At 53.5% G+C, this 57671-nt stretch carries 41 protein-coding genes and 2 riboswitches (2 of these 43 cut by a window edge); of the genes, 20 read left to right on the top strand and 21 right to left on the bottom strand.

Going from position 1 to position 57671, the window contains the following annotated elements; all coding sequences use genetic code 11:
* The 3 genes in view from NYE33_RS02180 to NYE33_RS02170 are tightly spaced (at most 25 nt apart) and all read left to right on the top strand, a layout consistent with a single transcriptional unit that may run on beyond the window.
* Nucleotides 1-3398, top strand: the 3' portion of a protein-coding gene (locus NYE33_RS02180) for a PA14 domain-containing protein (RefSeq protein ID WP_341064606.1). 247 nt of this gene lie to the left of the window's left edge; only the last 3398 of its 3645 coding nucleotides appear in the window; the start codon falls outside the window, past its left edge; the stop codon is at nucleotides 3396-3398.
* Between the two features lie 23 nt (nucleotides 3399-3421).
* Nucleotides 3422-5278, top strand: a complete 1857-nt coding sequence (locus tag NYE33_RS02175) for an S-layer homology domain-containing protein (RefSeq protein ID WP_341064604.1) — start codon at nucleotides 3422-3424, stop codon at nucleotides 5276-5278.
* 25 nt (nucleotides 5279-5303) lie between these two features.
* Nucleotides 5304-10643, top strand: coding sequence for a glycoside hydrolase domain-containing protein (locus NYE33_RS02170; protein WP_341064602.1), 5340 nt, complete (start codon nucleotides 5304-5306; stop codon nucleotides 10641-10643).
* Between the two features lie 59 nt (nucleotides 10644-10702).
* Here the strand turns inward: NYE33_RS02170 and NYE33_RS02165 are convergent, their stop codons facing one another.
* Nucleotides 10703-11155, bottom strand: a complete 453-nt coding sequence (locus NYE33_RS02165; protein ID WP_341064600.1) for a rhodanese-like domain-containing protein — start codon at nucleotides 11153-11155, stop codon at nucleotides 10703-10705.
* 118 nt (nucleotides 11156-11273) lie between these two features.
* Between NYE33_RS02165 and NYE33_RS02160 the strand changes: the two genes are divergently transcribed.
* A complete protein-coding gene (locus NYE33_RS02160) occupies nucleotides 11274-12155 on the top strand; it encodes a LysR family transcriptional regulator (protein ID WP_341064599.1) in 882 nt (293 codons plus the stop codon).
* Nucleotides 12156-12284: 129 nt separating this feature from the next.
* On the opposite strand, the gene NYE33_RS02155 is transcribed toward NYE33_RS02160, so the two are convergent.
* Both NYE33_RS02155 and NYE33_RS02150 read right to left on the bottom strand, forming a co-directional pair.
* Entirely contained in the window at nucleotides 12285-14606 is a 2322-nt protein-coding gene (locus tag NYE33_RS02155) for a TPM domain-containing protein (protein ID WP_341064597.1), read from the bottom strand.
* Nucleotides 14607-14835: 229 nt separating this feature from the next.
* Complete coding sequence (locus NYE33_RS02150) at nucleotides 14836-14979, bottom strand: hypothetical protein (RefSeq protein ID WP_171720322.1); 144 nt, start codon at nucleotides 14977-14979, stop codon at nucleotides 14836-14838.
* 345 nt (nucleotides 14980-15324) lie between these two features.
* Here NYE33_RS02150 and NYE33_RS02145 point away from each other — a divergent pair, with 345 nt between their 5' ends.
* Nucleotides 15325-18465, top strand: a complete 3141-nt coding sequence (locus NYE33_RS02145; RefSeq protein ID WP_341064594.1) for an EAL domain-containing protein — start codon at nucleotides 15325-15327, stop codon at nucleotides 18463-18465.
* Nucleotides 18466-18561: 96 nt separating this feature from the next.
* Here NYE33_RS02145 and NYE33_RS02140 read toward each other — a convergent pair whose 3' ends face one another.
* Complete coding sequence (locus NYE33_RS02140) at nucleotides 18562-19626, bottom strand: GGDEF domain-containing protein (protein ID WP_340948220.1); 1065 nt, start codon at nucleotides 19624-19626, stop codon at nucleotides 18562-18564.
* Nucleotides 19627-19871: 245 nt separating this feature from the next.
* A riboswitch (purine riboswitch) is annotated at nucleotides 19872-19971 on the top strand.
* 123 nt (nucleotides 19972-20094) lie between these two features.
* On the opposite strand from NYE33_RS02140, the gene NYE33_RS02135 reads away from it, so the two are divergent.
* Nucleotides 20095-21558, top strand: a complete 1464-nt coding sequence (locus NYE33_RS02135) for an NAD(P)/FAD-dependent oxidoreductase (protein WP_336102877.1) — start codon at nucleotides 20095-20097, stop codon at nucleotides 21556-21558.
* Between the two features lie 758 nt (nucleotides 21559-22316).
* Nucleotides 22317-23834 (top strand): methyl-accepting chemotaxis protein, encoded by a 1518-nt coding sequence (locus tag NYE33_RS02130; protein WP_076243533.1) that lies wholly within the window; start codon nucleotides 22317-22319, stop codon nucleotides 23832-23834.
* Between the two features lie 140 nt (nucleotides 23835-23974).
* On the opposite strand, the gene NYE33_RS02125 is transcribed toward NYE33_RS02130, so the two are convergent.
* Complete coding sequence (locus NYE33_RS02125; protein ID WP_341064591.1) at nucleotides 23975-24553, bottom strand: nucleotidyltransferase family protein; 579 nt, start codon at nucleotides 24551-24553, stop codon at nucleotides 23975-23977.
* A gap of 206 nt (nucleotides 24554-24759) precedes the next feature.
* On the opposite strand from NYE33_RS02125, the gene NYE33_RS02120 reads away from it, so the two are divergent.
* The 5 genes from NYE33_RS02120 to NYE33_RS02100 all read left to right on the top strand — a co-directional run bounded on the left by NYE33_RS02120 (nucleotide 24760) and on the right by NYE33_RS02100 (nucleotide 30482).
* On the top strand, nucleotides 24760-26364 hold the full coding sequence (locus NYE33_RS02120) for a sensor histidine kinase (protein ID WP_197074377.1): 1605 nt from the start codon (nucleotides 24760-24762) through the stop codon (nucleotides 26362-26364).
* Nucleotides 26361-27092, top strand: a complete 732-nt coding sequence (locus NYE33_RS02115; protein ID WP_042133014.1) for a LytR/AlgR family response regulator transcription factor — start codon at nucleotides 26361-26363, stop codon at nucleotides 27090-27092. Before NYE33_RS02120 ends, NYE33_RS02115 begins: the two co-directional genes overlap by 4 nt.
* Before the next feature lie 135 nt (nucleotides 27093-27227).
* A complete protein-coding gene (locus NYE33_RS02110) occupies nucleotides 27228-28496 on the top strand; it encodes an L-lactate MFS transporter (RefSeq protein ID WP_042133015.1) in 1269 nt (422 codons plus the stop codon).
* 427 nt (nucleotides 28497-28923) lie between these two features.
* Nucleotides 28924-29538, top strand: a complete 615-nt coding sequence (locus NYE33_RS02105) for a sigma-70 family RNA polymerase sigma factor (protein ID WP_052421640.1) — start codon at nucleotides 28924-28926, stop codon at nucleotides 29536-29538.
* Nucleotides 29499-30482, top strand: coding sequence for a hypothetical protein (locus NYE33_RS02100; protein ID WP_156118515.1), 984 nt, complete (start codon nucleotides 29499-29501; stop codon nucleotides 30480-30482). The genes NYE33_RS02105 and NYE33_RS02100 overlap by 40 nt, the downstream gene beginning before the upstream one ends.
* Before the next feature lie 463 nt (nucleotides 30483-30945).
* Here NYE33_RS02100 and odhB read toward each other — a convergent pair whose 3' ends face one another.
* Nucleotides 30946-32292, bottom strand: a complete 1347-nt coding sequence (gene odhB, locus NYE33_RS02095; RefSeq protein ID WP_341064587.1) for a 2-oxoglutarate dehydrogenase complex dihydrolipoyllysine-residue succinyltransferase — start codon at nucleotides 32290-32292, stop codon at nucleotides 30946-30948.
* A 58-nt stretch (nucleotides 32293-32350) separates the two neighbouring features.
* The gene (locus NYE33_RS02090) at nucleotides 32351-35218 is read right to left on the bottom strand and encodes a 2-oxoglutarate dehydrogenase E1 component (protein ID WP_042133021.1); all 2868 of its coding nucleotides are present in this window, start codon (nucleotides 35216-35218) and stop codon (nucleotides 32351-32353) included.
* A gap of 518 nt (nucleotides 35219-35736) precedes the next feature.
* Nucleotides 35737-35821: riboswitch (cyclic di-GMP riboswitch) on the top strand.
* A 28-nt stretch (nucleotides 35822-35849) separates the two neighbouring features.
* Between NYE33_RS02090 and NYE33_RS02085 the strand changes: the two genes are divergently transcribed.
* Entirely contained in the window at nucleotides 35850-35999 is a 150-nt protein-coding gene (locus tag NYE33_RS02085) for an anti-repressor SinI family protein (protein ID WP_081969799.1), read from the top strand.
* A gap of 149 nt (nucleotides 36000-36148) precedes the next feature.
* Here the strand turns inward: NYE33_RS02085 and NYE33_RS02080 are convergent, their stop codons facing one another.
* The 10 genes from NYE33_RS02080 to NYE33_RS02035 all read right to left on the bottom strand — a co-directional run bounded on the left by NYE33_RS02080 (nucleotide 36149) and on the right by NYE33_RS02035 (nucleotide 45784).
* Entirely contained in the window at nucleotides 36149-36481 is a 333-nt protein-coding gene (locus NYE33_RS02080) for a helix-turn-helix domain-containing protein (RefSeq protein ID WP_042140681.1), read from the bottom strand.
* A 172-nt stretch (nucleotides 36482-36653) separates the two neighbouring features.
* The gene (locus tag NYE33_RS02075; protein WP_042133023.1) at nucleotides 36654-37244 is read right to left on the bottom strand and encodes a TasA family protein; all 591 of its coding nucleotides are present in this window, start codon (nucleotides 37242-37244) and stop codon (nucleotides 36654-36656) included.
* 69 nt (nucleotides 37245-37313) lie between these two features.
* On the bottom strand, nucleotides 37314-37910 hold the full coding sequence (locus tag NYE33_RS02070; RefSeq protein WP_042133025.1) for a TasA family protein: 597 nt from the start codon (nucleotides 37908-37910) through the stop codon (nucleotides 37314-37316).
* Nucleotides 37911-38009: 99 nt separating this feature from the next.
* Nucleotides 38010-38606, bottom strand: coding sequence for a signal peptidase I SipW (gene sipW, locus NYE33_RS02065; RefSeq protein ID WP_042133026.1), 597 nt, complete (start codon nucleotides 38604-38606; stop codon nucleotides 38010-38012).
* Nucleotide 38607: 1 nt separating this feature from the next.
* Nucleotides 38608-39897 carry a hypothetical protein gene (locus tag NYE33_RS02060; RefSeq protein WP_042133027.1) on the bottom strand — a complete coding sequence of 430 codons (1290 nt, stop codon included), beginning with the start codon at nucleotides 39895-39897 and terminating at the stop codon, nucleotides 38608-38610.
* Between the two features lie 282 nt (nucleotides 39898-40179).
* The gene (locus tag NYE33_RS02055) at nucleotides 40180-41157 is read right to left on the bottom strand and encodes an aldo/keto reductase (RefSeq protein ID WP_042133028.1); all 978 of its coding nucleotides are present in this window, start codon (nucleotides 41155-41157) and stop codon (nucleotides 40180-40182) included.
* Nucleotides 41158-41212: 55 nt separating this feature from the next.
* Nucleotides 41213-41431, bottom strand: coding sequence for a hypothetical protein (locus NYE33_RS02050; protein ID WP_039299476.1), 219 nt, complete (start codon nucleotides 41429-41431; stop codon nucleotides 41213-41215).
* A 230-nt stretch (nucleotides 41432-41661) separates the two neighbouring features.
* Nucleotides 41662-42225, bottom strand: a complete 564-nt coding sequence (locus NYE33_RS02045) for a PadR family transcriptional regulator (protein ID WP_042133031.1) — start codon at nucleotides 42223-42225, stop codon at nucleotides 41662-41664.
* A gap of 5 nt (nucleotides 42226-42230) precedes the next feature.
* Nucleotides 42231-43757 carry an MDR family MFS transporter gene (locus NYE33_RS02040; protein ID WP_042133033.1) on the bottom strand — a complete coding sequence of 509 codons (1527 nt, stop codon included), beginning with the start codon at nucleotides 43755-43757 and terminating at the stop codon, nucleotides 42231-42233.
* Between the two features lie 209 nt (nucleotides 43758-43966).
* Entirely contained in the window at nucleotides 43967-45784 is a 1818-nt protein-coding gene (locus NYE33_RS02035) for a diguanylate cyclase (protein ID WP_042140682.1), read from the bottom strand.
* Between the two features lie 166 nt (nucleotides 45785-45950).
* On the opposite strand from NYE33_RS02035, the gene NYE33_RS02030 reads away from it, so the two are divergent.
* From NYE33_RS02030 to NYE33_RS02020, 3 genes are all read left to right on the top strand, one after another.
* The gene (locus NYE33_RS02030) at nucleotides 45951-46340 is read left to right on the top strand and encodes a metal-sensitive transcriptional regulator (protein WP_042133035.1); all 390 of its coding nucleotides are present in this window, start codon (nucleotides 45951-45953) and stop codon (nucleotides 46338-46340) included.
* A gap of 355 nt (nucleotides 46341-46695) precedes the next feature.
* The gene (locus tag NYE33_RS02025) at nucleotides 46696-46896 is read left to right on the top strand and encodes a copper ion binding protein (protein WP_039299488.1); all 201 of its coding nucleotides are present in this window, start codon (nucleotides 46696-46698) and stop codon (nucleotides 46894-46896) included.
* A gap of 120 nt (nucleotides 46897-47016) precedes the next feature.
* Nucleotides 47017-49470 (top strand): heavy metal translocating P-type ATPase, encoded by a 2454-nt coding sequence (locus tag NYE33_RS02020; protein ID WP_336101575.1) that lies wholly within the window; start codon nucleotides 47017-47019, stop codon nucleotides 49468-49470.
* Nucleotides 49471-50051: 581 nt separating this feature from the next.
* On the opposite strand, the gene NYE33_RS02015 is transcribed toward NYE33_RS02020, so the two are convergent.
* The 3 genes from NYE33_RS02015 to NYE33_RS02005 form a co-directional block, all read right to left on the bottom strand.
* Nucleotides 50052-50984 (bottom strand): IS3 family transposase, encoded by a 933-nt coding sequence (locus tag NYE33_RS02015; RefSeq protein ID WP_341064582.1) that lies wholly within the window; start codon nucleotides 50982-50984, stop codon nucleotides 50052-50054.
* A 5-nt stretch (nucleotides 50985-50989) separates the two neighbouring features.
* Entirely contained in the window at nucleotides 50990-51304 is a 315-nt protein-coding gene (locus NYE33_RS02010) for a helix-turn-helix domain-containing protein (protein ID WP_052421685.1), read from the bottom strand.
* Between the two features lie 289 nt (nucleotides 51305-51593).
* Nucleotides 51594-52538 (bottom strand): DMT family transporter, encoded by a 945-nt coding sequence (locus tag NYE33_RS02005; RefSeq protein ID WP_341064580.1) that lies wholly within the window; start codon nucleotides 52536-52538, stop codon nucleotides 51594-51596.
* Nucleotides 52539-52745: 207 nt separating this feature from the next.
* Between NYE33_RS02005 and NYE33_RS02000 the strand changes: the two genes are divergently transcribed.
* Nucleotides 52746-54089, top strand: a complete 1344-nt coding sequence (locus NYE33_RS02000; protein ID WP_042133041.1) for an aminotransferase-like domain-containing protein — start codon at nucleotides 52746-52748, stop codon at nucleotides 54087-54089.
* Nucleotides 54090-54171: 82 nt separating this feature from the next.
* On the top strand, nucleotides 54172-54924 hold the full coding sequence (gene nfsA, locus NYE33_RS01995; protein ID WP_042133043.1) for an oxygen-insensitive NADPH nitroreductase: 753 nt from the start codon (nucleotides 54172-54174) through the stop codon (nucleotides 54922-54924).
* Nucleotides 54925-55026: 102 nt separating this feature from the next.
* Here nfsA and NYE33_RS01990 read toward each other — a convergent pair whose 3' ends face one another.
* Complete coding sequence (locus NYE33_RS01990) at nucleotides 55027-56526, bottom strand: glycoside hydrolase family 30 protein (protein WP_340948205.1); 1500 nt, start codon at nucleotides 56524-56526, stop codon at nucleotides 55027-55029.
* Nucleotides 56527-56748: 222 nt separating this feature from the next.
* On the opposite strand from NYE33_RS01990, the gene NYE33_RS01985 reads away from it, so the two are divergent.
* Both NYE33_RS01985 and NYE33_RS01980 read left to right on the top strand, forming a co-directional pair.
* Complete coding sequence (locus NYE33_RS01985) at nucleotides 56749-57657, top strand: ABC transporter ATP-binding protein (protein ID WP_340948204.1); 909 nt, start codon at nucleotides 56749-56751, stop codon at nucleotides 57655-57657.
* Nucleotides 57658-57659: 2 nt separating this feature from the next.
* Nucleotides 57660-57671 carry the 5' portion of an ABC transporter permease gene (locus tag NYE33_RS01980; protein WP_340949019.1) on the top strand. 726 nt of this gene lie beyond the right edge of the window, so only the first 12 of its 738 coding nucleotides appear in the window; it begins with the start codon at nucleotides 57660-57662; the stop codon falls past the right edge of the window.

Genomic DNA, 57671 nt, shown 5'->3' with positions numbered 1-57671 from the left:
AGGGAACATTGATCGCCAAGGACAGTGGATGGGTGTATCTGGATGACGGTTCTGATCAGGCTACGGTCTGGCAGGATGTCTATTTCGATGACAGCAGCTGGAAGCAGGGACAAGCCCCGCTCGGCTATGCCGGCAGCGGCAAAGGGCTGGATCTGAACACCTGGATCGGTTACGGCACGGATTCAAGCCAAAAATATACAACATCGTATTACCGCAAGGAATTTCAGATTGACGACCCGGCAGCTATCCTTAAGCTCGCGGCTACGCTGGTCCGGGATGACGGCGCAGTTGTGTATCTGAACGGTCAGGAAGTCTACCGCACGAACCTGCCGACGGGTACGATTCTCTATAATACTTATGCTTCTTCGGCCATCGGCGACGAGCGGCTCGATAATAACTTCAATATCAATCCGGCTCTGTTACTGAAGGGCACAAATGTAATTGCCGCCGAGGTACATCAGGACAGGGGCGGCAGCTCCGATACGTTTTTCTCCCTCGAACTCAACGCTTCTGCAGGGGTATCCGCCTCGAAAGACCACGGATTACTTGGTCAATATTACACCGGTACCGAGACCTTTGAGTTCGGTGATTATAAGTCCACACGAATTGATTCCCAGATTAACTTCAGCAATCTGGACCCCGTTCTCCAGACATGGACCGGACGCTCGGATGATGCAAATATCCGCTGGACAGGCCAGATCATGGCGCCGGAGTCCGGCGACTATACCTTCTATATGATCGGCGACAATGGTTTCCGGATGTGGCTTGACGACCAGCTTGTGATCGACCACTGGACTAACGACTGGGATGTGGAACAGACCAGCACTCCGATTACACTGCAAGGCGGAGTGAAGCACAACTTTAAAGTAGAATATTTCGAGGATTTCGGCGGATCGAACCTGTATCTGCGCTGGTCGGGTCCGGGGATAACGAAGCAGATTATACCTGCCTCTGCCCTTTACCTTCCGGTTGATTACAATGGCCCTGTCTACGGCAGCGTAGATTCTGGTGGTACCAGTGTAGCGCTGCAGCTCACGGGTGATCTGCAGCAGGTTTCGTCCGAGTTGGCCAGCCATCTGACAGTCAAGACGGACACAGCTGTGATTCCGCTCCTGAATGCGGTTCAAGGCAGTGCTCCTGATCAGCTTACACTGACACTTGGCTCCATCGTGAAGCCTGGGCAAATTGTGAACATCTCCTATGACGGGCAGGCAGGACTGAAGTTTACAGACGGTACATCTGCGGGCAGTTTCGTTTATAGTCCTGATAATATGTCAGAGGCCGTGGATTACTCACCGATTGCGATTGCAATGTCCTTCCAGAATGAAGCGAAGACCAACCGGTCCTTCGCCTGGTATACAAGCTATGAAAGACCCGACAGCGCACCAGCGGGGATTATGGACAGCATTGTAGAGATCGTGCCGGCAGACCAGGACTTTGACTCCCCAGTGAAGCAGCGCTTTGTTGGAGATCCTGCTGACACCAGGGCGCTTAATCTGAATATCACTAGCTCGACAAAAGGTGCTTTTATCAGCCATAAAGCGATTGCTACCGGACTTGTTCCCGGAACTGCTTATAAATACCGTGTGGGCAGTGACGGAAACTGGAGCGCCGCAGGCAGCTTCATGACTGAGGGGGAGAACGAAAAGGCATACAACTTCCTCTATATGACTGACTCCCAAGGTGCAAATACCAACGACTATGAGGTATGGGCCAAAACACTGAAGAACGGGCTGGATGATTATCCGGATGCCAAGTTCCTGGTAATGACCGGGGATCAGGTCGATGCCGGATCGCTGGAGTCACAGTGGCTGGACTATTTCGGCAAGCCGCAGAACATGCTGATGAAGCTTCCGCTAATGGCGGCTGTCGGCAATCATGAAGGGCCGTATAACGATAACTATTATTATCATTTCAACTATCCGAATGATTCAATCGATGATCCGCTTCCTCCAGGCAGTGTCTATTCCTACGACTACGGCGATGCCCATATCATGGTGCTGAACACGATGGACATGGGCTGGGACGAGCGTCAGCGTAATTCCTTCGAACAGCAGGTTGATTGGCTGAAGCGTGAGGTAGCTGTAACGGACAAGAAATGGAAAGTGGTTGCTTTCCACAAGGCGGTCTATTCGCTCGGGAACCATGCACTGGACAGTGATATTCTGGCGCTGAGAGAGAAGATGGTTCCGGTGTTCGATGAGCTGGGTATCGATGTGGTACTGCAGGGTCATGACCATACCTTCATGCGCTCGTACCAGATGTATGAGGACAAAGCGGTAACGGATATTCAAAAAAACGGCGACGGCAATCCGCTGAACCCTGACGGTACGCTGTACATGATCAATAATTCCGCCGGTACGAAATATTACGATATCCAAAAGGGTGTAAATCCGTATTATGCCAATGTATATCAGCAGCCTAAAGTACCGATCTACTCCGGCATCACGATGACGGAAGACAGCTTCACTATCAATTCGTACAAATCGGGCGATGCAGCTCCATTCGATACGTACACCATTGTCCGCGATGACAGCAAGCCCGAACCGGTGAAGGAGCTGGCAGCTGGCAGGACAGAGGACAAGGCGGCCGTACTTACCTGGGTAAGACCAGCCGACAAGAGTGACGCTGATGCCGTCAGAGGCTTCCGGATTTATGAGAAGAACGGTAAACTCGGGACGAACTGGAGTGTTTATGTACCCGTGGAAGAAGCGCGGAGCCAGTATGAATATAAGGTAACGGGAACTAATCCGGCTGTGGATTATGAGTTTGTAGTCAAAGCCGTAGACAAGCGGGACAATTCCTCGGAAGCTACCGTGTTCTCCGGCGGTGAGCATCCGGCGGCACCGACCGCTCCGGTCATTGACGATGCCCGCAACACCTTCGGCTGGACACTCGTACCTGGCTACCCTGAAGCAGCTGACTATGAATATAGCTTGGACGGAGGCGAAACCTGGCAGCCGGTCACGGTGAACCCGCAGCCGATCCATGACGGCAGCTACGCAGCAGGCATGGTGCAGGTGCGCATCAAAGGTGATATGGCAGCCGGTACTCTAGCAGGAACAGCACTGCTCTCGGACAAGCCGTTCACGCCAAATGATTATACCGATACGTACGAGATAAAAGGTGTGCTTAAGCGCGATAATCAGCTTCAGGTGGAGGTCTCACTGGATCGTCTCGCGGAGTATACCGGCAGCGCTTATGTTGTCTTCGAACTGATGGACGGCGATACTCCGCTGCTGATTAACGCTATCCCGCTTACGAGCAGCCATCTGACGATGTCCCAGTACTACAATGTGAAAGGTGAAAACTACCGGGTCAAGGTTTTTGTATTTGACCAGTTCAACAACAACCTTGAAGTGCCTGGACAGCTTGCGAAACCGGTAGAACTTCAGTGATCAGGAAAGAGAGGAATCCGAAGGTGAAAAAAGTTGTAGCGGCCATTATGGTCTTATTGTTCCTGTGTTCACCTGCTGCAGTCTTCGCTGCTAACTCCTTCACGCTCCATTTGAGCGGAAAGGAGGCTGAGCGCGGCGGCAGCATCACACTGTCTGGAACGACACCGGGCCCGGGTGACCAGGTTGTTGTCAAAATCGTCAGCCCGGCCGGAACAGTGTTCTATATTGATGTCTTGAAAGCTGTAGACGGAGCCTATACCCAGCGGGTGTCAATTCCGGCAAGCCAGCTATTGGCTCCATCCGGAAGCTATAACGTGGTTGCCGGTTCCGGCGGAACAACCCTGAGCCAACCATTCATGATTCCGGGAGAAGAGGAGCCGGGCGGGGGAACACCGGGTAATCCGGGTACTGGAACGCCAACGCCAACGCCGATAGCGACAGTGGCACCGACAGCGACAGTGGCACCGACAGCGACAGTGGCACCGACAGCGACAGTGGCACCGACAGCGACAGTCTCACCGACAGCGACAGTGTCGCCGACAGCAACAGTGTCGCCGACAGCAACGGTATCACCGACACCAATGGCGACACCGAGTCCGACTCCAGGAACTCCTGATTCTGGAACGCCAAGTAATCCGGGTACGCCACAGCCTGCTGGAACGGGCAGCGGCCAGACTTCTCCGGACGGCTTGATTCCTGCCGGAGCTGGGGAAGCCAGCTCAGCACGTATCAAGCCGGAGCTGTCCGGGGACGGGCGTTATCTGATTGGTACAGATACGCTGGCGCAGGCTATGCAGCAAGCTGCTGGCCAGATCACAATTGAGCTGCCGGCCACGGCTGGAGAAGCTGGAGTGGCACTTGAGCTCCCGCAACAATCGCTGAATCTGCTTAATGCAGGGAATACAGGCCTTGTACTGACGGATGGAGTAAGGACGATTTCTTTTCCCGCAGGTGCAATGAAGACCTCGGGTGATAATCAGACCCGGTTGCGGATTGTTCTGAATGCCAGCTGGAATAAGGAAGCCCAGTCACTGGTTAGCGGGTCTGTCCGCAGTGATGCCGCTTATGCTTCGACTGGCGTATTACTGTCGCTGGTCATTCAGACGCTAAACGGCAGCAATGTTACTGAGATCCATCAGCTGACTCAGCCGGCAGAGGTTAGCCTCAAGCTGGCGCCAGCGCAGATTGCCTCGATGAAGACGGAACTCGCCGGCATTTATTACGTGGACGGCAACAGTGCTGAATATGTAGCTGGCACGTTGACGGCTGGAACGGTAGCCTTCAAGGCGACCCATTTCTCTGCATATGCACTGCTTGTCTATGACAAGAATTTCGCGGATATGACCGGACACTGGGCTGAAGCAGCCGTGAAATCTCTTGCCGCCAAGCACCTGGTGAACGGTGTGGACGCTGCACATTATGAACCGGCCCGCGGCATTACCCGCGCTGAGTTCGCCGCCCTGCTGATGCGGGCTGCAGAGCGTACGGGAAACGTGCCGGCTGAAGTTGCTGCAGCACCGTTCGCTGATGTGCCTTCAAATGCTTATTACGCTAAGCAGGCGGCGGAGGCCGCAGCGACGGGTATAATGAACGGCTACGACGGGTCCTTCCGGCCAAATGACCGGATCACCCGCGAGGAAGCGGCGGTAGCACTGGTTAACGCTTCGAAGTACTTCAAGCTTGGGGCAGGCGTCCAGGCAGGTAAGGCTTATACTGATGCGCGGGAAATTGCCTCTTGGGCGGCGGCCAGTGTGGCCGAGGCGGGAGCGAGCGGGCTAATGCAGGGAGACGGCACCGCATTCCAGCCGAAGAAGCAGGTCACCCGCGCTGAGGTGGCTGTAATGGTAGGCCGTCTGGTTCAGACCGTCTCTTCACTATAAGATGAAAGCGAGGGATTGGAATCTCATGCGTAAACAACTGTTCTCCATTCTGATGTCGGTTCTGATGCTGCTTGGCTTGCTGGATTCAGTGACTGCCTTTACGGTTACGGTATCCGCCGCGGAAGCCGGTATAGAAGTAGTCCCGGCGAAGAATGTTGCACTGAATGCACAAGTTACAGCCTCAGGTCAATGCAATGTGAATGAACGGCCGCAATTTGCTGTAGACGGCAAGAACGACACGAAGTGGTGCGATAATACAACCGCCAAGATCAAATGGATGAAGCTCGACCTTGGTAAGGATTACACGATTAACCAATGGACGGTTTACAACGCCGGTATCAATGAGAGCTCGAACAGCCCGTTCTGGAATACACAGAATTTCCGGCTGCAGAAGAGCGAGGACGGCCAGAGCTGGAGCGATGTGGATGTTGTGCAGGGTAACGTGCAGACGGTCGTTGACCGGTATCTGCCCCAGCCGGTGACAGCCCGCTATCTCCGGTTCTATGTAAGCAAAGCTGCAGCGAGCGGCGATACTGTCCGGCTGTATGAGCTGCAGGTATATGGGGTAGATGCCGGGAAATATCCGGCCTATCCTGCAGTAAATCTGGACCCGGTGGATTATGTTGATCCGCTTATCAACACCCTGGGAGATAACGGTCAGACGAATCCGGGACCGTCGACGCCGTTCGGACTCGTCTCCCTGGGACCTGACAGCGACGGCGGGGCGTTCAGCGGCTATTATTATCAGGATAAATACCTGAAAGGCTTCTCGCAGGTACGTTTCAGCGGTGTAGGCTGCAGTGGGGCAGGCGGCAACATCCTGATGATGCCTGAGACGCGTTCGTTCACGAAGAATGTGAATGAATATAAGCAGCTGTACGATAAAAGCAGTGAGCAGGCTTCTGCCGGGTACTATGGTGTTACGCTGGCATCAGGAATCGGCGTAGAATTGACGGCATCGGACAATGTCGGCTTCCAGCGCTATACATTCCCGGCATCCGCGAAGACGGGTTCTGTACTCGTGGATCTCTCCAATTCCTATGCCGGAATGCTTGATGCCAACCTGAAGGTGGAAGGCAGCAATGAAATTACGGGCATGATCCAATCCAAGAACGTATGCGGCAACGGGTATTATAAGCTCTATTATTCCATCCAGTTTGACCATGATTTCGATTCCTACACCTCCTGGCAGGGCGATACAACCGGAACGGAAGCAGTCCGTACCGGGGCGAACAGCGGAGTCTGGGTTAATTTCGATACGAATGGCGGCAAAGTGATCCAGGCTAAGGTCGGTCTGTCGGCGGTAAGTGTGGAACAGGCCAGAGCCGAAGCGAAGCAGGATATTGCAGACTGGGATTTCGACGCCCAGCATGCCAAGATCCGCAGCACCTGGAGCGATGTTCTGGGCAAAGTGGAAATCAAGGATGAAGATGAAGAGAATAAGAAAGTATTTTATACGCAAATGTACCATACGTACCTGCATCCGAAGAACGTGACCAGCTCAGCCGGAACCTTCAAGGCGGGCAGGGATGAGAATACGGTGCGCCAAGCGTCCGGGCTTGGTGAGGATTTTGAATACTATAACGGCTGGACGACCTGGGATGATTTCCGCAAATACTCCCTGTTCTCCGTGCTGGAGCCGCAGAAGTATAACAACATGGTGAAATCGCTGGTTGATCTTTACAAGACCAGAGGAACCTACACGCAATGGGGGGACGGGTATTGGCCAAGCCCGACGGTGCGCAATGAATTCAACGGTGCCGTCATTCTCGATGCCTATGCGAAAGGCTTCACGGACTATGACGTGTACACGGCGCTAAAAGGAATGGCAGTTGATGCGGACAACTTCTCGATTTCGGACGGCGAAATTTCCGGCAAGCTGGAGAAGGCGAAGAGTGCCTATTTCCCCATGAAGCTTGCTGCGCTGCTGGGCGACAAGAGTACGTACGAGAAGTATAAGAAACTCGCACTCTCCTATCAGAAGCTGTGGAATGCGAACCAGGTCGATGAGAACGGCGTCAAGACCGGGTTCTTTACCCCGAACGGTACAACAGTGGCCAAAGGGGATGTAACCGCAGTGGACAAGTATGCCTATCAGGGCAATCTTTGGACATACCGCTGGTCCGCTACACAGGACATCAATGGCCTGGCCAAGCTGATGGGCGGCAAGACAGAAATGGCGAAGCAGCTGCAGGATTTCTTTGCCCGGAATGAGTACATGGCTATCAATGAGCCGGATATCGATGTACCCTATCTGTTCAACTATCTGGGTTATCCTTATCTGACCCAATATTATGCCAGAGAATATACAACCGAGGTAGTTACTCAGAAGTACCACAACCACGGGCCGTATGCTTTCCCGATCCAATCGCGGGTCTACCGTGCTGATCCTGAAGGTTATCTGCCTTCTATGGACGACGATGCCGGGGGAATGTCCTCCTGGTATGTATACAGCGCAATGGGCCTTTTTCCCGGCAATCCGGGAGACGCCAATTTCCTGATCGGCTCACCTGTTTTCTCGGAGCTGACCCTACATCTGGATAATGGCAAGACCTTTACTATTAAAGCGGATAATGTCTCCTCCGCCAACCGGTTCATCCAATCCGCCACCCTGAACGGTCAATCGTTTGATCAGGCCTGGATCGGCTATGATGATCTGATGAACGGGGGCACGCTGGAATTTGATATGGGAGATACGCCTAATTATGCTTGGGGAGCTTCGGCCAAATCGGCACCTCCTACAGCAGATTATGATGCTGACATTGAGAACACACTCTCCCGGAATTCATTGATCAGCGAAGGTTCAGAGTGGAAATATTATGATAAGGGCAAAGCCCCGGCGAGTGGCTGGACATTAGCGGGCTTCAATGACAGCAGCTGGTCCTCCGGGCAGGCACCGCTCGGCTACGACAACAAGGGGTATGCCAAAACTGTGATCGGCTACGGTCCGGATGCCAGCAAGAAATATACGACGTCCTACTTCCGCACAACGTTCAATGCATCTGAGCTGCAGGACATACTGGAGCTGGACGCCGGTCTGATCCGTGATGACGGCGCCATCGTCTATCTGAACGGACATGAGATTATCCGGACGAACATGCCGGACGGGGCTGTGGCTTATGGTACAAATGCCAATGCTACAGTCGGAGACGAACGTGACTGGAACCGTTATGAGATCAATCCGGATTATCTGCAGGAAGGCATCAATGTGCTCGCCGCAGAAGTGCATCAGGTAAACTTCAGCAGCTCGGATATCGCATTTGATCTCAGTCTGGAGACAGTCAAGGAAATGGTGAAGCCTGACGCGCCAACAGCTCCGCTGGTGGACGATACGGCCAATACCTTCGGCTGGACGACAGTACCGGGCTTCACAAGCCCGGCCGATTATGAATACAGCACCGACGGCGGTGTGAGCTGGAAGACAGCTGCAGCGAATCCGCAGACGGTCGGACCGCAGGCCTTTGCGGCGGGCGCTGTACAAGTACGCATCCAAGCAAATGAGGAACGGAATGTCATGACAGGTGATGCCTTGGTTTCTAATGCCCCGTACACCTCGGACATCCTATGGGATGTGTACGATCTGAAGGCAGACGTGAAGCGCACAGGCAATATGACCGTAGAGGTATCAGGAACGCTCAAAGGGGATTATGTAGACTCGGCGGTTGCTGTAATTCAGCTGATGGACGGAGGAGAGCAGGCACTGCTGTCCAGTGCCGTACCGGTCCAGTCCGGCGGCTTCGAGCTGACGCAGAACTTCAGTGTGAACGCCAGCAAGTATCAGGTGAATATCTATCTGGTGGACAGCTTTAACGGCAACATCTACGACTCGTTGTGGCTGGCTGATCCTATTGAATCGCAGCCGGAGCCGGCACCGCAGAACCCTGGTGAACCAAGTGAACCAGGCGAACCTGGAGGAGAGCAGCCGGGCGGGGAAGATCCGTTGCCTGAACCGCTGCCGGTACCGGTGAAGACTCCGGTTGTACCTGACCCGGCGGAGGAACCGCAGCCACCGGTAGTGGATATGGGGACGGTAGAATTTGAGAACCGCACGGCCTGGTCGGATGCGGTCAATACGTTCAACAACAATAAGCTGAAAACTGAAGACGGCAATAACGGTACGGTGGTCGCCAATACCTTTACCGGCGCTTGGCTATCCTTTGCGGATATCGATTTCGGAACCAAAGGGACAAACCGGATTACGGTCGAGTATAATGCAAACTCTGACCGGACACCGGCGGATGCAGTGCTTGAGCTTCGGCTCGGGGCTGTAGACGGCGAGCTTCTCGGCAATGTGGAGCTTAAGAATACCGGTGCAGGGTGGACGCAATACAAGGCGGCGGCAGGAATCCTCAATCGTACACTGACCGGTAAGCAGAGCCTGTTCTTCGTGCTGAAGGGCAGTACCGACAGCAATCGTCCGTATATCGCCAATCTGGACAAGTTCATCTGGGACTACCAGGCGATCCGGACCGACTATACCAAGCTGGAGCTAGAGAGCTATGATGCCTGGTCCACAGATAATAATCCGGCCAACGGTGGTCCGCTGAAGACCGAGAACGGCATCAGCGGCAAGCAGGTTGCCAATACCTTTAGCGGGGCCTGGCTGGCGTACAAGGGAATGAACTTCGGCAGCACGGGCGTGAATCAGTGGTCGGTGGAGTATACAGGCAATTCAACGAATACAGCTGCAGATTCATCTGTTGAAGTCCGTCTGGGCGGAGTGGACGGTGAGCTTGTAGGCACTCTGTCAGCGCCGCCGACTGCAAATGCCTGGGGGACATACAAGACGGTGTCCGGGGCGCTGAGCAAGAATCTTACCGGCATGCAGGACATCTACCTGGTGTTTAGGGGCACAACGGATTCAACCTTCAAGTATATCGGTAATTTTGACAATGCGTCCTTCTCTCTGGCCGCAGCTGAGCCGGATGTTCTTGTGGAATTTGAGAACAAGACCGTTTGGTCCGATGCCAAAAATACCTTCAACAGCAATCCGCTCAAAACTGAAGGCAACAACGGCGGAACTGTAGTGGCTAATACATTTACCGGAGCCTGGTTCTCCTTTGAGAATGTTGATTTCGGCGTACAGGGCAAGAACTACGTGTCCATCCAGTACGATGCGCCGACCAATCGTGCCCCGGCTGACATCACAGCTGAGATCCGGCTGGGCGGCAAAGACGGCACAGTGATCAGTACGGTCAGTCTGCCCAATACAGGCGGAGCCTGGGGGAACTACAAGACTGCAGGCGCTCTGCTCAGTCAGACACTGACCGGCAAGCAGCATCTGTATGTCTCACTGAAGGGATCGACTACCTCGAGTCTGAATTATGTGGGCAACCTCGATAAACTAATCTTCACGAAGAAATGAAGGAGTGATTGCTGCAGAAGGCCCCTAGGAGACTAGTCTCCTAGGGGTCTTCTTTGTTGCTATTGTGATCCGGCAGGCATGCTATAGTACAGCGGCGCTTTCTCCTGCAGGGTGCCCTCCAGTCTGCCCCCTTCCTTGCGCCAATACTCGATACCGCCCAGCATCTCCTTAACGAGGTAGCCCTGGGCAGCCAGTCTGGCTGCAGCTTTACTGGCTCCATTGCAGGCGGGTCCCCAGCAATACAGAATGAGTACATCATCTGTGGGCAGCTCCGGAGAAGTGTGGTTTATCCGCCCGGAGGGCAGGGAGAGGGCTCCCGGCAGGTGAGCCTCCTCATATGAACGGGCATCGCGGACATCGACCAGCTGGAAGCCGGTGATCCCTTCACGCAGATCGTAAGCCACATCGGCCACATCGGTCTCGAATGCTGCTTTGGCCGTGAAATAGCGTACCGCATCTGCGGAGGCCGCTGCCGGAGCAGCCAGTACTTGAGATTTCGCCTGTAGTTTCATTGCGGAGTCCTCCTTGGTTAAACGGGTTGGTTTTATTATATAGGGGAACTATAATTGGAGTTATCTATAGTCTGTGATACTAAATATCGAATATATTGATAATTCAGGAGAGCTGTGTATGGAATTAACCTATTTGCGGACCTTTTGTACAGTGGCAGACCACGGAAGTTATACCCGGGCGGCAGAAGTGCTGGGATACGCACAATCGAGTGTGACGGCGCAGATCGCCAAGCTGGAGGAGCTGTACGGAGCTATTCTGCTGGAGCGTTCGGGCAGGGGGATGATTCCAACCTTCGCCGGCAGCAATCTGCTCCCGTATGCCCGGCAGATGCTGGCGCTGAGTGGGGAAGCCAAAGGGATAATCTCCGGCGGTGATCAGGGAGTGCTGAGTATTGGAGCCATTGAGACGCTGGCCGCATATTATCTGCCTCACCGGCTGCACCGGTACCGGGAGCAGCATCCCGGAATGCAGTTGCGGGTACAGCCCGGCTCTGAAGAAGATATCATCGCCGCAGTCAAAGATAAAACCGCCCATTTCGGTCTGATTTTCGATGTTCCGTATGCGTCGGGGGAGCTGGTCACTCTGCCGCTGCGGGAGGAGCAGCTGTACGTGGTTACCCATCCGGAGCATCCCTTGGCAGCCGAAAAGGCAATTACCCCGGAGCGTCTGGAGGGGGAACCGCTGGTGCTGACAGAGAGTACCTGCACTTACCGGAAGCAGCTGCTGCATGTGCTCAGGGAATCCGGTATTACTGCGCGTGTAGATATGGAGTTTGGGAATCTCGAAGGGATCAAGCAGGCGGTGAAGCACAGCTGGGGGACGGCCTTTCTGCCGCGGTATGCGGTGGAAGAGGAGCTGCGCACCGGCGTCTTAACCGGAACTCCCCTGGCCGGGCAGCTGGAGCCGTTCTATATTCAGCTTATCTACCGCAAGGAGCAGCGGCTATCCCCTGTATTCATGGAGTTCATTGCCCATATGCAGCTGCAGGAGCCTGTATAACACATCTTACATTCTCAGCATCTGCCACCCCCGAGACTTATACAGGTTCTTCAGAAAAAGACGGCTTCAGCCATAACCCTGGCTGAAGCCGTCTTAAATATGTCTATGCCGCTTCCGGCAATCTGCCGTCTACCACTTGGAGCCGCCGGAAGAATTCCTGCCTGACTTGCCGCCGCCCCAGGAAGAGCCGCCCGACGACCGGCCTCCGCCGCCCCAGGAGGAGCCGCCGGAGGAACGTCCGCCGCCGAATCCGCCCGAGGAGGGCGGCCCGGAGGACATCCGCTTGCGGGCCTGCTCTCTGCGCTGCTGTTCCCGCATCATTGCCAGGCGGGCCGCCCGCTCTGCCTCTTCCTTCTGGCGGACAAGCCGGTTCGCTTCTTCCACGAAGCTGGAAATCTGCGAGGCGTAGGAACGACCTGTACTCTCCAGTTCATCCAGATTGTATGGACGGGCAGACAGGCGCTGCTCCAGCTCGGCATACTCCGGCAGCAGGGACAGCTGGAAGCGGCTCTGTGCAGCAATACCCCTGCTATGCAGCAGACTCTGTGCCGCATCGACCCGGCTCTGTCCTTCCGTGAACAGCCTTCTCAGGCTGTCCAGACGTTCGTACAGAGAGCTCAGACTGCTGTCGATACTGCTGAATTTGCCCTCAGTCTCGTCCTGCAGCGTTAGCAGCCGGTCAAGTCCGCTGCGCGCATCCTCATATTCACCGCGTGCATCGCTGGTCCAGGTCTCAATCTGCGGCACTTCGCCTGCGCCTTGCCGCAGTGCGGCTCCAGTCTCCTCAAGCGTCTGCTCCAGACTGTCCAGATGCTGGCGGGCGAACTGGTTCCCCGCCTCGGTGAGCTTGCCCTGCAGCTCATTGCGCCGCTGGGTCAAGCTGCCCCACTTGCTGCGCACCGTCTCCAGATCTGCGCGGTTGCTCTGCCGGATCATAGCCTGGCGCTCTGTCATGGCGACAGCTTCAGCCAGCAGCGCGTCCAGCGCGGCGCCGATCCGCCGCACCTCATCCATGTCGCCGCTGCGCAGCGGCGCCTCCAGGGACCCGGCGGCAGCCGAAGCCTGCTCCAGACTGTCATAGGGCTTAACCTTCATATTGTGCAGGGAGTTCTGCTCAATCAGCCCGGCAATGCGGCTGCGGGCAGCGGCCAGAACCCCGGGGAATGCCTTCAGCTTATCGTCAAAAGCATCTACATCCTCCAGGTCCCGCTCAATTTGCTCCTGGCGCTCCTGCGCCTCTTCGGTAATATCCTGTGCGGCAATCGGATCAAACAGCTCCAGCTGGTCAGCCTTGGCGGTTTCTGCGGCCAGCTCCTGCAGGTCCTCGGCGATTTCCTGCAGCGGATAGCCGGTCGCTTGGGCCGCCTGCTGCAATTGTCCGTCAAGCTCTGGCGCATCCTGCTTCAATTCCGTGATCCGCTGCTTGACGTTCCGGTCGGCATCGCTGATGACAGCGATATTCTTCTCTTCCTCTTCAAGCGAGGTGCGGAAATTACCTTCCGTCTGCTGAAGCTGTTCTGTTGCAGCTTTGAGGGCGGACAGGCGGTAGAAGGGCGGCAGAGCACCTTGCCCGGTGGTCTGCAGCGCTGAGATCTCGACCAGCTGCGAGGTCAGGCGCTTCGATATGCCCTCGACCAGTTCCCCGGTCTTGCCCTGCACGATTCCCTGGAAGGGCTGAAGGGATTCGAGAGCGCGATTCGCCCGTACCAGCAGGTCAGACAATAGTTCCTGCTGATTGGCAAGCCCGCTGCGGCGGCGCATTCCTGTAATCAGCACGTACAGCAGGAGCAGCAGTAAGGCGGCACCCACAACAATAGCGGCGAGCGATAAGAAGGATAGTCCGCCCCTGCCGGTTTCGGCCGCCTCCGATCCGCTGCTTCCGGCTGTCCCGCCGTTGCCGCCTGATCCGCCACCCGCAGTACCACCTGTACCCCCTCCAGCAGTTCCTCCGGCAGCACTGCCCGGTCCGCTGCCCACGGCTTGCAGCTCCTTAATGACAGAGCTGATTCCTAAGGCGAAATCACCGTCTCTGGCATAAGGATTGAAGTAAGTCTCCAGCAGCTTAGTGATTGCCGCGCTGCCTGAAGCTCCGCCGAGGTTCTGCGACCAGGCATTGAGCGAGTTCTGCAGCTCCGGATTATCGAAGTTAATCTCCGTCTGCTGGTCTCCGTAAGCGATCAGAAGCAGGATATCCCGGGTCTTCAGCTTCCATGTATGATATACCTTCTCTGCATAATCGGCTGGATCCGCGCCGCCCAGAGAGTCCACTGTCAGGACATGGAGAGTATAGCGGTCCGTTGCGGCAATCCGGGTGATAGCTTCTGCTTCCTGGGCAGTAAGTAAGCCGGCTTCATCAGTAACAACTCCCTGCTGTACAGGAATATCCGCAGCATAGACGCCGGGGATCCGGAGCAAGGATAATAGTAAGACCAAGGCGAGGATTTTTCTCAAGTCTGCACACTCCGATCTATGGGCTGTTGTTCGTTATATTATGCTAATCATTATATCATTAAACATTCCGGAGACCTCAGATGCAGCCGCCCTGGAATTAGCCCCCGTATACTACAAAAAAAGCCGCATTCCCGTAACGGAAATGCGGCTATATACATTCTTCTATAACTAACAGCAACTGTGTCCTTGCCAATGGCAGGAGGCTTAGCTGTTGTGTGCGCGGAATAATCTATCGGGTTTGCAGACAGAGGATATACTGCAATCTGGACTTGATCTCTTTTTGCCATTTCATATCTCCGACTTTTACAGCAAGATTGAGCAGATCCAGATAATCGTCAACCTGTAATGCGGTCCGGGTGGTGGCTGCGTTCATGGGTGTTCAGTCTCCTTTTAACTCAAATATAGTCAAGTAATGAATAATAGATATTCAATAATGATAATCATTATCAACCTTTATGTTATTATCCACATTTTGCTCCCAAAAAGCAATACAAATATAAATTTTCTTATTTTAAAATTCTCGCTGAAACCGTACCGTCCTTAAAAGGACGGCAAAGCCGCTTCCATGTGCTTCTTCGACAATAAATAAACGATTCTGCAGAATTTGCACATTTTATCAGAACTGAAGCATAACTAGCAGGAACCTTACCATTTTTTGTCGAATACAGCTTCATATAAATGCGTTTAGCCGATTTTTATGGGACAAAGGAGAATTGCGATGAAGCGGTGTAAACTCTTGCTTCTAATTGGCATCGTGCTCATGATTACACCCGCCGCTGCCGCTCACGCCGAAAGACAGGATATTAAGTACCAGGCAGAACTGGAATATCCCCCTTACAAGTACATACAGAACGGATATCTGACAGGCTTTGATATTGATCTGACGAGTATGATTTTTGAGAAAAAGGATTATCTTATTCTATACAGCACCGGGGAATGGGAGAGTACATACAGCCTGCTGACTGAGGGCAAGATCGACACGACCGGCCTCATGGCCGTAACCGAGGAGAGAAAGCAGGATACCTTGTTCTCCAGACCTGTGCTAAGGAGCTACATTTCCGTCTATTCCCGCCAGGAGCTTAGTGAAGAAGTGAAGCTGAGCACGTTGAAAAATTACAAAATCGGTGTAGGTAAGGGACAGTATTCGGAAACTGTTCTGCAGAATAAGGTAGGAATCTCATCCACACAATACATAGAATATGCAACCGTACCTGAAGCAGTGGAGGCTCTGCGCAAGGGCGAGATTGATCTGCTGTTCGAGAATCAGGGGGTTGTGGATTATCTGATTGTTGAACAGGGACTGACCGGAACGATTGTCCGCAAAATGAACAATCTTTATCCTCAGGATGTCGCTTATGGCATCAGCAAGACCAAGCCGGAGCTGGTGTCTTATGTGAATGCCAGACTTGAGCGGCTGGAACGCTCCGGGGCATTCGAAGAGCTGTATCAGCAATATTTTTTCGCTCACTCGGATTATCATCAGTCGATGATCCGTAACAGAATCATATCAGGAGTGGCCATAGGGGCTATCCTACTGGTATTCGGCGCTGTGCTGCTCCGGATATATATCCGGCGTCTGCGCCGGACAATTCACTCTGAACAGGAATTCTTCGAGGATGTGATCGAGAATACCGGGATGATCATATGGGCGGTTCATGGAGACAAGCGGAGCGTGCGCTTCAATCAATATGCCGAGACAATGACCGGGCTTTCAGAGAAGGATGTGCTCGGCGTGAGTATCGATGACCTGCCTGGTCTTGAGGGCGGAGCGGCAGTGTTGCGGGATCTCCTTACCAAAGCGGTTTATCTCGATTATGTGACTAATGTGGAGCTGAAGCTTCCGGAGCATTCTCCGGCTGCGCATTATTTCTCCATCCGCACTACCCTGATCAAGGGGATGGATGATCAGGCGGAGGATATATTTGTCCTGGTCGGGCTTGATATCGATGAACGCAAACAGAACGAACTTAAGCTGCAGATGAGTTACGAGGAACTGGAATCTACCTATGAGGAGCTTGCGGCAACTGAAGTTGAGCTGCAGGACCAGTTCAACCGGCTGGGCGTCAGTGAACGGCGTTTCCGTCTGGCCTCCGAAGGCTCAGGTGCCTATATGTGGGAGCTCGACTGGGATAGCGGCTTCTACAAGCTCTCGGACCGCTGGTATGAGGTCATGGGCTACACCGAGGAAGAGATTAACGCCTTCGAAGGCGGCGTGCTCAGCATCATTCATCCGGATGATCAGGAATCTGCACGCAAAGCCAGACAGGAGCATCTTACCGGGCTGACTCCGATCTACGAAACCGAGTACCGGATGAAGACCAAAGATGACGTCTACGTCTGGTTTGAGGTTAGAGGGAAGGCGATTGTGGACCCGAGAGACCAAATCGTACTGTTCCTTGGCTCGCTGATTGATATCAGCAAGCGGAAGCAGGCGGAGTTCAATCTGAATAACAGCTATCAGGAGCTTGAAGCGACCTATGAGCAGCTTACGGCTACGCAGCAGGAGCTTGTAGGGCAATATGAGATGCTGCTGGAGAATCAGAAGAACATGCACCGCCTGGCTTATGTGGATTCGCTCAGCAATCTGCCCAACCGGATCTGTCTGCTGGAGACGATGGAGAATTATTTCCGCCGGCCTGGGGGGAGAGCAGCGCTTCTGTTCGTAGACACAGACAACTTCAAGTATATTAATGATACGCTAGGACATAAATCCGGCGACATTCTGATCCGCAAGGCCAGCGAGCGCCTGCAGTCGGTAGTCCGGGAAGGGGACATGCTCTCCCGGCTTGGCGGCGACGAATTTGTAGTGTTTCTCAAAGACATAGAGAGCCGCGTGGATGTGCTGAATCTGGCCGAGGACATTATGCGCTCCTTCCGCAAATCCTTCCTCATCGGCGAGAGCAACCTGTACGTCTCCTGCAGCATCGGGATCTCCTTCTACCCGGAGGACGGGGAGACGACGGAGGAGATTCTGAAGAATGCTGATGTAGCGATGTACCGGGCCAAAGAAGAAGGAAAAAGCACTTATGTGGTTTATGACAAATCAATGCATACGGCATTTAATGAACGGATGAACATTGAGAAGCATCTGCGAAGTGCCATGAACAATAATGAATTTGAGCTGCATTATCAGCCGCAGGTGCAGATCGATACGGGACTGATCTCGGGATTCGAGGCTTTGATCCGCTGGAACAGTCCGGTGCTCGGTTTTGTCTCTCCGCTCTCCTTCATCAAGATTGCCGAGGATTCCAGGCTGATAATTTATATCGGGGAATGGGTGCTGCGGGAAGCCTGCAAATTCATGAACAGCATTCACCAGCTTACCGGAATCTCTTATAAAATATCAGTGAATATCTCCATTATTCAGCTGCTGCAGGATGATTTCGTGGAGATTGTGCTGGATAGTCTGGAAGAGAGCGGTCTTGAGCCGAGCAGTCTGGAGCTGGAGATTACGGAATCCATATTCATGGAATCGTTCGAGAGCACCGTCAGCAAGCTGGAATTCCTGAAGTCACGCGGCATCCGGATTGCGCTGGATGATTTCGGGACGGGGTACTCCTCCTTAAGCTATCTTCAGCAGCTGCCGATTTCGACACTCAAAATGGACAAAATTTTCATTGATTCCCTTGCGGATAAAGCCTATAGCGAGTCCTTCGTTCAGACGATCATTATATTGGGCCATAAGATGGGCCTGGATGTTGTAGCCGAGGGCGTGGAGGACTCCAGCCAGCTGGCCTTCCTCAAGGAATCGAATTGCGACAAGGTTCAGGGTTACCTGATCAGCCGGCCGGTGCCGCAGCGCAAAGTAATTGAACTGCTCGTGCCGCAGAAGCGTTATGAAGTAGATCATCTGAATTAGAGCTTATAGATTATTACATAATAAAAGCGGGTCCCGGGCATGGATAATACGCCTGTGGACCCGCTTTTTTTGAACTATAAAAATGTTTATTCGCAGCTAGAAGATAACGATTTTGTTCTTGCCTGTTTTTTTGGCTTCATACAGGGCATCGTCTGCCTGCTGAAAAGTGGAGCTCTTCGAATCGGTTCCATCATAATCATGCATGCCGATGCTGACCGTAACCGATTTATTCTCCATTTCATTAATGGGCAGGCCGGCAATTCCGGTTAGGATCTTGTCCATAATCCGCACAGAATCCTCCAGCGGCTTGGCGGTCAGAATGATAACGAACTCTTCACCCCCGTACCGGGCGGCGAAGTCATCCGATCCGATATGCTGCAGCATAACTGCAGCTACCTGCTTCAGTACAATATCGCCAACCCAGTGGCCATACTGGTCGTTTACTTTTTTGAAATTGTCGATATCGAGAACCGCCAGCTGCAGGGGGAAAGGATTGTTCTGCTGATGCTCAATCAGCCAGCCCAGATATTCATGAAAGGTCTTGTGATTGTACAAGTCGGTCAAGGGGTCAATCTTGGACAGCCTGTCCATAATAATATTCTGAATGCGCAGATCCTGCTCCGACTTCACCGAATTCTCCAGTGACTGCATTAGATCCCGTCCCCGTGCAATGACGCCGAACCCGGCCAGTGAAGTTCCTGCGAAGATAAGGGTGATAATAATGTTCTGGATGCGCAGGGTATAGTCATAGGTGGCTGTGTTGAGGAACAGCATAATGATATAGATCAGGCAAATAACCGAGGAAGCCTTCAGATAATTGTCCTTCAGATAGATCATGGATACCAGCAGCGGAAGCAGCATAATCAGCGGCTTCACATGAAACTCCGTGCTCAGATTCATGATCATCAGAATGCCGTACAGATGGCTTGCGACAATAATTGAGAACTCGGACATCAGCGGTTTCCATTTATGTACAACCTCGAGAATCAGAAGCAAGACGAGCAGTATGGAGTCGGGGATCAATATGTGGTTAATGAAATATTGCCCGCCTGAGAGCTCAGGCCGGTGGCCCCACATGGATAAGGCAACAAATAGCTGGCTTGCCAGATAAACAAACAGGACCATCCAAAAGGTATTGAGGAGGACACGGTTCCAGTACATTTGGCGAGGAGTTGGCGGTGGGATGTGCATAAGATGTTCCTCTTTTCCAGTGGCAATATACTTATATATTCGACAATTACCCCGATTTTCCTCCCTAATCCGATACTGTGATCATTGTTCGTGTTTTGGTGATTAACACTAGGTATTTATAGCTACTAATGCTGATATAATGATGCAAACACGAATTATTAATGCGATATATCCTTGACACATTCGCATAATTTCTGTAGAATTCCAATTGGCTCACAATAATGAGCTAAGCTGTTCGTATATCCTCAATGATAAGGTTTGGGGGTTTCTACAGGGGACCGTAAATTCCTGGCTACGAATAGGGTGCATTTTGCATACCTATGAAGAGGTCGGGATTTTTGTGCTGTTTGCGTAAGTGAATTTATATTTATCGCAGAAACAGAGCAGCCCTTATCCACTGCAGGGCAGCCGTTTCATCCTGGGAGGAACAGAGAACCTATGAGTAAATATGATGTGATTGTTGTTGGAGCCGGTCCGGCCGGAATATTCGCCTGCTATGAATTGACACTTAAAGCACCGGAGCTGAAGATCCTGCTGGTGGACAAGGGCCATGATATCTACCGCCGGAATTGCCCGATTCTCGAGGAGAAAATCAAGCTCTGCCCTCCGGCTTCGGGCCGTAAGGAATTCGCCGGGTGTCTGCCGGCCTGTTCGATTACTGCAGGCTTTGGCGGTGCGGGTGCGTATAGTGACGGCAAATTCAACATCACGACCGAGTTCGGCGGCTGGATGACCGATTATCTGCCTCCTTCCAGGGTGATGGAGCTGATTGAATATGTTGACAGCATCAACCTGGAGCACGGGGCCACGCCGGTTATTACCGATCCGACTACCGAGAGCATCCGCGGGATTGAGCAGCGGGGGTATGCGGCAGGGCTTAAGCTGCTGCGTGCGCAGGTCCGCCATCTGGGAACAGAACAAAACCTGGAAATCCTGAAATCCATATACGAATATTTGAAGACGCGCATTGATATGCTGTACAAGACTGAAGTAGAGGATATTGTTACCGTCAAGGAGAACGGTGCACATCGCATTACGGGCATTACCTTGAAGAACGGTGAGAGCCATGAGGCGGATCAGGTAATGATTGCTCCGGGACGTGACGGATCTGCCTGGCTGACTGCGGTGCTGAAGAAACGCCGGCTCAAAATGTACAACAACCAGGTGGATGTTGGGGTGCGTGTGGAAACCTCTGATGTGGTGATGCGTGAGATCAACGAGCATCTCTATGAGGGGAAATTCGTCTTCAATACATCTGTGGGGACACGGGTCCGCACCTTCTGCAGCAACCCTTCAGGACATGTTGTCGTGGAGAATCACAGCGGCGTGATGGCAGCGAACGGACACTCCTACAAGGACCCGGCGCTTGGCTCCAAGAATACCAATTTTGCCCTCCTGGTCTCCCATACCTTCACCGAGCCGTTCGATAAACCGAATGAATATGCCCGGGAAATCTGTAAGCGGGCCAATGATCTGTCCAGCGGGGGCGTGATCGTGCAGAAGTACGGCGATATCCTGCGCGGCCGCCGTTCCACGGAGACACGGATCAAGGAAGGGTTCCTCGAGCCTACGCTGAAGGAAGCGGTGCCTGGCGATCTGGGTCTGGTCCTGCCGTACATCACGATGAAGAGCCTGATTGAAATGGTCGAGGCGCTGGAGAAGGTTACACCGGGTATTGCCTCCGAGCATACGCTGTTCTACGGAGTTGAGGCGAAGTTCTATTCTGCCCGGCCTAAGCTGACAGAGCAATTCGAGACCGAGATCTCCGGGCTCTACTGCGGCGGCGACGGTGCAGGCATTACCCGCGGCCTTGCACAGGCCGGAGCGGCCGGAGTATGGATCGCCCGGGGAATGATGGTTAAGATTAAACAAGAGGGCAACATGCAACCGGCAGTTCTATAGAACCGCCCAGGTGGATGCCGGAAGGACAGCCTTACACGCAGAAGCTGCGGTGTACACGGCTGTCCTTTTTTTGGGAGGTTATATGTTGGAGTCTGAACATCCCCGGGCGCCCAACCCAACCCAACCCAACCCAACCCAACCCAACCCAACCCAACCCAACCCAACCCAACCCAACCCAACCCAACCCAACCCAACCCAACCCAACCCAACCCAACCCAACCCAACCCAACCCAACCCAACCCAACCCAACCCAACCCAACCCAACCCAACCCAACCCAACCCAACCCAACCCAACCCAACCCAACCCAACCCAACCCAACCCAACCCAACCCAACCCAATACTCCTCGTTTTCAACTGTTTTACCGGTTTGTCGAGTCTGAAGAATATGCGGGAGCGGGAAAAGTTGGTGCTAGTTAGCTTGAAGCTAGCGGAGCAGAAATAGATGGATTTCCTCCACTTGCTGATGCGCGAAAAGGTGCTGCCAAACCAATAGTTGGAAAAAGAACACTTAAATTACCCCAATTCAGCCAAAGTAGCGAAAACTAACATAAATAGGTGCTGTTAATCTACTTGCTTCCGTTCATTCGTAAGAAACGGTCAAATTAAGATACGTTTATCCACTTGTTGTGGCAGGCGGGGGGTGGAGTGGAGCGGAACGCCGTAAGTGGAGGATGGGTATAGAAATGGTTTCCTTAATTTTACTCTGCTGATATAATGTTAGAATACATAACATGATAGAGTGGAGTGAACGTTGAAGATGGGTATTCGCCGGGGGAAGGCCGTTCTAGTCGTTGTTTTACTGCTGCTTGTAGGTGTGTACAGCTTATGGGTTGATATGTACTGGATGCATAAGGTGATCTATCTGCTGCTAGTGGCGGCGCTCGGCGGACTTGCGCTGGACAGCTATCACGGCGGAGTCCTCAAGGACCGGCAATTGGCGGAATCCCGGGGCAAGGTGGAGCTGCTCGGCAATGAGATTGTTGTCACCTCGGACCGGCTGCATGGGGCGCTCGAGGAAATTAGCCGCCATACGGAAGGGCTGCAGCAGACGGCAGACTATTCACATGCATACGAAGTGGATTTGCAGACGCGCAGTAATGAGGCTAAGGCCAATATTGAGGGTGCTTTTGCCACCATGGGCGGAGTAGCGGCGGTGACGCAGCATATAGAGGAGCTGACCGGGAAGCTGGGGGCGACCATGCAGGCGACCCGCTCGGGAATGGCCGAGATGGTGGATTCACTGAAGAATACAGATGAGGTCATGGAGGAGCTACAGGAGCAGAGCGGAGATATGCTGAACAAATTCACGACGCTTAGCGGCCATATTGCCATGGTGGAGGAGATTAACTCGCTGATTGTCGGCATTGTCAACGAAACCTCGCTGCTGGCGCTCAATGCTTCTATTGAAGCTGCGCGGGCGGGTGAACAGGGGCGGGGCTTCGCGGTAGTGGCCAGCCGGATCAGGCAGTTAGCCGACCAGAGCCGGAGTTCGGTAGACCGCTCCACGGAGGTGCTGCTCGATATCAATAACGGAGTGCGGCAGGTGCTGGAGTCGGTTACGAAAGAGCAATCGGCAGTTGAGCACGGTGTGAATGAAGTAGCAACCGTGAAGCGGCGTCTCGGCGATATCTCGGACAGAATAGAAGAGGTGGGGACGGCGGTAGCTGAATCAGTCGCTGCGGCTGCGCGGCAGAGCAGGCTGATTGATGAGGTGACAGCCGAACTCAGCGGTGCAGTGGGTATTGTCAACGAGACCATCGCAGGTGTGGACCTGACGCTGGAGCAGGTCACCCGGCAGCGGTCCCAGATCGGCCAGCTGAATAATATCAGCGCCAGCCTGCTCATGGAGTCGCAATCCCTGCAGCAATCAGTGAATGCAATTGCGGCACGCGGGGTGATCGAGATGAGCGGGTACGAGGGACGGCTGCAGGAAATGCAGGTATTGCTGGAGGAGCTCTCAGCTAAGCAGGAGCTGTATTCACCGGATGCAGACAGCCATAGCAGCGTCCTTGCTTCCTGTATCCGTAAGGCTCCGGATGTGCAGGCGATCTGGTCCAACCGGACGGATGGCACGTTCATTTACTCCGAGCCTGCGGCAGGACTCCTGAATGCCAAACGCCGTGACTGGTGGAACGGGGCCATGAATGAAGGCCAGTACGTCTCGCAGCCGTATGTTTCGGCGATTACCAAACGTTCCTGCATTACGCTCTCCAGAGCGATTAAGGATGGCCGCGGAGAGATTGTAGGTGTGGTGGGGATAGATCTGGCGGTGTAAACTAGAGTGTTCCGGCGGGATAGCTGAGGAAGAATAACTGTACGAAGCAGATAACATTGTCTTGTAAAAAAGAGCAGCAGGCTGCCCCGGTCAGGGAGTACCTGCTGCTCTTTGCGGGTTGTACCGGGTCTCAGCCCGGACTAGGTAGCGTCAGCCGGGAGGCTGCGCAGCCCGCTCCAGATGCTCTGCCAGTTCTTGCCTGCAATCCGCTTCTCATAAATAGGCAGCAGATGCGGATGGGCGGCGAAGTAAGGCGAGGGCCGCAATACCAGCTGAATGACATCCGAAATTCCATGAGGTGCGGCCAGAATTACTTCCCCATTCCCGTCCAGGGAGAGTCCAAGCGCCGTTGCCGTCTCGGGGAATTTGGACATGCCGTCTGTGGACGAGTAATAGGGCGGCAGGTTATTGACGGTATGCATCCTGGCCTGATTCTTGACTGACCAGGGGATTCCGGGATACCGGCGCTTCAGCTGGGCTTCCCACGATTTCTCCACTTCCTCCCGCAGGTCGCCGGGGTCATAATAGATCACATCAATATCCGCGAGGGGTGTTCTCTCCGTAAAACCATGCTGCACATCCCAGATCTTGGACTGCACAAATCCGGCGCAGACCCACCAGTCCGGCAATTGCAAAGTTCCGGCAGCCTTCAGAATATCCATCATCCAGGCATCTTCCATCACCCGCCGGAGAATGTCTGCTTCACTGGTTATTATCATTGTATAATCTCTTCTTTCTCTGCTGAAATGAAGACAATAATCCATTATAGCCCGGATGGAGCGGAAAGTGTATGCTTCGCAGAAGGTCTTTTTTTCTGAAAAATAAGGCTTTATAATGGACCGATAGATTGTCCGATGGGGGCCTGAATGTGCAACATAACCTGAGTATTCTGCTGCAATTGTTTGAGCGGGCGGCGCTGCTGCTGATGTGTCTGTTCGTACTGACCCGGCTGCCGCGCTTTAAAGAGATTTTTGCCAAAGGGATATATGCGCCGCAGGAGCTGGCGATTGTAACGGTGATCTTCAGCCTGTTCGCCATCTTCGGAACCTACAGCGGGATTAATGTGGAAGGGTCGCTGGTCAATGTGCGGATTATCGCCATTATGGCTGGCGGGATTCTCTTCGGCCCCTGGGTCGGGCTGATTACCGGGATTATCTCGGGGGTGCACCGTTTCCTGATTGATATCGGCGGGGTCACCTCGCTTCCGTGTCTGATTACAAGCATCACAGCAGGGCTTGTATCAGGGATCATCTACCGGCGCACCTCACCGGAACGACGCTGGATCGCCGGTATCGCGGCCGGAATGGCCTGTGAGGCGCTGACGATGGCGCTGATTCTGATCATGGCGGACCCTTATTCGCTGGGTGTGGATATTGTGTCGAAGATTGCTTTTCCGATGATTATCGGTCAGATCAGTGTCGGGCTAATTGTTACGCTCGTGCAGAGTGTCGAGGGGGAGAAGGAACGGATTGCGGCTAAGCAGTCCAAGCTTGCGCTGGATATTGCCAACAAGACGCTTCCGTATTTCCGCAATATTAATCCAGAGTCGCTGCGTACCATCTGCGGGATTATCAAGGAGGATATCGGAGCGGATGCGGTGGCGATTACCGATACGCGGTTCATTCTGGCCTATGTCGGTGTCGGTGAAGAGTATTATGCCGAGGCTAATGAGATTATCAGTGAAGAGACCAAGCAGACGCTGAAGAGCGGGGAGATCACCATCCGCGATGACGATACCGAGTACATGAACCGTGGCATCCGCTCGCTGATCATTATTCCGCTGAAGGAGAAGGGTGAAGTGACGGGGGCGCTCAAGATTTACTATACCAATGCGCATAAAATCACCTATTCCCTTCAGGCAATGGCAGTCGGGCTGTCACAAATCATCTCTACACTAATGGAGGTTTCGCGGGTGGAGGGGATCAAGGAGATGGCCAACAAGGCTGAGCTGAAGGCGCTGCAGACGAGCATCAACCCCCATTTTCTGTTCAATGCGCTGAATGCCATTATCTCCTCGATCCGGATCGATCCGGACAAGGCGCGCGAGCTGATCGTCAACCTGTCGGGGTATATGAGATATAATCTGGAGCTGACCGATGAGTCCATTGATATCCGCCGGGAGCTGCAGCAGGTCCAGCATTATGTGGAGATTGAGAAGGCCCGCTTCGGCAGCCGCCTGACCGTTCTGTACGATATTGATGAGGTGGCGGTGCGTATTCCAAGCCTGATTATTCAGCCGCTGGTGGAGAACGCGATTGTCCACGGGATTTTGAAGGAGAAGGGCAATGGCACTGTGGATATTTCAGTCAAAGACTACGGGGACAGCGTAAGGGTGAGAATTGCCGACACCGGAGCGGGAATTAGTGAAGAGACGATTGCCAAGGTCTACAGCGGCAGCATGGAAGGGAACAAAATCGGACTGTACAACGTGCACCAGCGGGTGAAGCTGATCTATGGCACGGGTCTGACGATCCGCCGGCTTGCCAAGGGTACGGAAATTTACTTTGATGTGATAAAGGAGCAGCGATGAGAGCGATAATTGTCGAGGATGAAGTGCTGGCGAGGCAGGAGCTTGCTTTTCTGATACAGGCACACAGCAGTTTCAAGATTGCCGCCGAGTTCGAAGACGGGCTGGATGCGCTGAAGTATCTGCAGACGGATACGGTGGATGTGATTTTTCTGGATATCAATATTCCTTCGGTTGACGGCGTGCTGCTGGCCCATAATATTAGCCGTTTCGCGGTCAAGCCCTATATTGTGTTCATCACAGCCTATAAGGAGCATGCCGCCGAGGCGTTCGAGATCGAAGCGTTCGACTATATCCTGAAGCCTTACAGCGAGACGCGGATCAAAGCGATGCTGCAGAAGCTGGAGGGGGCCATTGCGGCCAGGAGCCGCCAGGGGGAAGAAGAGCCGGTCAAGCTCAGCAGCGGTAAGGTCAATCTGTGGAAAAATGAAAAGATCATCGTCGTCGATACAGACGAGATCTACTATGCTTCGGCGCAGGAGAAAACAACGAGCGTAATTACCAAAGACGGGGAGTACAGCATGGCCTTAAGCATCAGCGAATTCCATAGCCGCCTGCCGCAGGAGCAGTTCTTCCGCTGCCACCGTTCGTATCTCGTCAATCTGTCCAAGATCAAGGAAATCATCCCCTGGTTCAACAACACCTATCTGCTCCGGCTGCGTGATTTGGACTTCGAAGTGCCGGTCAGCCGCGGCAAGGTGAAGGAATTCAGGCAGATCATGCGCCTCTAGCGGCAGTTCATTCCCCGTTTGCGTCATCTCATTCCGGATTTCTCTTAAGTCAGCATCTTTTCGCTACAATGAAGAGGCAAAGCAAGCCTTGAAGTTACTTTGGAAGCGATATTAGAGAGAAAGAGGGAATCACCCATGACTACGACTACGCCAGGCAGCAAGCGGTGGCTCATCGTGCTAGGTACAGTGATTATGCAAATGGGACTCGGTACAATCTACACCTGGAGCTTGTTCAATGCCCATCTTGTCAGCAAATTCGGCTGGGAGCTCAGCTCTGTTTCGATAACTTTTTCCATCACCAGCTTTGCTCTGGCCTTCGCGACTCTGTTCGCGGGGAAACTGCAGGACCGGTTCGGCCTCCGCAGACTGACCGCTGCTGCCGGGATTATGCTGGGGCTTGGTCTGATTCTAAGTTCGCAGGCCAGCTCCCTCCCGATGTTCTACCTGCTGGCTGGCGTAGTTGTGGGGTACGCAGACGGTACAGCGTATATTACTTCACTATCCAACCTGATTAAGTGGTTCCCCAAGAATAAGGGATTGATCTCCGGTGTATCCGTAGGTGCTTACGGCACGGGCAGTCTAATCTTCAAATATATCAACGGCAGCCTGATTGAGTCGGCGGGCGTGTCGAATGCTTTTCTGTACTGGGGCTTCATGGTGATGATTATGATCGTAATCGGCTCAATGCTGGTCCGGGAAGCGCCAGTGGCGGCCCCGGCATCGGCGGCTATGGCTGCCGGGGATCGGGTGAAGGCTGCCGCTGGAGCCATTATTGTGCCGAAAGATTACACTGTTAAAGAAATGCTCCGCACGAAGGAAGCATACCTGCTGTTCGTAATCTTCTTCACCGCCTGCATGAGCGGCCTCTATCTGATCGGCATCGTGAAGGATATCGGTGTGCAGCTGGCCGGACTGGATGTTGCGGCAGCAGCGAATGCTGTAGCGATGATCGCGATCTTTAATACGGCCGGGCGCCTGATTCTGGGTGCATTATCCGACCGCATGAGCCGCTTGAAGCTGATTAGTGTAACGCTGGCTGTTACGGCTGTAGCGATGTTTACTCTCAGCTACGCCACCCTGAGCTACGGCATATTCTTCACCTGTGTGGCGGCGATTGCCTTCTGCTTCGGAGGTAATATTACCGTATTCCCGGCGATTGTCAGCGACTTCTTCGGCCTGAAGAACCACAGCAAGAACTATGGCGTTGTCTATCAGGGCTTCGGCATCGGTGCGTTGTCCGGCTCGTTCATCGCCGCGTTCCTGGGCGGGTTCAAGCCTACGTTCATCGTGATTGGTCTGCTGTGTATCCTGGCCTGCATCCTGGCGGTTTCCCTGAAGCCTCCGGTAGCAGGGCAGGCAAAAGTAAAGGGAATGAGCCTGAAGCCTTCACGGCATACGGCTTAACCATATAGAGATTGATGTTGGCTTGAAAGAAACAGAGACAAAGAGTGTCGTAGAGAAAGAGAATGGCAGACCAAGAGTGCTGTAAAGTAAGAGAATGACGGGCAATGAGTGTTGTAGAGAAAGAGTACTGTAAAAAAGAGTGCTGAAGACCAAGAGACTGGTTTTGGAGAAGAGATGTCCATACTTCCGCGTGAGCGGAGGGGGAGGTCTCTTTTTTTTCTGTGGAGAGGGGTAAGAGTCCGGAGGGGGCTGGATGAGAGGTGGAAAGTGCATAAATCAGCCTTCAATAAATCTGCTAAAGTTATATTATATTGGATTGAAAGACTACATAGGATGAAACCCGTACAACCGTTTTTACTCGAATAAAGTTGTGCCGGTAGGCACTTTTTGCAGAAGTCAGGTGTTATAGAGATATACAAGCAAGGAGGTGAGGGCAACGTCACAGGAGAATATGCCGGATATGCGGCAGGTAGAGGCGGCCATTATCAGGGTTCAACAAGGGGAGCAGGAATCCTTTGCGTTCATTGTAGATGCTTTTCAGCAGCCGGTTTACCGGTATTGCTGCCGGATGCTGGGGAACAGGCAGGATGCCGAGGATGCGGTGCAGGATGTACTGGTCAAAGCCTATCAATCCATTAGGGGGTACAAGCCCACCGTCAGCTTCTCAGCCTGGCTGTACCGGATTGCCGGCAATCATTGTCTGAATCTGCTGCGCCGGCGGCGGATGCAGGGGCACTTCCTGCGGGTGTTCCGTCCCGATACGGCGGCAGCGGCCGGTCCGGAGCAGACGCTGGAAGAGCGGCTATACAGTCCGGCGCTGGAGGCTGCACTTGGACGGCTATCGCTGGAGGAACGGAATTTGCTTGTTCTGCGGGTATTTGAAGAGCAGACCTTTCTGGAGATCAGCGCAATTCTGAATATTACGCCTAATGCACTGCATAAAAGGATGGAGCGGATCAAACGAAAAGTGCGGGAAACGATGCAAGCGGAGGAGGGGATATCATGGAACGGGCAGGAATCGGCAATGAGTACCAAGATATAAGAGACGCTGCAGTCCGTGAAGAGCAGCTATCCGTGATTGAGGTTACTGATAGAGTTATGGCCCGTGTGCGGGGGATTGAACAGAAGCGGAGTCCGCGCGGGATCAGACTCGCCGGTAAAACGGCTGCGTTCACAGGGATGCTGGTCATGCTGCTGCTGATCACAGTAACAGCCTACGCTGCCTCGGAGTATATTCAGATCCGGAATAAGGCAGGCGAGGTGAAGGTACAGCATCAGGCAGAGAACCCCAATCCGGGACCGCCGGCTGCGTATAACAAATACGCATGGAAGCTGATGGATTTTGCCAAACCGGGGGAACTGATCGCCTATTTCGTTAGAGGAGAGAAGCTTCCTGAAGGGGCGGAATCGGCACTGCAGTTTGCAGGCAAGGAGCTGCGTCTGACCGATTACCCGGCTTTCCTTGGAGAGATGAATAAATTGAAGACGCCTGTATTGCCCAAGGAAGCCGGAGGTTATGAATTTAAGTATGGCACGATACACCCCGGCTCACCCTTAGCCGCGGAACGCGATGAAAATCCGCTTTACCGTCAGACTCTTGACGAACTGATGGCTGAGGCGAAGCAGAATACCGGCCGCAATCTGTTCATGAAGGCGATCCCGTGGACCGAAGCGGCTTCTATTGGCGGCAAGTATACCAGAGAAGGGGCGGTCATCGAAATAGGGGCTACCCTGCTGCATGGAGGCAATGTGCAGGTCATGCTAAGACCGGAGGTGGCCGCAGAGAAGCTGGAGGTAGAGGGCCGTGAGATCGTATACAATCACGCCGACAAGCCAGAGGTACGGCCGGATATAAGCTACCATTACCTGAACTGGTACAACGAGCAGCAGGATGCGTATTATATTGTCACCACCTACGGTGACCGGAAGCTGACCAAGGAGCAGCTGCTGGATTTGGCGGGTGAATTGATCCGGGGCGGGCTGTAGGCGGCGGTTCTGGTGAGTGATTTTGTTAAGTTCAGTCTATACAGGCATAAATGTTGTACGTACTGCAACATTGGTTCATAAATACCGGCTGTTCAGTAGGATTGTTGTATGAAATACAACAATAGCTTCGTTAATCGGCCTGGAACGAGGGAATTGCTGCATTTTGTGCAACAATTATAGATTTAGGCCGTGTTATTGAGGGAAATGTTGTATTCTGTGCAGGATTGTAATAAGCACTCCATGTGCAAAGGATGAATCGGGCAACTCTTGCTTAAACAGCAGCCGGAAGTCCAAATATTCATCGTTGAGCAGCCAGCAGCTTAAGTGAATAGATTGAATTCAATTTAGGTATTAAAAGGTATTCAAAAAGGAATCCAAAAAGGCATCCGTAGAGCGAATACGCTCTGCGGATGCCTTTGGTGTTCATACGTATGAGGAATGAAGGATGCCGCGGGAGGAGGGCTTAGCCCTCCAACAGCAGCGCCTCTGGATCTTCCAGTAATTCCTTGACTTTGACAAGGAAGCCTACCGCCTCTGAACCGTCCACAATCCGGTGATCGTACGATAAGGCGACATACATCATCGGACGGTTGGCTGTCCGCTCTTCATCCAAGGCGATCGGACGAAGCTGGATCTTATGCATGCCGAGAATGCCGACCTGCGGCGTATTGAGGATCGGCGTAGACAGCAGAGATCCGAATACACCACCGTTGGTGATCGTGAAGGTACCGCCCTGCAGCTCCGGCAGACTGAGCGTGTTGGCGCGCGCTTTGGAGGCGAGCTCGCCGATCTTGCGCTCGATTTCCGGGAAGCTAAGCCGGTCGGCATCGCGGACGACCGGCACGACCAGGCCTTCCTTGGCAGCTACGGCAATGCCGATGTCATAGTATTTCTTCAGCAGGAGATCCTCACCATCGATCTCGGCATTCAGCAGCGGATAAGCCTTGAGTGCGCCGATCACGGCTTTGGTGAAGAAGGACATGAAGCCGAGTCCGACCTCATGCTTCTCTTTGAAGGCATCCTTGCGGCGTTTGCGGATGTCGAGAATAGCGGTCATGTCCACCTCGTTGAAGGTGGTCAGCATGGCAGCCGTCTGCTGCGCTTCGACCAGGCGGCTGGCAATCGTCAGCCGTCTGCGCGACATGCGCTTGCGCTCGGTCGCTTTGCCGTCCTCGGCATGCGGCGCCTTGCCCGCCGGCGCGGGCGGCTTCACCGGCTCCGGCCGCGCCCCCGCCGCCGGAGCTGCAGGCGCAGCGGCCTCCGGCACGGCTGCGCCATGGCCGTTCACATCGGCCTGGCCGATCCGGCCGATGGGGTCGCGGGCACTGACCTCGCCGAGGTCGATGCCCCGCTCCCGGGCCAGCTTGCGCGCCCCCGGCGAAGCCAGGGCCGCAGAGCCCGCCGCCGCACCTTCGGAGGCGGCAGGAGCAATTGCCGCTTCCGGCTTGCCGCCGTCAGGGGCGCTGCCGCCCGTCGCTGCACTTGCCGCTTCCGGCTTACCGCCGTCAGGGGCGCTGCTGCCCGTCGCTGCTCTTGCTGCTTCCGGCTTGCCGCCTCCGGCTACTGCCGCACCGTCGGCGCTGCCGATAATGCCGATAGCTTCGCCAACAGCAACGTTCTCGCCCGCCTGGCGCAGGATGGAGGAGATGACACCATCCTCCTCCGCACTGATCTCCAGGTTGACTTTGTCGGTCTCAAGCTCCGCGAGCACATCGCCCTGGCCGACAGTGTCGCCCTCTTTAACCAGCCATTTGTAGATCGTTCCTTCGGAAATGGATTCGCCCAAATCGGGTACTTTAATTTCGGACACAGGCCGTTACCTCCCCAAATATAGTAGTTTACGTTATCGAGAGACCGCCTTGCTGTTGTCAGGAAGACGGTACAGGTGCTTGTACTTGAGCGTTTAGTTTCAGGGCTTCTCTAACGATGCGCCGCTGCTCGAAGCTGTGCACATCCGCATAACCGCTGGCCGGGCTGGAGCGATCCGGACGTCCGATATACTGGACGGTAACATTCTGCGGGGCAATGGCGCGCAGCCGGGGTTCGGCGTAGCTCCAGCCGCCCATATTCTTCGGTTCCTCCTGCACCCAGATGATTTCCTGCAGGGAACGGAACGAACTGAGATGTGCGCCAAGCTCACGTTCCGGGAACGGATACAGCTGCTCCAGGCGGAGAATATGCAGCCAGGAGAAGTCCTGTCCGCGGGCGGCTTCCAGCTCAGTCTGCAGGTCGATGGCGACCTTGCCGCTGCATACCACCAGGCGCTTGACCTCTTCGGGCTTGCTGCCGAGCAGCGGTTCCGGAAGCACCGGCTGGAAGCTGCCGGAGGCGAGATCAGCACCGGCCGAGGTACTGCGCGGATTGCGGATCAGGCTCTTCGGTGCCATGATTACCAGCGGCCGGGCGTCGGGCTGTCCGCAGAGTGCAGCCTGACGGCGCAGCAGATGGAAATACTGGGCCGCGCAGGTCAGATTCGCTACGGTCCAGTTCTCCTCGGCGGAGAGCTGCAGATAACGTTCCAGCCTGCCGCTGGAGTGTTCCGGTCCCTGGCCTTCATATCCATGCGGCAGCAGAATCGCAAGATTGCTGCGCTGTGTCCACTTGGCGCGTCCGGCAGAGATGAACTGGTCGATAATGACCTGGGCGGCATTGGCGAAATCGCCGTATTGCGCTTCCCAGAGCACGAAGGTCTCCGGTGCGAATACATTATAGCCGTATTCATAGCCGAGTACAGAGGCTTCTGACAGCGGGCTGTTGTAGACGCCGAAGGAGGCGCGGGAATCCTTAAGCTGGTGAAGAGGGGAGAAGAGCTCCCCGCTCTCACTGTCATGCAGGACAAGGTGGCGGTGAGCGAAGGTGCCGCGCTGTGAATCCTGTCCGCTGAGGCGGATCGGCGTGCCGTCCTTCAGAATGGTAGCGAAGGCCAGGGTTTCGGCCAGCGCCCAGTCTACCCGTTCACCGTCATTCAGCGCATCCTTGCGCCGCTGCAGAATCCGCTCCAGCTTCGGATAGACTGTGAAGCCGGCCGGTACGCTCAGCAGCTCACGGTTAATCTCCTGGAGGCTGGCCAGCGGAACCGCTGTAGGGCGGTGCACCGGTGTTCCCGTATCCAGGACGACCGAAGTCTTGGATTCGGCGTTCTTCTGTTTCCCTTCCTTCATCTGCTCGAAGGCCTGCTGCAGCACACTCTCGGCCTCGGCAATCATGTTCTTCACCTCATCGGCTGTAACGACCTTCTCGCGCTGCAGGCGTTCCGCATAAATGCGGTAGACGGTAGGGTGGTTGCGGACCTTGCCATAAACCACCGGCTGGGTGGTTTCCGGATCATCCATCTCATTATGGCCGTGCCGGCGGTACCCGATCAGATCAATCAGGAAATCCTTCTTGAACAAATGGCGGTAAGCGCTGGCCATACGGACGGCAGCAATACAGGCTTCGGGGTCGTCGGCATTGACATGCACTACCGGGATCTCATAGCCCTTCGCCAGATCACTGGCGTAATGCGTGGAGCGGGAATCTTCACTTTCGGTGGTGAAGCCGATCCGGTTATTGACGATAATATGCACAGTGCCGCCATTCTGATAACCTTGCAATTTGCCGATATTAAGTGTTTCCGCAACAATGCCTTCACCAGGGAAGGCGGCATCGCCATGCATAAGCACGGCCATGGCTTTGTCCGTATTCAGCTTAGGCAGGCCTGGGGTGCCCCGTTCCTCCTGGGCTGCACGCGTGAAGCCTTCAACGACCGGATTCACGAACTCGAGATGGCTCGGGTTGTTCGCAAGCGTGATGCGGGTACGCACAGTTTCGCCTTCGCGGACGGCGCGGTCGGCGCCTAGATGGTATTTCACATCCCCGCTCCAGCCATAGGTGACACCCATGGAGCCTTCGGACGGGAAGAGCTCCTTGTTCGGCGAATGATGGAATTCCGAGAAAATAATATCATAAGGTTTGCCCAGAATGTGGGCAAGCACATTAAGTCTTCCGCGGTGGGCCATACCCATCAGGATATGCTCTGCGCCGTCATGTGCGGCAGCGCGGACAATTTCATCCAGCATAGGCACGAGGGCATCATTGCCCTCCAGGCTGAAGCGCTTCTGGCCGACGAAGGTCTTATGCAGGAAGGTCTCGAACTGCTCTACCTGAATCAGGCGTTTCAGCAGCTCTTTGCGTTCCGCATGGTTCAGTGGAGCAGGCGACGTTGTGGATTCCGCCTGGCTGTTGAGCCAGCGCAGCTCACGCTCGTCATGCACATGCCCGAATTCATAGGCAATGGTCTGTGTGTAGGCCTGGCGCATTCTGTGAACGGCATCCATAGCGGTATGCACGCCCTCAGGGGCATTCTCCCAGATCAATGAAGCCGGCAGGGCATTCAGATCTTCGCGCGTCAGCTCATAGGTCTCGATCTCCAGCCATTTCGCCATCGGGTTGGTGCTCCGCTCCAGCGGATCGATATCGGCAGCCATATGGCCGTATATTCGGATGTTAGCCATTAGCTTGGAAGCTTTAACGGCTTTCCTGAGCCACTCTGTATCTCCTGAGATGGCGGGGGGAGGCGTCTTGACGGCATCCGGAGCCAGGGGAGGCGGGCCGGATACTGTGAAGAGGTCGCGGTAATGATGCTCTACGGAAGTGGGGTCCTTGACAAACTGCTCGTATTTCTCCTGAATGTAGCCCAGATTGGGACCGTAATACTTGCTCCAGACAGATTCGTTATAGGGCTCTTTGACGGCCATGAGTAGGTCCTCCTAACGGATAAACTCCACATGCGGTATATTAGGAACACCGCTTAGCGGAGCTGCGATGTTTGCGGTTTCATTCTCATCTTATTGTGCTACTTTCCGGCAGGGTAATCAATTCATACTTTCGTGCAATCCGTTCGCAAAACGGTATGATTCAGCAGGGGATTCATACGGAACAATCATAAATTTCCCGAGTGAAGCCGGAAAAATAAAATATCGTTAAAATTAATAAAAAATTAAGGGATTTAGGTGGTTGTAAATCATAGAAATGGGTAATTGTTTCTATATTGTGTTACGGGATTAATATCTATTTAGTATATTTAAACTAATTTGGACCGATTGAAGATGAATTGGAATTATTTATACAAGCTATTGGCAATTTTAGCTAAGGGTCTTCACGATTTAACATAAAAAAATTCCAGAAAACGACACACTTTTCATGTAAGATCTTGTATAATGTTATTGCGGAGAACGGTTTCATCGATTCTTTTCAGATCCTTTCATGTAAAGGGTCCAGTAAAGGGTAAACCTGCCGAAAGACAGGGGCACAAAGTCTCGGATCTAAAGTAGAAATACTATGATGGCCGGACTGCCTGGGGACGCGAAAATTCTAGGAGGAGATTTCTTGGATAAGTCCAACCAGGGGAATGACGAACTGCAGGTAGTTGATCTGGATTTAGAATGGGTGCATTTGCTAATGTCTGCTAAGCAGGCTGGCATCCAGGCAGACGAGATTCGGCGTTTTTTTACTGAAAAAGCACTCCAGGCGATGTAGGGCATTCAGCATTGTACGGATACATACAGAAGAGGGCACAGCGGTGTACACCGCTGTGCCCTCTTCTGTTGGAATTTACATGTTGTTTCGGGGTCCCCGCAAAGTACCTGGGTAATCATCGAGGCTGCTGCCTCACTTTGTGGGGTATTTCAGTTATCCTTCTGCTCCAGCCGCCATTTCTGATAATCGAGAAACTCCTTGAATTCACGTTTGCTTATACCAGAGGCCATCGCATCCTGAACCAGCCTGAACCATTCTCCATCGAGAACCGGCTCTGCAGTTTCTGCAATTCCGCCATACAGTAATACGTGAATGGATACTTGGAGTGCATCGGCAATTTTTTCGATAAATTGAATGGAGGGGTTGGATTGGATATTCCGTTCGACATTACTTAAGTATGATTTCGCCACGTCAGCCTTATCCGCAAGCTCGGATAAAGAATAACCCTTCTCCAGCCGGAGCCTATGGATGCGGCTTCCCATATTATCTGACACGATTACAACGCCCTCCGTACTTTTTGTTATCAGTATAACAAAAATTCGCAAAACGGACAAAAACCCTTGTTCCTGCCAGAAGCTGGCGGGGAGAGACAAAACGGCATATCCAGCCCGGATGAGGGAGGATATGCCGTTTTGTGTATATAATTTAATAGCCTTATTTGGCTTCTCCCAAACCTTGCGTAGCATTGAATGTCCAGTTCAGCGCCAAGCCGTCACCCTGGAAGATATTCTGATCCTGGGTATTGTCAACGAATTCGAAAGCAATCTTGAAGGTTTTGGTTTGGGTAGCGGCGATGCCTCCCGGCAGTACACCCGCCGTTACGAGATCATAGCTGGAAGTGTTCTTCAGGTCCTTCAGGGAGATCTCGGACAGCACATGGCCGGCAAGCGGACCGCTGGTATAAGAGCTGTCGAGAAGTTTGATTTTGAAGTGATCTCCAAGATCCTGGCCGGCATTATCGCCCTTCGCATCAGTTACAGTGTAGCTGGTGGCCAGCGTTAGGAGTTTGATATCCAGGGTGCCGTCATTGGACAAGGTGAACGTGCGTACGGTGTAATCACCCGGTTTCAGATTGGTCAGGGCAACAGGTGTATTAAAGGAAGAGCCGAGCTTCAGCGTGCCTGCCGCGAAGGTTGCCGTGCTGGTTGCTGTGGAGCTGAAGTAAGCGAAGGTGCCCCCTCCGATTAAAGACAATCCCAGTGCTGCCGATGCTACGCCAAGACCCAATGTTTTTTTGATACCCATAATTAATTTCCTCCTCGAGTATATTATGTTTTTTTAAGATCGGTGATCAGGAATGCATATACAGATAGATTATTTGAGGGCGCCTTTTTCCTGGTTGGCTTCGAAGTTCAGGGTCAGGGCCAGTGTATCGCCTTGATAGTAGTTTTGCGGCTGGAAGGTTTCCTTGAAGGCAAACTGTACGCTCAGTTTATCTGAGGTGCCTGCTTTGATGCCCCCATTCTCTACACCAAAGATTCCGCCGAGAATTCCCTTGGCTACAAGATCCGGACTTTGCTGCTCAAGTTCGGCCAGTGAAACGACCAGAACAGGTGATGTTACCTTATCCTTGTTAACTAGGAACGTCACAATAATATCGTCTTTGAGATTATGGGCGCCGTTATCTCCCTGGGCATCTGTAATGACAGATGAGGTACGCAGAACAACTTTGGGAATATTGAGCGTTCCGTCATTTTTCAATTTAAAATCTCTTAGGATCGTATCCCCCGGTTTAAGATTGCTGAGATTGACAATAACGGAGGGGTCCGAATTAAGTAATAAAGTTCCGTTGTTAAAAGAAGCTGCAGTGGTGGAGGTACTGCTGAAGTAAGCGAAGGTTCCTCCGCCGACCAGGGTTAATCCGAGTGCTGCCGATACAACGCCGAGACCTAATGTTTTTTTAACGTTCATTTGTTCATCCCTCTCTCATCGTTCTTTTTTTGTCTTTACCTGTCTTCGGGGAAAATTTATTGTTGCTCCGCGTTTCGTAAACGGGAGAGGACAATCGGTTTATTGCACAATGTCTGGAAGGGTATCCGGTCCGCCGGTCACCGCTGGCCCTGCATTCTTCTTCTCCAGTGCCGCTACGGCTTTCCAGGAGGAATACAGTGCGTAGAGGAGCAGGAGCAGCCCGGGGATAATCATCAGCATTACGCTTCCGGCTTTGGAGACCGCAAAATTCATGGCATATCCTACATAAGGGACGGTGACGCCGGTATATTGGCCTACCACATTTGTTGAGCTGACCGCTGAGGTATCGGCTGCATCGTTATTGTCCCCTTTGGTGGTATAGCTGGCTTCACCTATGGCACTGTTTATTGAAGCATCGACCACACGGTGTGTAATCAGGAGGTTATCGGAATTCATGAAAGTAATCACATCGCCTTTTTGAAAACGGGTCATATCCCCGCCCGGCTTAATCGCTACTATAGATCCGGTCTGGATGCCCGGCTCCATGGAACCGGATAACACCGTCTTGATCTGATAGCCTAAGAAGGAAGGTTCGCCTCCGGAGGCTTTGGAGATGACTACTGCTGTTACCAGCACCAGGAAAATCATAAATATCAGTGTGGACAATGTGGTGCTGACTATCTTTTTAATGCGCATATTATTCCCCGCCTTTGCTGGTATCCGATTGTGGAGCAGGTGTAGCTGTAGGTGTAACTGTAGCTGTTGGCTGCGCGGTATCTGTACCGCTATCCGGGAGCTCCCCAGGTGAGTCTGCCGCTGGAGTCGCCTCCGGAAGATTGGCTTCCGGTGCCGGTGTGGCAGGCGGAGCGGTAACCTCTGCATCCGGTGAGGGTGCAGGAGCCGGTTTTTCTCCCTCAGGAGCTTCTATAGCAGGTTCATCGATGGTCTTATCTTCTCCAGGAATGCTGGCTGCGGGCGGATTATTCTTGGTTTGATCGTTCTCTTGTTTCTGCTTCTCCAGTGCATCCCGTTCCGCTTCCTCAGCCTTGGCTTTCTCAAGCGCCAGCCGTTCCGCTTCTTCAGCCTTGGCTTTCTCCTCCAGCGCCGCCTTCGCTTCAGCAATGTGTACCTGCTGTTCCTGCAGCGTGGAGATTGTGGACGATAGGTTGTCTCTGGAGGCTGTTAATTCTGCACTTAACTGATCGTAGCTTGACTGTAAGGCGGGAGATACATTGGGGTCTGCATTGTAGGCTCTGGCCATGAGTGAGAAAATCGGTTCCTCGGCAGGGAAGCCGAAGCTTTCTTGCCGGAGAAGCACCCGGTCAGGATTACCGGTCGGCAGCGAGCCGCCGAAATCATGAATCGTATTCAGATAATGCACAATGCCCGTTAATGTATCCGTCAGGGATTCCGACAGCACCCCGCTTTGATGGAGACCTTCCTGCAGCTGTTCGAAGAACCGGGCGTCACGGATTTCCAGGCAATTGGGTTCGAGATTAACCATATATCCTCCGAGTTGATGCAGAATGGCTGCTGCACTGCCAATTTCCTGCAGAATTTGCTGCCAGATACCTGCATTGAGGCTCAGCTGTGTATCCAGTGCGCTAACTGTATCGCTTGCCAGCCGGATTTGTTCTGAGATCTCACTGGAGATCTGATCCAGTTCCTCCGCTGACAGTTCTTCAGAGACCGGGGGAGTGTTATAGTTCCCGCTCGTAATGTGGCTGCCAAGAGAAGACTTCAGCTGGGTAATTGTGCGGACATGTCCGCTGAACTCTGACAGCAGCTGTTCGATCTGGCCCGGAAATACGGAGCAGAGCCCGATAGAGGTGTTCTGTTCCTGGGAAGTGTTATACTCTCCGTAAGTACTGCCAATCTGATTGGAGGTATACATTATAAGAACAGATACAGCCACACCGGATTGCAGGATCCGAAGACCGAGTTTCGTGTATTTCCGTTTACGCCGTTTGGCGGATCTGGGGTACAAAGGTAGGCCCCCTCTCATGGCTTACTGATTGATATTCGTTATATTCGTTCTTTATTAAGAACGTCTTCGTAATGAAATCATACACTGCACACCCGGGAAAAGAGAAATGTCAATTTCAGCGAATTGTTCGCAATAAAGCACGGATGCATCTGATTATCTTTAATTTTCTTGATATATCGCTGTTTTTCACAAATGTTCTTTATTGAGAACAAAAAAGGTTATGCTATCCGCATAATAACTACGGATAGCATAACCTTTTCCTTTTGTAATGAAGTCCGCTCCTTAAGGAAGCTTCTCTCCGCGTGAGCTGACGTACAGCTCGTACCACTCCTTGCGGGAGAGCTCAATCTTATCCGCCCCTCCGCAGGCTGCGATGCGCAGCGGATTGACGGTGCCGATTACAGGCTGGATGGCTGCAGGATGCGTCATCAGCCAGGCCAGGACGATGGCCTCAGGTGTTGTATTCTTCTCATCGGCAAGCGCCTGTACTCTGGCCGCTGTATTCACCACGTTCTCCGGTTGTCCTTCAAGCGGCCTTCCGCTGAACAGCCCCTGGGCCAGCGGGCCCCAGGCCTGAAGCTGGATATTTCCCGCGCGGCAATACTCTATTGTACCCTCAGGAAACGTGAGGTCTTTCCACTGTTCCCGGTTCACGCTGAGTACGGCATCGACCCAGCTGATTTTGGACAGGCTCATATGCAGCTGATTGACGATGAAGGGCTCGTCACAATAGGTCTCCAGCAGTTTGATCTGGGCAGCACTCATATTGGAGACACCGAAGTGGCGCACCTTGCCGGCTGTCTTAAGCAGGCGCAGTGCTTCGGCGACTTCCTCAGGGTCCATCAGCGGGTCGGGGCGGTGCAGCAGCAGAATATCAATATACTCTGTGCCCAGCCGGGAGAGCGTTCCGTCTACACTGGACAGAATATGTTCCTTGGAGAAGTCGAACATATTGGTGATATCACCCGGCTCCATCAGCCTGATGCCGCATTTCGACTGCAGGATGATCTCCTCACGCAGACCCGGACGCTCCCTGAAGATCTGTCCGAATACCTTCTCCGCCTTGCCCCGGGTATAGATATCCGCATGGTCAAAAAAATTGATGCCGATCGACAGCGCCGCATCCAGCGCCTCATGCCCCTGCTTTATGTTCTCCGCTGTAACCGGTTCATGGTCCCAGCCTCCGCCAAGCCCCATACAGCCCAGCGCAATGCGGCTGGCGGGAATTCCGCGTTTATTAAGTGGTAACGCTTTCAGCAATTGTATCCCTCCATAAGCTTTAACTTTTGAATGCTCTAAGATTAAGTGTACACCTTTAGAATCCGGTATGGTATTTCTTGTCGCTGGAGGAGCGGTGTTTCGTGCCTTCCTTATCCTTCTCCTCCTGCTTCTCGAGTGTCAGATCCTCGACCGGAATCGGATCTACATTCTGTTCGCTTTCATCAAGGTCGAATAAGCTTGGTTTGTCCGTCGGGTATTGCTCGGGATGGTCACGCTCGTCTCTTATCGGCTTCTTATCGTCACTATGGCTCATCTTAAGTTCACTTCCCTTTCGGATTATTTGCAAGGCAAGGATGGAAATGTGCTAGAGAATTCTCCTGAGCCTTGCCGGCAGTTTGCTCCCTAATAAACACAATTCGGGCTAATTAAACACAGGGGCCTGTGATAAACCGCAGGTTCCTGTGTGAACAGGCTTTGGAAATGAAATGGAGGACTGCCCCGGCTGCCTGTAACGGCGGCGGAACAATCCTCCTGAAATTATACTTATTGCGGAATAATCGGGCTGCCTTTGTCACTCAGCCTGCGGGCGGCCACATCCTCATGGAGCCGCTTCAGCCATTTCAGCTCTGTCAGGCTATGCTCATACCGGCCGTACATCAGATGCAGCGCCGAACGGGGCACAATGGAGATATGCTCCTCGTATACCTGGTAGGCGAAGTTCACCTGGTGCTCCGCTTCGCGGATTCGTTCCTCCAGTAGTATCTCCACCTTCTCCTGGTCAATGTAGCGCGAGAATGCCAAGGCCATGTACTGCGGATGATACAGGGGGTCGCTCTTCTTGATCTGCTGCAGAATGAGCTGTTCCATTAACTCCTTGCCTTTATCCGTAATCCGGTAGATGGTTTTATCCGGCCGGTCCGCGCTGCGGATGATCTCCACAGCTTCGATATGACCACCCTCGGCCAGCTTGTCGACTGCATAATATAATGAGCCCATCTGCAGCTTAATGAACTGGTCCATCGTGCGTTCCTTCATAACGAGAGTAATCTCATAAGGATGCATATCCCGTTCCAGCAGCAGCCCCAGAATCAGCAGCTTCATGGACATGGTGCTTACCTCTGCCCGGAAGCCGGAGCTGGCTGGGATTCCTTAGGCTGAATCGTCAGCCGGTCTTTGGGCATTAGCAGGACAAAGATAACGGCAAGCACCGCTGGCACGATAGCCCACATGAAGGTATGTGCGATCGAGGTAGACAGTGAATTTGTGATCTTCTCCAGCACCGGTGCCGGAATCTGTGCACGGGCCTCAGGGGTCAGCGCAGAACGCGGATCGCCGAAGGAAGAGGCCTGGCCGCCGTCTCCGAAGGCCGTGCTAAGCTCCGAAGTGAAGCTGTTGCGCTGGATAATACCGAAGATGGTAATCCCCAGCGTCATCCCGAGCGAGCGCAGGAAGGTGCTGGTGGAGGTAGCTGAACCGCGCTGGCGAATATCGAAATGGTGAATGGATGACATGCTGAGTACGGAGAAGGAGAACCCTACCCCGAAGCCGGTCAGCGCCATGAACGCATTCAGCAGCAGACGGGAAGTATCCGGTGTCAGTGTGCTGAGTGAGAAGATACCGGCAACGAAACACACTGCGGACAACAGCATGATGTTGCGGAAGCTCGTCTTGGTGGTGAGCAGACCGCCGGACTGGCTGCCGATTACCGTACCAATCATCATCGGCATCAGGATCAGACCGGAGTTGGTGGCGGAGCCGCCGTATACCCCCTGGACATAGATCGGAATGTATACCGTAGCTACGATAAACGCCGAGCCGTAGAACAAGCCGAGCAGACTGCTGGTGGCAAACAGGCGCCCCCGGAACATGTTGAACGAGATGACCGGCTCTGCCGCATTCTGCTCAATGAAGATGAAGGCAATCAGGAATACCGCGAAGCCGGCGAACAGTCCGAGAATCGTTGCTGAATCCCAGGCATACTGATTGCCGCCAAGCTCAAGCGCGAACATCAGGCAGATAATTCCTGCCACCAGCGTGAAGGCGCCGCCCCAGTCAATCCGCTGTTTGGCATGGGAGACGGATTCCTTGTAGGACGTCATAATCAGGAAGAAGGAGACGATACCAATCGGTACATTAATATAGAAAATCCAGTTCCAGCCGACGTAATCAGTGATATAAGCGCCCAGCAGAGGGCCGATTACGCTGGAGATCCCGAAGACAGCACCGAATAATCCGGTGAGCTTGCCTCTTTTTTGCGGCGGGAAAATGTCAAATACAATCGTGAAGGCGATCGGCATCAGCGCACCGCCGCCAATCCCTTGGATCGCCCGGTAAATACTGAGCTGTGTGATGCTGGCCGCCGTTCCGCACAGGGCGGAGCCGATCAGGAACACGATCAGTCCGAAGATGAAGAAGCGCTTGCGTCCGTACATATCGGACAATTTGCCGAAGATGGGGGTTCCGGCCATAACCATGACCATATAAGCAGAGGTTACCCAGACGATTTTATCAAGTCCCCCGAGGTCGGAGACGATGGTGCCCATAGCTGAGGCCACAATCGTATTATCCATGGCAGACATCAGAATACCGAGCAGCAGGCCGGCAACGACGAGCTTAAGATTGCTTTCTTTAGTATGCATTTACAGACTCCTTTACGTTCAGTATTCAATGGCAAATCTTATTATATTCAAATTTGAATAGGGTGGCAATCCTTTTTTTCAAAATTAAATACTAAATAATGCTGTGGACGCAAATAAGCCGCCCTTGTACAACAAGAACGGCAGGACTTCTATGTATGGTATTCCCTCGCAGGCGGACCTTTATCCGCAGCGGGGGTAGATGCTTCTTCCTACATGGCCGCATCGCTTGAACGCAGCTCCCGGGCTTCTATGTACCTGATGAACAGCTCAGTCAGCTCCGGGTCAAACTGGCTTCCCGCGCAGGCCCGCAGCTCCACAATAGCTTCTGCGAACGATTTGGTCGGCTGGTACGGACGCTCCGTGGTCATGGCATCGAACGAGTCGATAATGGTCAGCATCCGGCATAGCCGGGGAATCTCTTCTCCCTTGAAGCCGTACGGATACCCTTTGCCGTCATACCGTTCGTGGTGCAGCTCGATATAAGGGGCGAGATCCTTGTATTTATCGTTGGTAAGTGCCATCTCTTTGCCCCAGGTGACATGCCATTTGACCATCTCCCATTCCTCCGGCGCGAGCTTATCCTTCTTGTTAAGTATGCCCCAGGGAATCTCCAGCTTGCCGATATCGTGGATCAGTGCGCCGAGCGTGAACTGCCGTTTGGAGAGATTGTCCAGCGCCAGCAGCTCGCTGATGTCCATGGCATAGCGGAATACGCGTTTGGAATGCTTGAAGGTCTCCAGATCCTTGTACATAAAAAGATTAAGCTGCTGCTCAATATCGCGCACATCCTGACTGAAATCGATGTCGCGCTCCAAGAGAGACTGGTTGCCGTAGACGTGGACCATGTTCTTGCCCTGTTTTTTGGCATAGTACAGCGCCTGATCGGCATGGTCGACCAGCTCTGACTTGAAGTGGACATCGGGCCGGTATCCGGCTACGCCTGCGGAGAACGCCAGACAGCCCTGCGGGAAGATCTCGCTGCCTTCAAAAATAGAATTGTTGAGCGTTTTGCGCAGCTTTTCGATGAATTGCCTGGCCGTCACGGCATCGTAGCCCGGCATCAGCAGGGTGAATTCTTCACCGCCATATCTGGAGACAATAATATCGGTGGACCCGGTTTCCTTCTTCAGTAGCTCAGCCAGAAAAACAATAAGCCCGTCCCCCTTAAGATGGCCGAAGTGATCATTGTATTTCTTGAAATCATCGATATCAATCATGGCCAGGGAGAGTGCGCTGCCGCCTGCCTGCGATCTGCGCATTTCCTCTTCTAGCGCCGCTTCGAAATAGCTGTGGTTAAACAGTCCGGTACGCTGATCGCGGTTAGCCCGCTCTTCAATGTCACGGTACATGCTGAACAGCCGTTTGAAGGAATAGGAGATCAGTACACTGAGGCCCAGGAATAAGGCCAGGCCGGTAATTCCGTTATAGAAGAGCAGAACGGTCAGCACCAGGGAGAGCACCAGCGTGCACAAATAGGCCAGTACGGCGTCTGTCAGCATTGCTTTGAGTGTATTGTAGAGATTCTCACGGAAAATTATGTAGTAGAAGAAGCCGACAAGCAGCAGGTTCAGGATGAAATATATGGCCATAGCGCTGAGGTATGCTGCCAGATAGCTGCTGAGAAGCGGTCCCTGCCGGCCCCCGGACCACGAGAAGATAAAGGCTGCGGAAGTGATCATGATACAGTACACGGCGAAATTATTGAGATGCTTCCAGAGCGGAGTGCTTCCCCATTCGATGAACAGCAGTACGATGGAGCAGAGCAGGAGAACCAGAAGGGCGGACGGGGCGCCGAAGATAAAGATACAGGCCAGATAGATGGAAGAATCCAGTGACAGCCCGTTCCCCTGCGGAGGCAGCTGGAAGGTGAAGACGGTGAGCAGGACGGCCGCGCCTGACATGGCGGTAACCCAGCCCCAGCCGGATGAGGAGAGCTGAAGAATTTGCGGTTCCGTTTGATAAATGAACAAGCCCAGCCCGGCAATGCATATGATAAAGGAGTACAAATAGCTCCTGCGGCGATGCATCTGGCTGATGATTGATTTGAGCACTGCTCCTCCTCCATTCACGTAGTTGTAGATGTTTTATTCTAGGAGATTCGCGTTCAAACGGGAATTCTCCTGCTAAATCATGACAAATACGCATGTGTTACAGGATAAAGGAGATAAGTTGCGGTGAGGCCTTGACATACCCATGGGGGGTATATTATATTGTTACTTGAGGAGGCTGATTCCTGTGTCAACAAATGAGAAGGAGCATGCCGGGCATGATTGCGGCGAGGATTGCCATTCTTCTGCATCCGGCGTCCGCAAGAGCCATCATTCCCCGGAATTCAAGAGTGGACTGACCACCCGGCTTAACCGGATTGAGGGACAGATCCGCGGCGTCAAAGGCATGATTGAACGGGATACCTACTGTGATGATGTGCTTAATCAGCTGGCGGCGGTGCAGGCGGCACTGAACAGTGTCGGCAAGCTGCTGCTTGAAGGCCATATGAAGAGCTGCATTATCGAGCGGATCGAAGCCGGCGAGCATGAGGTTATCGATGAGCTGCTGATTACGGTGAATAAGCTGATGAAATAGAGGTTGGGCCTGGGGAGTTTGAATGGAGAAGTCCTAATTATTGATGGAGGTCGTAACTGCGGTGAATGTTTGAACTTTCGGCCGCTGTTGTCCCCGGATTTCTTTGATTTAAACCGCTATTTGCGGTAGAAATCCGTGGACAAAGGCGGTCGCTGGCGCTCCTACAGTTTCAAAATTCCCCTCCGTTACTTTCATCTGGGATTATTTTTTCTCAAGATCAAACTCTGCAGGCAATGCGGGGAGCCGTCAAACCAAGCATTCGCTGGCAATTAAGCGGATGCTAACCAAATTAAGCGTATGCTTTCGAGGCTGATCAGGAGGCGTATGCTATTCAAACCATTAGGAGGGTAATCAAATGTCGAACGTAACATTGAATGTAGAAGGAATGTCTTGTGGTCACTGTGTAAGTGCTGTAGAGAAAGCTGTGAGCGGCGTTGGGGCTGCGGCGAAGGTAGATCTTCCGGCGAAGACGGTAGCGGTTGAATTTGACGAGAACACTGTAAGCCTGGATGCAATCAAGGCGGCTATCGAGGATCAGGGCTACGACGTAGTTTAAGTGAAGGATTGTAATGTAAGGGCTTGGAGCCGGGAACCCTAGAGCAATAGGGCCGGGCGCCAATGCCTTTTCTTTTAAAGATAAATATACCCCTTGGGGGTATGGGGAGGTGCGTGAATCATGGAAAAGAGTGCAGAACCGGTCCAGCAGCAGGCTACGCTGCAGATTACCGGGATGACCTGCTCCGCTTGTGCGGCGCGGATCGAGAAGGGATTGTCCCGCATGGAGGGGGTATCCCGGGCGAATGTCAATCTGGCGCTGGAGCAGGCGACGGTGGGATTTGATCCGAAGGTCGCTGGCGTGCCGCAGATTGAGGAGAAGATCCGTTCTCTCGGCTATGATACGCTGAAGGAATCGGCGGATTTCGATATTACGGGCATGACCTGTGCGGCATGCTCGGCCAGAATTGAGAAGGTGCTGGGACGGATGCCCGGGATTGCCGCAGTGAATGTGAATCTGGCGCTGGAGACGGCACATGTGGAATATTCGCCGGGGAATATCAGTACAGCTGAGATTATGGATAAGGTGAGCAGCATCGGCTACAAGGCGGCGCTGAAGCAGGACCGCAAGGATATCGCCAGCCAGCGCGGAGAGGAAATCACGCACAAACGGAACAAGTGGATAATCTCTGCTATATTGTCACTGCCGCTGCTCTGGGCCATGGCGGGCCATTTCTCTTTCACTTCCTGGATCTGGACACCAGAGCTGCTGATGAATCCCTGGTTCCAGCTGGTGCTGGCGACTCCCGTGCAGTTCCTGATCGGCTGGCAGTTCTATGTCAATGCCTACAAAGCGCTGAAGAACGGCAGTGCCAATATGGATGTGCTGGTGGTGCTGGGCACCTCGGCGGCCTATTTCTACAGTCTGTACCTGACGGTGGATTCCTTGAACATGAGCGGTATGCACCATACGGTGGAGCTGTACTTCGAGACCAGTGCGGTTCTGATTACGCTGATTCTTGTAGGCAAATGGTCCGAGGCATTGGCCAAAGGGCGTTCCTCAGACGCGATACGCAGCCTGATGGGACTGCAGGCCAAGACCGCGCTGGTGATGCGCGACGGGGTTGAGCTGAGCATTCCCGTAGAGGATGTCGTTATCGGAGATCTCGTGCTGGTGAAGCCGGGAACCAAGGTGCCTGTAGACGGTGAAGTGGTCGAGGGGCTGTCCTCCGTCGATGAATCCATGCTGACTGGCGAGAGTATGCCGGTGGAGAAGAAGCCGGGTGACTCGGTTATAGGAGCCACCCTGAACAAAAACGGCATGCTCCGGATCAAAGCCCGCAAGGTCGGCCGGGATACGGCGCTGGCGCAGATTATTCGAGTGGTAGAAGAGGCGCAGGGCTCGAAGGCGCCGATTCAGCGGATCGCCGATGTGATTTCCGGGATCTTTGTACCGATCGTGGTGGGGATTGCAGCTGTAACCTTTGTAATCTGGTATATCTGGGGCGCACCCGGGCAGTTCGCGGATGCGCTGGAGAAAGCCATCGCGGTGCTCGTAATCGCCTGCCCGTGTGCACTGGGACTGGCGACACCGACTTCCATAATGGCGGGGTCCGGCCGGGCAGCCGAGTTCGGCATCCTGTTCAAGGGCGGGGAGCATCTGGAAGCTGCACAGGGCATTAAGGTTGTTGTAGTGGATAAGACCGGAACTGTGACCAACGGCAAGCCTGTGCTGACCGACATTGTAACCAGTACCGGCATTGTAGCACAGGGCAAGGTGCTTGCCGAGAACCGGCTGCTGTCGATTACAGCGGCGGCGGAGAAGCTCTCGGAGCATCCGCTGGCGGATGCCATTGTTGCGGGCGCGAAGAGCAGAAGCATTGAGCTTCCGCCTGCAGGGCAGTTCGAGGCTGTGCCGGGCCGCGGCGTATCTGCTGTAGTGGCAGGCCAGAAGGTAAGCGTGGGCACACGGCGGATGATGGAGGAGAGCGGCCTTGATATCGGGCCGTGGACAGCAATCATGACCCGGCTTGAGCATGAAGGCAAAACAGCGATGCTGGTAGCTGTTGACGGCGAAATTGCCGGTGTCGTAGCGGTGGCGGATACGATTAAGGAAACCTCGCGCGCTGCGGTATCCAGACTACACGAGATGGGCATCGAGGTCGTTATGATCACCGGGGACAACAAGATTACGGCTCAGGCCATTGCCGAGCAGGCGGGCATCCGCACGGTGCTGGCAGAGGTGCTGCCGGAAGGCAAGGCAGCCGAGATCCGCAGGCTGCAGAGCGGCGGAGTCAAGGTTGCCATGGTTGGCGATGGCATCAACGATGCGCCGGCACTGGCAACGGCAGACACCGGTATGGCCATCGGCACCGGCACGGATGTGGCGATGGAGGCGGCGGATATTACGCTCATGCGCGGCGATCTGCTGAGCATTCCGGATGCCATTCTGATGAGCCGCAAGACGATGCGCAATATCAAGCAGAATTTGTTCTGGGCGCTTGCCTACAATACGATCGGCATACCGGTTGCCGCGCTGGGCTTCCTGGCTCCGTGGCTGGCCGGTGCAGCAATGGCCTTCAGCTCTGTATCCGTTTTGCTGAATGCGCTGCGGCTGCAGCGGGTCAAGCTGTAATGTTCACTGCTTCTGCTGCAGACGGAGCGATCCGGACTTGAGCGCCGATAACCAAAGAACCGCCGGAGCGTTAATGTCCGGCGGTTCTTTGTGTTGCCGCCGAAAGCGGGCCAAGGGAGGAAATGAGGGGCACTAGTGCCCCTGATTCCGCCGAAAGTGTGCTAAGGGGTAACCGGACCCAATGTATGCGAAAAACCGAATACAATGTGCCTCCGCGAAGGTAACCGGACTCAATGTATGCGAAAAACCGAATACAATGTGCCTCCGCGAAGGGATCCGGACCCAATGTATGCGAAAAACCGAATACAATGTGCCTCCGCGAAGGGATCCGGACCCAATGTATGCGAAAAATCGAATACAATGTGCCTCCGCGAAGGCAACCGGACCCAATGTATGCGAAAAATCGAATACAATGTGCCTCCGCGAAGGTAACCGGACCCAATGTATGCGAAAAACCGAATACAATGTGCCTCCGCGAAGGTAACCGGACCCAATGTATGCGAAAAACCGAATACAATCGGTGCGACCCCCTTATCCCGGAGTCCTCCGTATAAAATCAGTACTTGTTGTAGATATGCTCTTTATTTCGCTTTTTCTCTCGGCCAGAAGAAGCGGGAGCGGTCTTCTAGGGTCAGCACCCACTCTGCAAAGGTAGCTGGCGGCAGGTTACGAAGGCTCGTATGCATTCTGCGATTGTTGTAAAAGTCCATGTACCGGTCCACCGCTTCATAGGCCTCTTCGAACGTTTCGAATGCCTCTTTGCGGAACAAATCCCGATCGATATTACTGTGGAATGATTCAATAAAAGCATTTAAATCCGGCGTTCGAGGCGGAATACGTTCATGGGTCATTTCCCAGCTTTCACACATGTCGCCAAACAGGTGGCTGATGAACTGTGGGCCGTTGTCGGTGCGGATCACAGGGCGAGCGCTGTCAGGGGCGCAGTGATGCTCCATGGCGCGCGCCAGCGTCTGGCAGGCGTGCTTGGCCTCACACGACGATCCCCGGTGGTAGCCGACGATGACACGGGTAAACACATCGATAATGCTCAGGACAAAGAAATGCCGGTCACGTCCCTCCACATACCCGTATTTAATGTCCATCTGCCAGAGCTGGCTCGCTCCTGTAATGACTCGGTTCTCCGGCAGCTTCCGGGGATGCTTAAAGCGCTTCTGACGCTGGGGCTGCAGGATATCCAGCGCCTGACACAGCCGGTAGCTTTTCTTGTGATTGAGCTTCAACCGGTGCTGGTTCCACAAGCACTTGGCCAGGAGTTTGTACCCGTACACGTGCTCTTCTCCAGCGATTAATTCCAGCAGCCATTCCTGGATCTCCTCGTCACTAATCTTTTCCCCAGACTCGTTAAAGGAGTAGCCTGGCTGGGGTCTTCCACGCCCCCCTTGAACGGCCTTTGGGGACAGTGACCTGCGTTTCTTACGGTCGTAGTACGTGGACTCTGCTAGCCCCATGAGACGCAGTACCAAAGCTGCGGTATTCCCCTGCTTAATGAACATGTCGGCTACCTCGATTTTTTCGGATAAGCAGGGGTTGGCTTTTTTAGCAGTTCACGCAGAATCTCAATCTCTAACTCCTTTTCGCCGAGTATCTTGACGGCCTTCTCGTATTTCTGCTCCACTTCCAGGAGGCGCTTCAGTTCCTCCACCTGCTCCTGGGGATACGGATGATCTTGTTCCCCATGGGCCCCTCGGTAATCTCTCACCCACTGATTCACCGTCGCTGGGGTCACCCCATATTTTCGGGCAACCACCGCTGCCTTAATGCCAGACAACACCTCTTGCGCTGCCTTCTCTCTTGTTCCCGTTAAGTGTCCCATTGTGTTCATCCTCCTCCTGTATTCAGTCTACATTTTTATGGGGGAGGACTCCAACTTCATTAGGGGGCTGTGGAGCAATGTGCCACTGATAGGACAGATGAGCTGAATGTATGCGAAAAACCGAATACAATGTGCCACTGATAGGACAAATGAGCCGAATGTATGCGAAAAACCGAATACAATGTGCCACTGATAGGACAGATGAGCTTAATGTATGCGAAAAACCGAATACAATGTGCCTCCCTAGAAGTAGTCTGAATAGAGCAATGTGGAACAGCGCACTACCTGCTTACACAGACTCGCTCCGGCCGGCAACCTGCACGCAAGGCTTGTTCCGTCCGAGCCGGTTGGTGCCGATTACCCCGGCTATGATCAAAAGAGATCCGATCCAATGGTACACTGTAATCTCTTCCCCCAGGAAAAATGCTCCGGCTGCAATGGAGACGATGGTTGAGAGATTGGTGAACACACTCATGAGTGAAGCTTCGATTTTGGACAAGATATAAGTTGAAGTCAGGGTAGTCACCAGCGAGGCTATGACTCCCAGATATACTGCAGACAGGATAAAGGTGCCGCTCGTGAGAGGGCTTAGGAATTCGCTGAAGGTTCCGCTGGCTGCATGTCCGGTGAGCGAAATGATCAGGAAGGTTGCGAAGCCGATCCCCATCATGAGGTAGCTGAGTTCAGCGGGGCTGAAGTGCCTGGAGAGTGACCGGGCCAGCACGCTGTATCCGGCAAACGCGAGACAAGTCAGGAACAACAGCACAATCCCGGTCAGGTTGGACAGCTGAATACTGCTTCCTTTCATGACAAAGATAAACACAACGCCAAATACCGACAGGAAAATACACAGCTTTTGCAGCAGAGAGGTCTTCTCCTTCAAGAAAATAGAAGCGATGATCATCGTCACGACCGGAGTGAACGAATAGAGAATTCCGCCCTCGGCAGAGGTTGCACGCTGAAGTCCGAATACCTGAAGGGTGAAGAATCCCAGCGGATACATCGCTGCCAGCAGCAGTGCCCGGCCAACCGGCTTGCCGCGGTAGGAGATTTTGACCCAGCCGAAGGCGACCGGGACCGACATCACAACAAACGAAGCAGCGAAACGGTAGGTTAATGTATCGAGCGGTCCGGCATGGCCGAGAGCCACCTTGGTGAACAGGAATGAGAATCCGATAATGACCGCATTGAGTACGGCAAAGCTATAAGCCAGCTTGAGTCCTTGCTGCTGCATAGGTACATCTCCTTTGTGTGAGTAAGACTGGATGCTGTGAACATCGTATCTGTTACTTTAAAATTAAAGGGAATTCAGCAGCAGAACAATACCGCCTTTCCGCTACTGTACCGGTACAGTTTGTTGTTTCCTGTATAATAATTGAAGGATAATAGAGGTATCATGAACAGCAGGCCGTGGAATGAAGGCGATGGGAGGCGGGGCAGCGTGAAAAAGTATCATTCGGTTGTATCGGAGATAGAGAAGCGGATGAAGGAAGGACAGTACCGTCCTGGGGAAAAGCTGCCTTCCGTGCGCAGCGCCGCAGCATTCTACGGCTGCAGTGTCAGCACCATTCTGCGGGCCTACGGGGAGCTGGAGAGAACACATGCCATATATTCGATTCCGCAGAGCGGCTATTATATGGTGGAGAAGACGGAAGAACCCGGACCTGCCGGGGGCAGCGGAACAATCGACTTCGCTTCGGCATCGCCCGATCTGAACGTATTTCCGTATCTGGATTTCCAGCATTGCCTTAACAAGGCGATTGACCATTACAAATACAACCTGTTCACTTACGGGGATGCGCAGGGACTGGATTCGCTGCGCCGCACGCTGGTGTCTCATCTGGCGGAGTATCAGGTTTTTGCCAAGGCAGAGCGGATTATCCTTACTTCGGGAATCCAGCAGGCATTGGAGATTCTGGCCAGAATGCCGTTCCCCAGCGGCAGGACGGAGATCCTCGTTGAACAGCCGGGGTATGATATTTATTTGAGGTATTTGGAGGCGGAGGGACTGCCTGTCAGCGGAATCGGCCGCTCCGCAGCCGGGATTAACCTGCGGGAGCTGGAGGAGCGGTTCGCAAGCGGCAGGTTTAAATTGTTCTATACCATGCCCAGGTATCATAATCCGCTCGGAACATCTTACAGCACAGCAGAGCGGCAGGCCATTGCCAGACTGGCCGGCAAATACGATGTGTATGTCGTTGAGGATGATTACATGGCTGATCTGGGTGCCGGACGGCAATTTGATCCTGTATACGCGTATGACCAGACTTCACATGTGATTTATTTGAAAAGCTTCTCCAAAATCATCTTCCCCGGCCTCAGGCTGGGGGCGGTTGTGCTGCCGGAGCCGTTGCTTGTGACCTTCCGCGCCTATAAAGGATACACGGACACCTCCCTGTTATCCCAGGCAGCGCTTGAGGTATATATCAAGAACGGCATGTATGAGCACCACAGGCACAAAATAAAAGCGATGTACGCCAAAAGAATCCAGGCGGTGTATGAGGCGCTCCGGCGGTATAATACGGAAGGTTTAATTGAAGCATCTGCGGACAGCTCCGGCGTCTACATGCAATTCAAATTGCCGGTAACCGTGAATCTGGAACGGCTGGTCAAGCGGCTGGGAGAGCGGAAGATCTGCGTCGTATCCGGCAATGGATTCTATTTATCCGATTACCGGACCCGGGACAAGTTTATACGCATCAGTATTTCCCGCGCCGGGCTGGACCAGATTGATGAGGGGATCAGGGGCATAGTCCAGGAGGTGAAGCGGGGGGGCGGATGGTAGCGCGAAGGCCCTCCTGTTGTCTGGATACTAAATTGTGTTCATAATATTCCTATATAACTGTGAAAAGAGAGGCGAACCTACTGTGAAACCCGTAAATGAAACTCTTGAGCTGTTGAACCGTCATACCTCCGTCCGCCAGTTTCAGGACAAGCCGGTCAGTGACGAGCTGCTCGCTGCCATTATCGGGGCGGGCCAGATGGCCTCTACCTCCAGCAATGTGCAGGCTTATAGCGTAATTGCCGTAACGGAGCCTGCACTTAAAGCGCAGCTCTCCGCCTTATCCGGCAATCAGGCGTATATCGAGCAGTGCCCGGTCTTCCTGGTCTGGTGTGCCGACCTGTACCGGCTGCGTGAGGCGGCGGCTCCCCATCTGCAGGGGGCGCCATCCTATGAGGACAGTACAGAGAATCTGATCGTTGCCACCGTCGATGTTGCGCTCGCCGCGCAGAATGCTGCGGTTGCCGCCGAATCACTCGGTCTAGGCATCGTGTATATCGGCGGCGTCCGCAATAATATTGCCGCGCTGTCTGAGCTGCTGGGCCTGCCTGAGCTGGTCTATCCGGTATTCGGCATGTGCCTTGGTTATCCCGCCGCCGTGAATGGAGTGCGGCCGCGTCTGCCGCTGCAGGCCGTGCTGCATCATAACGGCTATAATGCCGAAGCCGCATTGCAGCAGGCCGGGGTGTATGACGGGATCTCACGCGATTATATGCGCGAGCGGACCGGCGGCCAGAGTGAGGCCTCGTGGTCGGAGATCATGGCGAAGCGCCAGGCTCAGCCGTCAAGAATGCATATGAAGGAATTCCTGCTGGGCAAAGGGTTCATGCAGAGATAACACGTTAAAGTGTGTAACTGAAGCTATATGGATAGCAGCAAGAAGGCTTCCCCCTTAAAGAAAGGGCGAAGCCTTCTTGCTGTTTACAGGATTCAGCCCGCTCTAAGACGGATTGCCGTACCACTTATATGTCATCACTGACTTGGCAGGCACATTTACGATAAACGACTGGCTGCCCCATTGTATCTTGACGTTCTTGGCCGAGGTCTGCGGATTATAAGCGACAACTACCTTGGAGCCGTCGGGATTCTTGAAGGCCACATTCTTCAGATCATTGCTGGTGTTGCTCTGGATGCGGTAAGCACCCGGAACGACAAATTTGCTGAAGTGGCCCAGCAGATAATATTGCTTGGTATAAGTGACATTGTTCTCCGGATTACTGTTTGAATTGTCAGAGTTTTGAATGGTGACCATGCCCCGGTTGGTATTGTAGGCGGACAGCAGGGCAGGACCGTCCTTCTGATCAAGTGCGGCGTTCCAGAGAATAACCGATTTGGACCAGTTACGTGTAATATTAATGAATTCAGTGATCATGTTGTCGAAGCCCTGGCTTGTGCCGTTCTGCGGATCATTCCAGGTGCCGAACCCGCCCTCTGTGAACCAGATGTCTTTATCGGGATGGGCATTATGCATGGAGGTCATCTGCGAGCCGTCACCGCTGTCGTAGTGATGGAAGGCGCTGCCGGCGATATAGCTTGCTTTGCCGGAGTTTTTCAGATTCTGAACGACCGTATTCGGGAAGCTCCAGTTCAGATAATTATGGTCAAAAGCAATGATCTTGGTATTAATCCCGGCATTCTGCAAGGTTGGGCCCAGGTAGTCTCCGATGAAGCCGGTCTCATCCTGCTCGTTCATGCCCATCGAGGGGTACGCTCCGGTTTCATACATAGGCTCGTTCTGTACGGTGACGGCATAAATGGGAATCCCCTGGGCCTGATAGGCCTGAATGTATTTTTTAAAATAATCGGCGTAGGTCTGATAGTACTCAGCTTTGAGCTTGCCGCCGTTCAGGGTCCCGGAGTACTTCATCCAGGCCGGGGCGCTCCACGGTGAAGCAAATACCTTAATGCCGGGGTTCTTGGCAATCGCCGCTTTGACCATTGGAACGATATAAGGCAGATCACGGCTGATCGTGAACTGGCCGAGTGAGGTGTCCCCAGCCGTGTCATCATACGTGTAGGCCGACCAGGTGAAGTCCGAGCTGCCCATCGGCTGCCGCAGCACACTCAAGCCAATACCGGTGTTGCCAAACAGCTTCTCCATCACCTCAGCCCGCTTGGCGGCATTCAGCTTGTAATTGAGCAGCCAGGCGGAGGAGTCGGTCAGGGAAACGCCGAATCCGTCCATTTGCTGATAGCTGGTGCCTTCGTTAACGGTAATTGTATAATCGCTGCTTCCGGTGGCGGAGCTGAAGCTCTTGTCTCCGATGCGGGTCAAGCGGGCACCAGTGCTTAATCCGACAGCCGGCTCCGTATTCGGATCCGAGGTGGATATCCATACCTCTGCCGTTTCCCCTGCAGCCGAAACCGGTTGCGATGCAATGCCTCCGCTGCCCGCAAGCAGCGTGGCGATCAGCGCTGCCAGTCCAATTCTTTTGAACATACATTATACTCCTCTCGATTATGCAGAATTGTAATCGCTTACTTTTATGGCAGAAATATCTTAATTCAATCGTCCATAAAAATCAATAATTTCCTCAAAAAGTTATTTATCCGGGTGACAGTTGTCACCTTGAACGAATGACAGTCCATACTGATGTTCACTTTCGGCCTCCTGTACTATAGAAATATAGCCGGAGGGCATATGGATACGGAGGGATACAGGATGGATCATGTGATCGAAATGAAAAATGTCAGCAGAAGCTTCCAGGATAAAAAAGCGGTGGATCGCGTCAGCTTCACCATTAACAGAGGTTCCATTACAGCAGTGCTCGGGCCTAACGGAGCAGGTAAAACAACTACCTTGTCCATGCTTCTGGGGCTGCTTGAGCCCACAGAAGGAAGTGTACAGGTGTTTGGGCTTCCGCCCAAAGACGCCAGGGTCCGGGAGCGTACGGGAGCGATGCTGCAGGAGGTGAGTGTGATGGACCGGCTGAAGGTCCGGGAGATTCTGTCCCTGATCCGCAGCTATTATCCGCGGCCTATGGAGATGGAGGTGCTGCTTCAGGCCACGGGGCTTGCCCCGGCCGATCTGAACCGCTATGCCGAGAAGCTCTCCGGCGGGCAGAAGCGCAGTCTCAGCTTCGCGCTGGCGCTGGCGGGTAACCCCGATCTGCTGTTTTTTGACGAACCGACGGTGGGGCTCGATATCACTGCCCGCCGCCATTTCTGGGAGAAGATCCGGGGACTGGCTGAGCAGGGCAAGACGATTCTGTTCACCACCCACTATCTGCAGGAGGCGGAGGATACCGCAGACCGGATTCTGCTGTTCAGCCGCGGCGCCCTTGTGGCAGACGGCAGCCCGGAGGAGATTAAGGCCAGAATCGTGAGTAAGTCAGTGTCCTTCCTGCCGCTCGGCGATCCGGCGGTGCTGCGCGGTCAACTGCTGGAGCTGCCTGTGGTCGAAGCCTGCTACGAGAAGAACGGGCGGCTGCATGTAACGACGGAGAATACGGATGAGGCGCTGCGGGCTATTTTTACAGGCGGACTTGCGGTGAAGGATGTTGTGATTGATCAGGGGAAGCTGGATGAAGCGTTCGAGCAGTTGACTATGAGCCAGGAGGCGGCGGTATGATGATGAAACAAATG

The sequence above is a fragment of the Paenibacillus sp. FSL R10-2199 genome (assembly GCF_038000235.1).
GTDB lineage: Bacteria > Bacillota > Bacilli > Paenibacillales > Paenibacillaceae > Paenibacillus_AQ > Paenibacillus_AQ phytohabitans.
This window is presented reverse-complemented; position numbering and strand designations above follow the sequence as displayed.

Coding starts and splice junctions, on each gene's coding strand:
- NYE33_RS02070 (WP_042133025.1), bottom strand. CDS start 37,910: ATGAACGTTAAAAAAACATTAGGTCTCGGCGTTGTATCGGCAGCACTC.
- NYE33_RS02160 (WP_341064599.1), top strand. CDS start 11,274: ATGGAATTAACCTATTTGCGGACCTTTTGTACAGTGGCAGACCACGGA.
- NYE33_RS02110 (WP_042133015.1), top strand. CDS start 27,228: ATGACTACGACTACGCCAGGCAGCAAGCGGTGGCTCATCGTGCTAGGT.
- NYE33_RS02145 (WP_341064594.1), top strand. CDS start 15,325: ATGAAGCGGTGTAAACTCTTGCTTCTAATTGGCATCGTGCTCATGATT.
- NYE33_RS01985 (WP_340948204.1), top strand. CDS start 56,749: ATGGATCATGTGATCGAAATGAAAAATGTCAGCAGAAGCTTCCAGGAT.
- NYE33_RS02010 (WP_052421685.1), bottom strand. CDS start 51,304: ATGGGACACTTAACGGGAACAAGAGAGAAGGCAGCGCAAGAGGTGTTG.
- NYE33_RS02170 (WP_341064602.1), top strand. CDS start 5,304: ATGCGTAAACAACTGTTCTCCATTCTGATGTCGGTTCTGATGCTGCTT.
- NYE33_RS02050 (WP_039299476.1), bottom strand. CDS start 41,431: ATGAGCCATAGTGACGATAAGAAGCCGATAAGAGACGAGCGTGACCAT.
- NYE33_RS02030 (WP_042133035.1), top strand. CDS start 45,951: ATGGGGGGTATATTATATTGTTACTTGAGGAGGCTGATTCCTGTGTCA.
- NYE33_RS02135 (WP_336102877.1), top strand. CDS start 20,095: ATGAGTAAATATGATGTGATTGTTGTTGGAGCCGGTCCGGCCGGAATA.
- NYE33_RS02020 (WP_336101575.1), top strand. CDS start 47,017: ATGGAAAAGAGTGCAGAACCGGTCCAGCAGCAGGCTACGCTGCAGATT.
- NYE33_RS02115 (WP_042133014.1), top strand. CDS start 26,361: ATGAGAGCGATAATTGTCGAGGATGAAGTGCTGGCGAGGCAGGAGCTT.
- NYE33_RS02045 (WP_042133031.1), bottom strand. CDS start 42,225: ATGTCCATGAAGCTGCTGATTCTGGGGCTGCTGCTGGAACGGGATATG.
- NYE33_RS02140 (WP_340948220.1), bottom strand. CDS start 19,626: ATGTACTGGAACCGTGTCCTCCTCAATACCTTTTGGATGGTCCTGTTT.
- sipW (WP_042133026.1), bottom strand. CDS start 38,606: ATGCGCATTAAAAAGATAGTCAGCACCACATTGTCCACACTGATATTT.
- NYE33_RS02165 (WP_341064600.1), bottom strand. CDS start 11,155: ATGAAACTACAGGCGAAATCTCAAGTACTGGCTGCTCCGGCAGCGGCC.
- NYE33_RS02025 (WP_039299488.1), top strand. CDS start 46,696: ATGTCGAACGTAACATTGAATGTAGAAGGAATGTCTTGTGGTCACTGT.
- NYE33_RS02080 (WP_042140681.1), bottom strand. CDS start 36,481: ATGGGAAGCCGCATCCATAGGCTCCGGCTGGAGAAGGGTTATTCTTTA.
- NYE33_RS02090 (WP_042133021.1), bottom strand. CDS start 35,218: ATGGCCGTCAAAGAGCCCTATAACGAATCTGTCTGGAGCAAGTATTAC.
- NYE33_RS02150 (WP_171720322.1), bottom strand. CDS start 14,979: ATGAACGCAGCCACCACCCGGACCGCATTACAGGTTGACGATTATCTG.
- NYE33_RS02075 (WP_042133023.1), bottom strand. CDS start 37,244: ATGGGTATCAAAAAAACATTGGGTCTTGGCGTAGCATCGGCAGCACTG.
- NYE33_RS02005 (WP_341064580.1), bottom strand. CDS start 52,538: ATGCAGCAGCAAGGACTCAAGCTGGCTTATAGCTTTGCCGTACTCAAT.
- NYE33_RS02100 (WP_156118515.1), top strand. CDS start 29,499: ATGGAACGGGCAGGAATCGGCAATGAGTACCAAGATATAAGAGACGCT.
- NYE33_RS02120 (WP_197074377.1), top strand. CDS start 24,760: ATGTGTCTGTTCGTACTGACCCGGCTGCCGCGCTTTAAAGAGATTTTT.
- NYE33_RS02015 (WP_341064582.1), bottom strand. CDS start 50,984: ATGTTCATTAAGCAGGGGAATACCGCAGCTTTGGTACTGCGTCTCATG.
- NYE33_RS02040 (WP_042133033.1), bottom strand. CDS start 43,757: ATGCATACTAAAGAAAGCAATCTTAAGCTCGTCGTTGCCGGCCTGCTG.
- NYE33_RS02130 (WP_076243533.1), top strand. CDS start 22,317: ATGGGTATTCGCCGGGGGAAGGCCGTTCTAGTCGTTGTTTTACTGCTG.
- NYE33_RS01990 (WP_340948205.1), bottom strand. CDS start 56,526: ATGTTCAAAAGAATTGGACTGGCAGCGCTGATCGCCACGCTGCTTGCG.
- NYE33_RS02125 (WP_341064591.1), bottom strand. CDS start 24,553: ATGATAATAACCAGTGAAGCAGACATTCTCCGGCGGGTGATGGAAGAT.
- NYE33_RS02035 (WP_042140682.1), bottom strand. CDS start 45,784: ATGCATCGCCGCAGGAGCTATTTGTACTCCTTTATCATATGCATTGCC.